The organism is Paenarthrobacter sp. 22069, from assembly GCF_052046035.1.
Classification (GTDB): domain Bacteria; phylum Actinomycetota; class Actinomycetes; order Actinomycetales; family Micrococcaceae; genus Arthrobacter.
This window is the reverse complement of sequence record NZ_JBQEQF010000004.1, coordinates 112,506-168,844: the sequence shown is the minus strand read 5'-3', so window position 1 is coordinate 168,844 and position 56,339 is coordinate 112,506. Positions and strand designations below refer to the sequence as shown.

Sequence of the window (56,339 nt, the reverse complement as noted above, 5' to 3'; positions counted from 1 at the left end):
GTCGGCGCCTGCCGTCCACACCGCTGAGGGGCGCAAAATCCTCCACCGGGAGCTGATCACAGATTTTGCCCTGCCGCACAGCGAAGGCACCAGGCTGCATGTGCCTGCTGCCGACGGTTTGGAAGCGGCATTGGCCAATGCTTTGGGAGCCTGGCAGCAGGGCGGGTCGGTGGTGGTGACGCACCCGGACGTGGCGCTGACGGACAAACTCCTGGCGGATGAGCGCATCCACGGCAAGTAGCCGGCAATCCGGTGCCGCGTTCCCGGCAGGCTCCTTCAGTTCCCTGCGGCCAGTCCCGTGCTGGGGTGGCTGCGGGACTGGCAGCCGGGCTTCCTAGGCCTTGGGGGCGCCATCGGCGGGCGCGGATGCCGAACGTTCAGCCTCCTGGGCGTGTTCCTTGCGGGGATGCGCTTCGAGGATCTCGTGGTCGTGGGAGAACTCCGGCTCCTGGTCCAGTTCCTGGTTGAACACCAGGAAGCGGTACGCGAAGAAGCGGACCACGGTGGCCACCAGGATGCCCGCCACGCCGGCGAGGAACAGCAGGTTCTTGTCGTCAATACCCAGCCCGTACTTTGCCAGCGCCGTAAATCCGGTGGAAATGCCGATGCCGATGCCATTGATAATGACGAACATGACAAACTCGCGGAGCACGTTCGCCTGGCGCCGGTGGCGGAAGGTCCAGAATCGGTTCGCAATCCACGAGAAGACGGTGGCTACCGTGGCACCCACGAACCGGGCCTTCGCCTCGCTGTCGGACATGGGCCCGTGCATCAGGTAATAGGTCAGGCCGTTGTCGATGACGAACGCCACACCGCCAACCGCACCAAACTTGGCCACCTCGCGCCAAAAGAGTGAGGCGAGCCCCCGGATACGATCTGCAAGTGCGCTAAACATGACCCTCCATGGCCGTCCGAACTGTGGGCCACTCGGCCAAGGGTCCATTTTAGCCCCCAAAGCTTGGAGTGTGCCCCGTACAGCAGGTGGCCCATGCCACGTTCGTGGGAAATCCCCCGCCCCCGCCGGGCCATAAAAGCGGGATCGGGCCCGTCTTCGGTAGGCTGGCAGATGTGACTTTTCCAGTGATAGGCGTGGTTGGCGGCGGCCAGCTCGCGCGAATGATGGCCCCTGCCGCTACAGCACTTGGCTTTGAACTCCGCGTTCTCGCCGAGGGCGAGGACGTCTCCGCAGTCTCGGCGGTGCCCGCCACGCCGGTGGGTGACTACAAGGACCTCCAGACGCTCCTGGACTTTTCCCAGGGGCTGGATGTGATGACGTTCGACCATGAGCATGTGCCGACCTCCCATCTGCGCGCGCTCCAGGAGGCCGGAGTCAATGTACAGCCGGGTCCGCACGCCCTGGTCCACGCCCAGGACAAGCTGGTCATGCGTGCCGCTATCGACCGCCTGGAGCTCCCTAACCCCGTCTGGGCTTCCGTGGCGGGCGTTGATGCGCTGGTTCGGTTCGGGGAGGAAACGGGCTGGCCCGTGGTCCTGAAGACACCCCGCGGCGGATACGACGGCAAGGGCGTCAGGATCGTCGGCTCGCCGGAGGAAGCCGCGGAAGCCGCTGACTGGTTCGCCGCCATGAGTCCCCTGCTGGCCGAGGCGAAGGTGGAGTTCACCCGTGAACTCTCCGCTCTTGTGGCGCGCACCCCCGACGGCGAGGCCCGGGCCTGGCCGGTGGTGCACACCATCCAGGTGGACGGTGTCTGCGACGAGGTGATTGCGCCCGCACTCGATATCCCGCTGGAGGTCGCGGCCGCCGCGGAGGACGCCGCTTTACGGATCGCGGCTGAACTGGACGTGACCGGCGTCCTGGCCGTGGAATTGTTCGAAACTCCGGGCACCGGAGCAGGATTCCTGATCAACGAACTGGCTATGCGGCCGCACAACACGGGCCACTGGACCCAGGACGGCTCCATCACCAGCCAGTTCGAGCAGCACCTCCGCGCCGTCCTGAACCTGCCCCTGGGCGCCACCGACGCGCTGGCACCGGTAACGGTCATGAAGAACTTCCTGGGCGGTGAAAACCAGGACCTGTACTCCGCGTATCCCATGGCTCTTGCGGCCGAACCGGCCGCCAAAGTCCACTGTTACGGCAAATCCGTCCGGCCCGGACGTAAGATCGGCCATGTCAACCTGGTGGGCGCGTCCACCGCGGAGGTTGAGTCGGTACGCCGGCGTGCCACCGCAGTGGCAGGGATCATCCGTGACGGGCGGGTCGGCACCGAAGAAGCAGCTGTAATTTTTGAGGAGAACGCATGAGCGCCGAAGCCACCCCAGCCGCCAGTTCCGGCGCCGGCCCCCTGGTGGGGCTGGTCATGGGTTCAGATTCGGACTGGCCTGTCATGGAGGCCGCGGCAGACGCCCTGGCCGAGTTCGGCATCCCCTTCGAAGCGGACGTGGTCTCAGCCCACCGGATGCCCACCGAGATGATCCGTTACGGCCAGACCGCCCATGAACGCGGCCTCCGCGTCATCATCGCCGGCGCCGGCGGCGCGGCCCACCTTCCCGGCATGCTCGCCAGCGTGACACCACTGCCCGTGATCGGGGTTCCCGTTCCCTTGAAGACGCTGGATGGGATGGATTCCCTGCTGTCCATCGTCCAGATGCCGGCGGGCGTCCCCGTGGCGACGGTCTCGATTGCAGGCGCCCGCAACGCGGGGCTCCTGGCCGTGCGGATGCTCGCGTCCGGAACGGACGAACTGGCCGCTTCACTTCGCCGTGACCTCCTGGACTTCGCCGCCGACCTTAATGCCGTCGCCTCCCGCAAGGGCGCAAACCTGCGGCAGAAAGTCAGCGAAGTCTTCCCCGGCGGCTCCAGCGCTCTCCGGGGCAGCCGTTAGGGCGGCGGGCATGGCCAGCAGCAGCAGCGTCCTGAACACCGGATCCGGCCCGTCCATGACGGACCCGGTCCGTTATCCGGTCAGCGCTTCCTCCCCGGTCCGCACCAAGCGGGCCTTCGTCCTGGTCCTCCTGACGCTGCTGGTACCCGGCAGCGCCCAACTGGTGGCCGGTGACCGGAAACTGGGGCGTGCGGCGCTGCGCGTCACATTGTTCGTATGGGCGGCCATCCTCCTGTCAGGAGTGCTCCTGCTGCTCGACCGAAGCCTGGTCATCAGCATCGTCACCAACCCGGTCACGTCCCTGGTGCTGGTGGTCCTGCTGGCTGCGTTGGCCCTCGGCTGGGCTTTCCTGTTCCTGAATACCCTGCGGCTCATCCGCCCCGTGCTGCTGGCGCCAAAGGCACGGCCCGGCGTCGGGATTGCCCTGGTGCTGGCCCTGGTCCTGGGCAGCGGCTCCGTGGGGTACTCCGCCTACCTGCTGAACGTTGGCCGCAACGCCATCGGCAGCATCTTCGGTTCGGGCCCCGCCTTGAAACCCGTGGACGGCCGGTACAACTTCCTCATGATGGGCGGCGACGCCGGCGATGACCGGACCGGGCGCCGTCCTGACAGCCTGTCGGTCCTGAGTGTGGACGCCGAAACCGGGCAGACGGCCATCATCTCTGTCCCCCGGAACTTCCAGAATGCCCAGTTCAGCGAGAACTCGCCCATGCGCGCCATCTATCCCGACGGCTACAACTGCGGCGACGAATGCCTGATCAACGCCATCAACACCGAGGTCACCAACGAGCACGCCGACCTCTACCCGGGCGTGGACGATCCCGGCGCGCAGGCAACGATGGAAGCCGTATCCGGAACCCTGGGCATGCAGATCCAGGCCTACGTCCTGGTTGACATGCAGGGCTTCTCAACGCTCATCGACGCGATGGGCGGCATCCGGATCAAGGCCGGCGGCTGGGTCCCCATGAGCGGCTATTTCGACGAAGCCACCAAGACCCACGGCATGCCCCTGGGCTGGATCCCCGCCGGTGACCAGACGCTCAACGGCGCCCAGGCCCTCTGGTACGGGCGGTCCCGCGAGTACGTGGACGACTATTCACGCATCCAGCGCCAGCAGTGCGTCCAGCAGGCCATGCTGAAGCAACTTGACCCGGCCACCCTGCTGTCCAAGTTCGAGGACATCGCCAGGGCCGGCACCAAAGTGGTGGAGTCCAACATTTCATCAAGCCAGCTGGGCAGCTTCCTGGACCTGGCGATCAAAGCCCGGGGCAAGGACGTCAAGCGGCTCACCATCGGGCCGCCGGACTTTGACCCGTCGTTCTCCACCAACCCGGATTTTGACCAGATCCACGACAAAGTGGACCAGCTCCTGGCGTCGGCGTCCGCCAAGGGTGCCCAGTCGGCCGGCGTGTCCGACGACGGACTGATGGCCGTTCCGGCCGGCGGTGCCGGACACGTCCAGGCGGCACCGGCCCTGCCTGCCGCGCTTCCCGCAACGGTCACCGCAGCCCAGCAGCCGTCGCCGTCGGACTTCACGCCCGTGACCACTACCCCGGACGGCGAGCCGATTACCGAAGAGATGCTCACCCAGCTCAAGCTCGCCGGCGACGAAGAGGCCATCCGCCAGCTTGTGGCCACCAACGGACAGTGCGCCCCGCTGTAGCGACCGGCCGTTATCCGTCAGCGCCCACCCACCTGCGTCCATCCATAAAGGAACGGAATAGTTTTGTACGAGATTGACAACGTCCTCCGGGACTATGCCTGGGGTTCGACCACGGCGATCGCCTCGCTGCTGGGCCGGGAGGAATCGGGACACCCGGAAGCCGAGCTGTGGGTTGGTGCCCACCCCGACTCGCCGTCGGTGGCCCACATGCCGGACCATGGAAGCGGCCAGCCGCTGGACGCACTGGTTTCCTCCGACCCGGAGCACTTCCTGGGCGTGGAGTCAGTGGCCGCCTTCGGGCCCCGGCTGCCGTTCCTCGCCAAGATCCTTGCGGCCGCGCAGCCTCTCTCGCTCCAGGTCCATCCGAGCCTGGAACAGGCACGGGAGGGTTTTGCCCGGGAAAACCAGGCCGACGTGGATCCGCACTCCCCCAGCCGGAACTACAAGGACGACAACCACAAGCCGGAGATGATCTTCGCACTCACGCCCTTCGAGGCGCTGTGCGGATTCAGGCCTGCATCAGAAACCCGGATGATCCTGCAGCACGTGGCCAACGCCTTCCCCGAAGGCGGGCAGCCCGGGTTGGTCCAGGCGCTGATTGCGGACCTCGCCGCCGACGATGAAGGGACCGGACTTCGCCAGGCCTTCGAGCGGCTGATCACGGGCGGCCAGGGCGTGGCAGAGGAAACGGCACTGGTGGTGGCAGCCCTGCTGACGGCACCGCTGGAGCCCTACCAGGCCGAGCTGGGCACCGTCATCAGCCTCAACGAAAAGTACCCCGGCGATCCCGGTGTCCTCATATCGCTGCTGCTGAACCGCATCTCGCTGAAGCCGGGAGAGGCCGTCTACCTTCCTGCCGGCAATGTGCACGCCTACCTGCACGGGCTGGGCGTTGAGGTCATGGCGTCGTCGGACAACGTTCTGCGCGGCGGCCTGACGCCCAAGCATGTGGATGTCCCGGAACTGCTGCGCACCATCGACTTCCATCCCGTGGCCGTTCCCATGCTGGCCGCCGATAGGACGGAGATGGACCAGGAACTGTTCCGTCCGCCGTTCCGTGAGTTCCAGCTGCAGCGCATCGAGCTTGGCCCGGATGCAGGACCGGTCCCACTCGCGCAGGCCGGTGCTGCGGTGATCATCGTGGTGGCCGGCGACGTGTACCTGGACTCCCCCAAGGGCGACCTGGCATTGTCCCGGGGCGGCAGCGCGTTCATCCCTGCCGCCGAAGCTCCCGTTAACGTCCACCGTGCGGCCGGCAGCACAGGACCGGCCCTGGCCTTCGCCGTCACCACGGGCCTCTAACCGGCGCAACCACAACAAAAGGGCGACGACGGCANCGTCGTCGCCCTTTTGTCTTAGCCCAGTCAGTTGCCCGGCCGCAGTTTCCGGACCAGCGGGCGAACCCGCCCGGCTGCGCCTTTCAGCAGCAGACGTGCCTGCTGGAGACCCTTGCGGGCCAGCGGCATGGCCTTGGCGTAGGCGGGGTAGAACGGCGACAGCGGCTTCTCCCACGTGCCCAGCAGCATGTCCTCGTGCTTGGCGAACTGCTTCTTGAAATCGGAGATGCCGTCGTTAAGCAGGCCGTTGAAGTCGTACCGGCTGCAGCCGTCCTCGCGCATGGACGTCAGGGCCGCCCATTTCACGCCGTAGTTCACGCGCTGCTTCTGCCCCTCGGCGGACACGCCGCCGTACAGCTCGAACGCCGTGGTTCCGCTGCGCGACAGCCAGGTGAACGCCAGCAGCTGCTCGCCGTCGAACGCGCCAATGATCGGGGAGGCGTCACCGAGGTTCCGGAAGATGTCGCGGTAGTACTGGTCCTCATGGATACCGAAGCCCGCCCGCTCCGCCGTGTCGTGGTAGATGGCCAGCACCTGTTCCAGTTCGGACTCGTTCTTGACCTTGCGGAATTCCACCTCGCTGCGCATGGCCTTGCGGATGTTCGCCCGGGTGGACTTGGACATCTCCGCCATGAGTTCATCGTCGGACCGGGTCAGGTCCAGGATGAGGGTGCGCGGGATGAGGACGGTGTTGGTGGATTCGCGGAAGCCCGCTGCGGCCACGGCGCCGGCATAGGCGGAATCGCGGTCCCAGTCCGGTTCGATGCTGAGGGCTACGCCCCGGTGGCGGAGGGCCGCGTGGTCAGCCAGCCGGTTGAGCACCTCCTGCGTATTCTCCACGGCACACATGGGACCGCGCGGAATGTAGACCAGTGCACGGAAGGGCGTGGGAAGCTTTCGGACCAGCAGCTGGGCGGCACCGATGGTCCGGTCCCCGGCCTTCACCAGGACCCTGTCCACAGACCAGCCGTGCATTGCCTTGGTTTCGCCCCAGCCCCAGAGCTGTTGCGGATGCCCCTGGAACTGGTCGACGTTTTCGTCCCAAAGGGCGCGGTCAGTACAGGGCACAACAGCAGGAATCATGGCTTAAACCCTATACCAACGCATTAACGGCAAAACCCCGGCACGCACGCGGCGTCCCGGGGCCTGACATCCTGCAGTGGCCGTGGATTAGCTCTTGCGGGCGTAGCCTTCCCACTTGTCGGCGCGGTGCTCGCCGTCGACGAAACGGATGGTGCCGGACTTGGAGCGCATGACGATGGACTGGGTGAGGACCTTGTCCTTGGAGTAGCGGACACCCTTGAGCAGGTCGCCGTCGGTGATGCCGGTGGCGGCGAAGTAGCAGTTGTCGCTGGAGACCAGGTCATTGGTGGAAAGCACCCGGTCCAGGTCGTGTCCGGCGTCGATGGCCTTCTGCTTTTCTTCATCGCTGGTGGGCCAGAGACGGCCCTGGATCACGCCGCCCAGGGACTTGATGGCGCACGCGGCCACGATGCCCTCGGGGGTGCCACCGATGCCCATCAGGGCATCCACACCGGTGCCGGAGCGGGCAGCGGCGATGGCGCCGGCGACGTCGCCGTCCATGATGAACTTGGTGCGCGCGCCGGCTTCGCGGATTTCCTCCACCAGCGGCTTGTGGCGGTCGCGGTCAAGGATCATCACGTTGAGCTGGTTAACCTTCACGCCCTTGGCCTTGGCAATCAGGTGCAGGTTCTGTTTGACCGGCAGGCGCAGGTCCACCATGTCCGCCGCCTCAGGGCCGGTGACGAGCTTTTCCATGTAGAACACTGCTGAGGGATCGAACATGGAGCCGCGCTCGGCAACGGCCAGGACAGCCAGGGCGTTGTTGATACCCAGGGCGGTCAGGCGGGTACCGTCGATGGGGTCGACGGCGACGTCGCATTCGGGGCCGGTGCCGTCGCCAACGCGTTCACCGTTGAACAGCATGGGGGCTTCGTCCTTTTCGCCCTCGCCGATCACCACCACACCGTTGAAGTGGACGGTCTGCAGGAAGGAACGCATGGCGTCGACGGCGGCGCCGTCCGCGGTGTTCTTGTCGCCAAAACCCACCCAGTGGCCGCCGGCGATGGCCGCGGCCTCGGTGACGCGGACAAGCTCGAGGGCGAGGTTGCGGTCCGGCTCGTCGTGGCCCACCGCAAGGGACGGTGAAATCGTGGAGTACTTCTGGGTCATGGACGCTGGTGACACGTGAACCTCTTCTTCGAGTGGCGATCATTGAACCCGCCTGCCGGTGCAGCAGAACGGTGATTCCTCTGCTTCCGATCATAGTCGCGGCGCCGCGCCGGCGGCGGCCCGTGACGCGGCCCCGCAATGTACCCCGCGCGTGCACAAGCGTCCCCGCCAAGGCCCGAATGGCAGTGAGGCTGCGGGATGGGCGACTATAGGAGGGTGAATGACATGCAGGAAGCCACCAGTCCAAGCTCCGGCCAGGCCAAGCCCGAAGGGCGCGCAGGCGCCGCCGGCAGCAGTGCGGATGCCCCGGTTAAGCCCGTCATTCCGGCTGCCGCCGCCAAGCGGGCCAACGCCTCGGTGATCGGCATGATTATTGCCCTGGTGCTCAGCATTGCGGCGTTCCTGCCCGTTGTGCTCATGAATCCGCAGCCGAAGACGGAAGGGTATCGTCCGGACATCGACGTCGCGTCGGTGGCTCGGAATGCGGCCGATGTGGCCGGATTCACACCCGTCGCGCCGGACACCGGCAACGCTTTCCGCGCGAACTATGCCCGCTGGGAGGCAGGCACCGGCAGCGGCGTCCCCACCTGGGAGGTTGGCTACCTGACCCCCAAGACATCCTTCATCGCCCTGGTCCAGACCAGGAGCGCCAACCCCACCTGGCTCCTCCAGCAGACGAAGAACGCCCCCGTCACCGGGTCCCGGAATGCCGGCGGCCAGGAATGGGAACTGCGGGACACCGGCAAGGGTGAAAAGTCCATGGTGCTGAACTACCGCGGCAGCACCGTCGTCCTCTCAGGCGCGGCACAACTGGACGAATTCGCGGCACTGGCTGCCGCCGTCGTCGGCTCCCTTGACAGCAACCCGGCCGTCACAGTTTCACCCTCGGCGGTCCCCACACCGTAAGGTGGGGCCGTGACGACTAACCTGACCCCTGCACTGGCCTGGCGCCGCCTGCGCGAAGGCAACGAACGTTTCGTAAACGGCGAGTCCTCCCATCCGAACCAGAATGCTTCGCGCCGCTCATCACTGGTGGAGACGCAGAGCCCCTTCGCGGTGATCTTCGGCTGCTCCGACTCCCGGCTCGCGGCAGAAATCATCTTCGACGTCGGCCTGGGCGACGTCTTCGTAGTCCGCACCGCCGGCCAGGTGATCGACGACGCCGTCCTGGGTTCCCTCGAGTACAGCGTCGGCGTGCTGAACGTGCCGCTGATCGTCATTCTGGGGCACGACAGCTGCGGCGCCGTGACAGCCACCAAGGACGCCGTGGAGACCGGCGAAATGCCGGCGGGCTTCATCCGCGACCTCGTGGAGCGCATCACGCCCTCTGTCCTGACGTCCCTGCGCAATGACCAGCCCGAGGTCAACGACATGGTGGTGGAGCACGTCAAGCAGACGTCGCAGCGCCTCGCGGACAGCTCGCGTGTGATTTCCGACGCAATCGAGGGCGGCCGCACCGCCGTCGTCGGCCTTTCCTACCGGCTGGCAGAAGGCAGCGCCGACCTGGTTTACGGAATCGGCGAGCTCTAGGAGCCGCATGCCGGCGGTCCCCCGGGCCGCCGGCACCACTGCCTTAACGGTTTTCGATGGGGCGCCGGATCGCCATAAGCTAGCCCCATGACTTCCACTGAAGAGTTCCGCATTGAACATGACACGATGGGCGAAGTCCGCGTCCCCGTGAACGCACTGTACCGCGCGCAGACGCAGCGGGCAGTGGAAAACTTCCCCATTTCCGGCAAGACCCTGGAGCGCACCCACATCGAGGCGCTCGCCCGGGTCAAGAAGGCTGCCGCCCAGGCCAACGCAGAACTGGGCGTGCTCGACGGCGAGCTGGCCAAGGCGATTGCAGGCGCTGCCGACGAGGTGGCTGCCGGCAAGTACGACGGCGACTTCCCCATCGACGTCTTCCAGACCGGCTCCGGCACCTCCTCGAACATGAACACCAACGAGGTCATCGCCGAACTGGCCACGCGCGCACTGAAGGCCGCGGGCAGCGACAAGGTTGTCCACCCGAACGACCACGTCAACGCGTCGCAGTCCTCCAACGACGTCTTCCCCACCTCTGTCCACGTGGCTGCCACCTCGGCACTGATCAACGATCTCATTCCCGCCCTGGGCTACCTGGCCGAGTCGCTGGAGCGCAAGGCCGCTGAATTCAAGGACGTGGTGAAGTCCGGCCGCACCCACCTCATGGATGCCACTCCGGTGACCCTGGGCCAGGAGTTCGGCGGCTACGCGGCACAGGTCCGCTACGGCATCGAGCGCATCAACGCCTCGCTCCCCCGCGTTGCCGAGGTTCCGCTGGGCGGCACGGCAGTGGGCACCGGCATCAACACCCCTGCCGGTTTCCCGGAGCGCGTCATCGAACTGCTGGCCACGGACACCGGCTTGCCGCTGACCGAAGCCCGCGACCACTTCGAGGCCCAGGCCAACCGCGACGGCCTGATCGAGGCGTCCAGCCAGCTGCGAAACATCGCCATCTCGTTCATGAAGATCAACAACGACCTTCGCTGGATGGGTTCCGGCCCCAACACCGGCCTGGGCGAAATTGCCATCCCCGACCTGCAGCCCGGTTCCTCGATCATGCCCGGCAAGGTCAACCCGGTCATTTGCGAGGCGTCCATCATGGTGGCCGCCCAGGTCATCGGCAACGACACCGCCATCGCCTGGTCCGGCACCAACGGCGCCTTCGAGCTCAACGTCGGCATCCCCGTGATGGCCGCCAACCTGCTCGAGTCCATCCGCCTACTGGCCAACACCAGCCGCGTCATGGCGGACAAGATGATTGACGGCATCACCGCCAACGTGGAGCGCGCGCGCTTCCTGGCCGAGGCTTCCCCCTCCATCGTCACGCCGCTGAACAAGTACATCGGCTACGAGAACGCCGCCAAGATCGCCAAGACCGCCGTCAAGGAGGGCCTGACCATCCGCCAGGCCACCGAGAAGCTGGGCTTTGTCGGTGAAGGCGACGGCAAGGTTTCCGAGGCGGACCTCGACAAGGCTCTGGACGTCACCACGATGACAGCCCCGGCGCACAAGGCGTAAGTCTCTACTTCCTCCTGGACGCCCGACGGCGGCCGGCACCTTTCGAACGGAAGGCGCCGGCCGTCGTCGTGCTTTATGCCCCAGGGCTCGCCTGAGCGTGGGCTCATCCAGAAAGTTGCACTAATTATAATTCAGTGCAAAACTTTACTGCGTGACTGATAGTGCAAATTTGGACTCCGGGCTGCGTCAGCGGAAACGTGCCGCCACGCGCGGCGCCATCACGGCAACAGCCAGGGCCCTCACGGCCGAACGCGGCCTCAACGGCTACACCGTGGAGGAAGTCTGCGACGCCGCGGGGATCTCCCGCCGGACCTTCTTCAACTACTTCCCCACCAAGGAAGACGCCATCATCGGCCACGCCGGGGACGATATTCCTGCCGACGTGATCGAGGACTTCATCGCCGGCGGGGCGGACTCTCCCGCCGGCGACATTTCCCCCACCCTGTTCCGCGACCTGGTCCGGCTTTCGCTCCGGCTTGCCGAGGGCATGACCGCGTCCGAGGAGGAAACCCGGCAGTTGATCGGCGTGGTCCACAAGGAACCGCAGCTCATCCTGAAGATCATCGGAGTCACGGAGCAGCGCGAGGCCCAGTTCGCCCGGGACGTCGCCCGGCGTGAAGGAGTGGCCGCCGACCACCCGGTGGTGCAGATGGCCGTGGTGCTGCTCAGCACGATCGCCCGCAAGAGCAGCATGGCCTACTTCTCCGACGGCAACACCCGCAGCTACCCGGACCTGCTGCTGGAGAACATTTCCGCCGCCAGCGTCCTGTTTTCACAACCGTTCGACACCACGGATACCACCGCCGCAAAAGGACAATCATGAGTACCGCCACCGCCAAGGCGCCCGCAGGACCGCTCCTGCTGACCCAAAAACGCATCTGGACCATCTTCTCCGCATTGATTGCGGGCATGCTCCTCTCCAGCCTGGACCAGACGATCGTCTCCACGGCCATGCCCACCATCGTGGGCAAGCTGGGCGGCGTGGAAAACCAGGCGTGGATCACCACCGCCTACCTGCTGGCCACCACCATCGTGATGCCCATCTACGGCAAGTTCGGTGACATCCTGGGCCGCCGCAACCTCTTCCTGGTGGCCATCGCACTCTTTACGCTGGCGTCCGTGGGCTGCGCCCTCGCCACCGACTTCTGGGGCTTCGTCATCTTCCGAGCCATCCAGGGCCTGGGCGGCGGCGGCCTCATGATCCTCTCCCAGGCGATCATCGCCGACATCGTGCCCGCCAAGGAGCGCGGCAAATACATGGGACCGCTCGGCGCCATCTTCGGCCTCTCCGCCGTCGCCGGCCCGCTCCTGGGCGGCTTCTTCGTGGACCATCTCACGTGGGAATGGGCCTTCTACATCAACATTCCCGTCGGCCTTGCCGCGTTCGCCATCGCCTGGTTCGCCCTGACGCTGCCGAACAAAAAAGCGGAAAAGCGGATTGACGTCCCCGGTGTCTTCCTGCTCTCCGCCGCCACCACCTGCCTGATCTTCTTCACGGACTTTGGCGGCAAGAAGGATGAGGGCTGGGATTCACCCCTCACGTGGGCCTTCGGCGCCGGCCTGCTGGTCTCGGCAGCCGCCTTCGTGATGGTGGAACGCCGGGCAGAGGACCCCATCATTCCGCTGAGCCTGTTCCGGAACCGGATCTTCATCAACGCAACCGCCATCGGCTTTACCCTGGGCCTGGGCATGTTCTCCGCGATCGCGTTCGTCCCCACCTTCCTGCAGATGTCCTCGGGCACGTCGGCTGCAGAATCCGGCCTGCTGATGCTGCCGATGATGGCAGGCCTCATGGGCACGTCCATCTACTCCGGCATCCGGATCTCCAAAACCGGCAAGTACAAGCTGTTCCCCATCCTGGGGGCCGCGCTGACCATGGCCGCCATGCTGTGGATGACCACCCTCGCGGCCAGCACGCCCATCTGGGTGATCTGCCTCCAGCTCTTCGTCTTCGGAGCCGGCCTGGGCCTGATCATGCAGGTGGTGGTCCTGGTGGTCCAGAACTCCGTGCCGGCGGACCAGATCGGTACCGCCACCAGCACCAACAACTACTTCCGTGAGGTGGGGGCCGCCATGGGTGTTGCGGTGTTCGGCTCAATTTTCACCACCCGCCTTTCCGGGGCGCTGAGTAACGCTTTCACAGGGGCGGGAGCTTCCGCCGAGCAGGCCGGACAGTCCACCCGGACCCTGGATCCGCAGGCGCTCAGCCGGCTCCCGGAACAGCTGCGGGACGCGATCGTGAATGCCTATGCCGATTCGCTGGCACCGGTGTTCTGGTACCTGCTGCCGTTCATCGCCGTTGCGCTGCTCCTGGCCATCACGCTGAAGCAGATCCCGCTGTCGGACACCGCCGGCATGGTGGCACGCGGCGAAGCCGTGGGGGGCGAGGAAGCGGAGCGGCTGGCCGCCGGGCTCGCCCGCACTGGTGCCGGCGACGCGGAAACCGGACGTGACGGTGACACTGTGAAGGACGACGACGGCGAGCTGGTTTCCCAGGGCCGCTGACCGGCGTCGGACGACTTGCTTGGCCCCGACGCACGGCGGGGCCGGCGGGAAGGGACCAACAGGGCCGCCGCAATCTTTGGGGGGTTGCGGCGGCCCTGTTTCGTTCAAGGTCCTCTACTGCAGCGGCTACGGCTCGAAGTAGGTGGCGCCGGAGGGCGCAAGAGCCTGGCGGATGCTGGTCAGGTGGCCGGGCATGAGTTCCGGAAGGTCATCCACGCTGAACCATCCGACGGCCAGGGACTCATCATCGTTGACCCTGGCCTCGCCCGAGACGTAGCGGCACAGGAACACCACGTCCAGGAACTCACAGATATCGCCGTTAGGGTAGGTAACGGGACCCACGGCACCTACGGACACCACACGTTCCGGTTCAGCCACCACGGCTGTTTCCTCGAAGATTTCCCGGACAAGCCCGCGTGCAGGCTGCTCGCCCGGGTCCAGCATGCCGCTGACGAGGGCCCACTGCCGGTTGTCCGAGCGCTGGGCCAGCAGGATCTTTCCGGCGTCATCGACCACGACGCCCCGGACCCCGGGGACCCAGATGGGATCGTTGCCGATCTTCTTGCGCAGTTTCAGGACGTATTCGGGTGCAGGCATATCGCCACCTTACCGAATGGCCCCGGCCGCCTGTGGAAAACCTCCCTGCTGTCAGCCGGCCCTGGACTGGACCGTCAGGCAGGCAGCAGCATGGCCGCGGCGGCTCCGGCAAGCATGAACGGGCCGAAGGGTATCGCGGACTTCAGGGTGCTGCGCCGGGCCGCGAGGAGGGCAATGGACCACAGGCCGCCGAGCAGGAAGGCCAGGAAGGTGCCGGCGAACAGGTGCCCCCAGCTCAGGTAGCCAAGGTACATTCCCAGCACTCCAGCCAGCTTGACGTCCCCGAAGCCCATGCCGGGAGGGTAAATGAAGCGCAGGATGAAGTAGAAGAGCCACAGGATGGCGCCGCCGGCCACGACGCGGACGGCAGGTGCGGCGATGAGGCCGGCCGCCCCGCCGGCAGGTTCAGGACTGGCCCATGCAAAGGCGGCGGCCGCCAGGAGGAGCGCTCCGGCCACGGCATAGGACGGGAAGACGATCCGGTTGGGCAGCAGGTGGTGCCGGACGTCGATGATGGTGAGCCGGACTGCCATCACCGCAAAGTACAGGCACGCGGCCAGGACCAGCCAGAAGGCGGGCGGGGTGTGCTGCCAGAGTTCACCGAGTCGTCCGATCACTCCTCGGATGCTACTGGATCCACCCATTCCCGCCGCAACGACGCCGCGTAAGATGTGGATATGTCCACCTGGGACTCCCGACGCCGGCCTGTTCCGGGCCCTGCTGCCGGCGTTGCCGCCTCCGCGGACCCGGCCGCCACCTTCCGGAACCTGTGCCGCTCTTCCCCCTGGAAATGGCAGTCGCTACGGTTTGAGTACTGGGACCAGCCATTCGATTCGGGCCCAACAGTGGGTGCACCCTTCGTCCGCGCGTGGCTCCGCCGTCCAGGTGCGCTCCGCCTCGAAAGCCCCGAGGGACTCGTCCTGCACAGCACCACAGGAATCAACGATTCCAGGGACGTCTTCTATGTGAGCGCCACCCGCAAGTCCTGGCTCCTCCCGCCCTCGTTGGTCACCCCGGTCTATGACGGCGAGGGCCTGGTACGCCGCCGGCCGGAAGCTGCCTATGGTGAGCCGGGGTTCGGCAACGGCCGGTTTTCGGCTGCACTGGACCCCGTGGAGCTTGCAGGCAACGCCCCCGTGCCCATCGAGTTCCCTGGCAGCAACGCCCTGGACCTCAGGGAAGTCCGGTACACCGAGCACGAGGGACGTCCTGTCCTGGAAGCGGTCGCAGTCCCCAACGTGGCCTACCGGCCCACGGACCCCGCCACTCCCCTCTGCCTTCCCGGCAGGTCCCGCCTCCGCCTCGACGCAGCCACCGGGGTCTGCGTGTCCAGCCAATCGTTGGAGCAGGCAACCGAAGAATACGGGCATTGGATCCGCATCATCGCCGTTGACGAGTACATGCTCGATGACCTCTTCCTGGCCGAGTCCATGAACCTGACGGACGTCCGCAGGCATATCAGCTGGGACATCCCGGCCTGAGCATGACAGATGCCCGCGGCAGTGATCGGCTAGGCTTCGCGGATGACTTCCATGAGCTCCATCTGGCCACTGTTCGACCTCAGGCTTGAAACTCCCCGGCTGGAGCTCCGCCCCATCACCGACCAGGACATCCCGGCGGCTGTTGCCGCGGCGAGGGAGGGAATCCACCACGCCGGCAAAAATTTGTTCAGCACACCCTGGACCGAACTGCCCCACGATGAGTTGGGCCCGAACATGGCCCGCTGGTACTGGCGCTGCCGTGCGGAGTGCAGCCCCGAAAGCTGGACCCTTCTCCTCGGGATCTGGCATGGGGGTCAGTTCGTCGGCTGCCAGGACGTTGGTGCCAAAGACTTCGCTGCCCTCAGGACAGTCAGCACCGGATCCTGGCTGAAGCAGTCCGTCCAGGGCCGCGGCCTGGGCAAGGAGATGCGTGCCGCCGTCGTCCTCTGGGCCTTTGACTGGCTGGGCGCAGACATTGCCGAATCGGAGGCAGCCGCCTGGAACAGCGCTTCCCTGGGCGTGTCCCGTTCCCTCGGCTACGAACCCAACGGCACCACCTGCAAAGCCTGGGGCACCAAAGTCGAAACACTCCAGCACGTCCGCCTCACCCCGGATAAGTTCAACCGCCCGGAATGGCCGCTGAAAGTAGAGGGCCACGAGTCAGCGGCGAAGTTCCTGAAGGTGACCTGATCACAAGCCGGGTTACGGTCCTTCGCGTAGGAGCGCATCGCCGACCAGAGCGTCGAGCAGGTCGCCCAGCGACCGGAGCGTCGCGGCGGGAGGTGTCTAAGCGACGGCGAAGGGCCGTGGCCCGGCGAACTGGACCACGGCCCCCTGCCCAGGTGGGACTTTAGCCCTCCAGGAGTTCGGTCACCAGGGCTGCGATCGGCGAGCGTTCGGAGCGGGTCAGGGTGACGTGGCCGAAGAGCGGGTGTCCTTTCAGGGTTTCGACGACGGCGGCGATACCGTCGTGGCGGCCGACCCTGAGGTTGTCGCGCTGGGCGACGTCGTGGGTGAGCACGATCTTGGAGTTCTGGCCGATGCGGCTCATGACAGTGAGGAGCACGTTCTTTTCCAGGGACTGCGCCTCGTCAACGATCACGAAGGCGTCGTGCAGGGAACGGCCGCGGATGTGGGTCAGCGGCATGACCTCGAGCATGCCACGGTCCATGACCTCCTCCACCACTTCCTGGCTGACCAGGGCGCCCAGGGTGTCGAACACGGCCTGGGCCCAAGGGTTCATCTTCTCGGATTCCGAACCGGGCAGGTAGCCAAGTTCCTGGCCGCCCACGGCGTAGAGGGGCCGGAACACAATGACCTTGCGGTGTTCGCGGCGTTCCAGCACTGCCTCGAGGCCGGCGCAGAGGGCAAGCGCCGACTTGCCGGTGCCGGCACGGCCGCCGATGGAAACGATGCCGACGGCGGGATCCATCAGCATGTCGATGGCCAGCCGCTGCTCGGCGGAGCGCCCATGGAGGCCGAACACATCCCGGTCGCCCTTGACCAGGCGGACCTGCTTGTCCGCGCCCACCCGGCCGAGGGCAGAGCCACGGTTGGAAAGCAGGACCAGCCCGGTGTTGACGGGAAGTTCGGCTGCCGCGGGAATGAAGACGGGTTCGTGGCCGTAGAGGGTGGAGATTTCCTGTTCGTCCGCTTCGATTTCGGCAACGCCCGTCCAGCCGGAGTCCTTGACCAGTTCGTTGCGGTACTCGTCGGCGGTCAGTCCCATGGCGGACGCCTTGACCCGCATGGGCAGGTCCTTGGAGACAACGGTGACGTTCCGTCCCTCGTTGGCCAGGTTCTTGGCCACGGCGAGGATCCGGCTGTCATTGTCGCCGCTGCGGAAGCCCAGAGGCAGGACCTCTGCGGAGATGTGGTTGAGTTCCACCATCAGGGTCCCGCCCTCGTCCCCGATGGGAATGGGCTGGTTGAGCCCGCCGTGCTTGACCCGCAGGTCGTCCAGGAGCCGCAGGGCCTTGCGCGCGAAGTACCCGAGCTCGGGATCGTGCCGCTTGGCTTCGAGTTCAGTGATGACCACGACTGGCACGACCACCTCATGTTCGGCGAACCGCAGTAATGCCCGGGGATCGGAGATCAGGACCGAGGTGTCAATGACGAAGGTGTGGATGTCGGCTTCCCTTCCGGAGACAGCAAAACCGGCCGCAGCTTCACTTGCTGCGCCGGTTTCAATGGGGGCTCGCTCGGCGCGAGAGGTAGCTTTTCCGCCCTGTCCAACCAGGACCTCGGGCAGTTTTTCAGAAGTAGCCACATCGACTCCAGCCCCGGGCACCAGCCCGGAATTGTTATTGGTGAGGCGGCTCGGCCAAGAGGCCGGGTCCGGCCTCCCATACAACCGGTGCGATGTTTCGCTCCATGTACTGGCCTCCCCGATCAGCCGGCGGTTTTGCCTGCTGATGGTTATAACGTAAATCCATTCGGGGTAATTTCCGCAACTATTTCCCGGCGATTTTCCTTGCCGGTGCATGAACCCGTCATGAACCGGGGGTTTCAGGCCCCGAAGCGCCGCTGCCGGCCCGCATAGTCCCTAAGGGCGCGGAGGAAATCAACCTTGCGGAAGGCGGGCCACAGGGCCTCGCAGAAGTAGAACTCGGAGTAGGCGCTCTGCCACATCAGGAAGCCGGAAAGCCGCTGCTCCCCCGAAGTCCTGATCACCAGGTCCGGGTCCGGCTGGCCGCGCGTGTACAGGAAGCGGGAGATGTCATCGACGCTGAGGTCATCGGCCAGCTTGGAGATGTCCCTACCCTTGGCCACGGCGTCGTGCAGGAGTTCGCGGACGGCATCGACAATCTCCCGGCGGCCGCCGTACCCCACGGCCACATTCACATGGATCTTCTCCCGGACAGGGGTCCTGGCGGTGAGCTTGTTGAGCCGCTCGGCCAGGTAGTCCGGCAGCAGTTCGGGAGCACCCATGGCATGCACTGAGATGTTCGAGTCCTCGTCAAGCCGGTCCAACGTGTTGGCGATGATCCCCATCAGGAGGTCCAGTTCCTCGCTGGACCGGTTCATGTTGTCAGTGGACAGCATGTACAGCGTCACCACTTTGACGCCCAGCTCCTGGCACCAGCCAAGAAATTCATGGATCTTGTCCGCGCCGGCCTGGTGGCCCTGGCTGGTGGGGGCATTGAACTGCTTGGCCCAACGCCGGTTGCCGTCCACCATGACGCCGATGTGCCGGGGAATCCGGTCCCGCGGCAGGTCCTTGAGCAGGCGGCGCTCGTAGAAGCCATAGAGGAACCCGGGCAACTCCACGCGTCCACTCACCTGACTTTCCTGCCGTACGTACATCCACATCCTAGGCTACCGTCCAGGACGCCCGGGCACCTGCAGTGCGGTTCCGCCGGGCTTGTAAGAGGTTACCCGCCGGTAACTTACTGCTCCGTAAGTTATTCTGGTGGCATGAACAGCGACTCCCAGCAGGCCATTCCCGCGCCGCAGCCGGAGGACCCGGACGCGGGCTCGGACCAGGAAACCAGCGCTGTGGATGATGCAGCCGTACGACTCGCTGAACTGCTGATGATCAAGCCGAAGTGGCGGGGCTGGATCCACACCGTCACGGCCCCGCTCGCCCTGGCGGCAGGGGCCCTCCTGGTGGCGCTGGCCCCCACGGCGGACCGCAGGATCACCTCCGCCGTCTATGCCGCAACAGGCGTTCTACTGTTCGGAGTCAGCGCCGTCTACCACCGCGGCAACTGGTCGCCCAGGGTGAAGCTGATCCTTAAACGGCTGGACCACACCAACATCATGCTGGTGATCGCCGGCACCTACACCCCGCTGGCATGGACACTCCTGGAACGCCCGCAGGCTGTGGTGCTCCTGTGGGTCATCTGGGCCGGAGCCATCCTTGGCGTGCTGTTCAGGCTGCTGTGGACAGACGCGCCGCGCTGGCTCTACGTACCCATCTACATAGCGCTGGGCTGCGGGGCGCTGTTCTATCTGCCGCAGTTCTTCCAGGCCAGCATTCCCGCGGCTGTCCTGATCTGCGTTGGAGGCGTCCTGTACATCACGGGGGCGGTCTTCTATGCGCTGAAGAGACCCAACTTCAGCTATAGCCACTTCGGGTTCCACGAGCTGTTCCACGCCTTCACCGTGTTCGCGTTCGCAGCCCATTTCGTGGCCATCGCCCTGGCAGTCCTGAACTAGCAGGCCCGCACCCAAACCCGCCGAGGGGCATGGGTTGCCCACGCGCGCACTTACAACGCATGGGGTGAAGTACGCAGGATGGAACGGGCTGTTACTCGTGCGGCCGCGGCGCCCCGCCTGCCGGGCCGTCCTCACTGCCGCCGGGCGCTGCCCGGTGCGTGCCGCCGTCGAACCCGTCCTGGCCGTCGAGCCCATCCTGCGCGTCCGCGGCATCCACGTCCGCCGCAGCGGCTGCTGCCAGGCGCTCCTCCTCCACCTGGGCGCGGTAACGCAACCGCCGGATGCGGCGCACCATGTCGACGATGAGCAACGCGGTGGCCACCACGAAGAATGCCGTCATGATGAATCCCAGCAGGCCCGGAGTGACCTGGTCCTCGGAAATCCCCTCCCGCAACGTGGGCGTGGGCAGCGGAGTGGGCGTTGTCGCGAGGCTGAGGAGCAGAGAATGCACGGTTGAAACCTTCTGGTGGAACGGATGCAGCAGGAAGCGGACGGGACCGGCCGTCGCCGCGCCTATCTTCTACACGGGATAGAAATAGCCTGCCGGGTCTATCTTAGCCCCGCGAACAGGTCCTTTTCGGGAAGCTCGGATGGCACCCGGGAATGGATCAGCGAGTAGTCTTCCCATGGCCAGGCGCGGCGCTGCATCTCGGGCGAGACGGCAAAGAAGAAGCCCAAAGGATCCACCTGGGTCCGGTGGGCCCGCAAGGCGTCGTCGCGCACCTCGAAAAAGTCGCCGCAGTCGATCTGGGTGGTGGTGGGATGCTTTGCCGGCGGAGGGGTGTGCCCTTCGGCGTCGGCCTCCAGCCATGCGGCCAGGCGCTCGGCGTACGGGGATTGCAGGCCCGCTTCCTCAAGCGCGAAATGCAGGGAACGGAACCGCTCCGGGCTGAAGGCGCGGTCGTAGTACAGCTTGCTCGGCTCCCAGGCCTCCCCCGCCTCCGGGTAGCGGTCCGGATCACCGGCGGCTTCAAAGGCCTCCACCGCCACCCTGTGCGCCATGATGTGGTCCGGGTGGGGGTAGCCGCCGTTCTCGTCGTAGCTGAGGATGACATGCGGCTTGAACGAGCGAACCAGCCGGACCAAGGGTGCTGCCGCCTGGTGCAACGGCAGGGTCGCGAAGGATCCCGGCGGCAGCGGCGGCAGCGGATCACCTTCGGGCAGGCCCGAGTCAACGAAGCCAAGCCACCGCTGGCGGATGCCCAGGATGTCGGCGGCACGCTGCATCTCCAGCCGGCGGGCACCGGCCATGTCGCGCTTGGGGTGGGGTTCGCCTTCCACCGCGGGGTTCTGGATGTCGCCGCGGGATCCGTCCGTGCAGGTGGCCACCAGGACGTCCACGCCCGCTGCCGCATACATCGCCATGGTCGCGGCGCCCTTGCTGGATTCGTCATCCGGGTGGGCGTGGACCGCGAGCAGCCGGAGCGGCGCCTGGGAGTTGCTGGACGCTGTCATGGCGGAGACGGCTCCTTATTCTTCTTCTGCGGCTTAAGGCAGTTTGTGGACGGTGTGGTGCGGGTGCCCTGCAAATCCGGCGGCCGCAGCCACCGCAAAGCGACGGCAGAAAGGGCACTAAACTGGTCTGGTGACTTCCCCGGACCAGCCGGCCCATCCGGCGCCCGCAGACACTAGCCTAGCCAATCGGTATGGTGCTAAAAAGCGCCGGCTCTCCCCTACCGCCGGCCGGGCTGCCATCGGCGTGGCACTGGTCGCCGGGATCGGATTCCTGGCATGGGTGACCACCTCGAACTCAATGTCGGGGGTCACGTTCAAGGACGTGGGCTACAGCACCACGGACGCCACCCTCGCCGAGGTGGATTTCCAGGTGACCCGGGAACCGTCCAACGCCGTCAAATGCGCGGTGAAGGCACTGGATTCCAAATTTTCCGTGGTGGGCTGGAAGGTGGTGGACATTCCGCCAACGGCTGCAGATGGGACGGCCGACGGCGGCAGGACAGTTGCCCAGCGCGTCACCGTGCGCACGGAGTCGGAGTCGGTGTCCGGCCTGGTGGACAGCTGCTGGATCGCTGAGGCGTCCTCCTGACATGTGATGTGCGACGCTTCCCTGTTGGGTTATCTCCAGAGGATTGACTACAATGGGGGGATACCTTTACCCCGCTGAGCTGGTTACTGTTCCACAAGTGGCCACCGTGGCGGGGTCTTTTGCATGTAGGACCACTAGAGGAGAAGTCCGTGTCTACCACCAACAGCGCATCTGCAGCCTGGCTCACCCAGGAAGCTTTTGACCGCCTGAAGGCAGAGCTGGACCACCTTTCCGGCGCAGGCCGGGCGGAGATCGTCCAGAAGATTGAAGCTGCGCGGCAAGAGGGGGACCTCAAGGAAAACGGGGGCTACCACGCGGCCAAGGAGGAGCAGGGCAAGATCGAAGCCCGCATCCGCCAGCTGACGGCGCTGCTCCGTGACGCCCATGTGGGTGAAGCGCCGGCCGATGACGGCATCGTGGAGCCCGGCATGCTCGTGGTTGCCAGGATCGCCGGTGACGAGGAGACGTTCCTGCTGGGTTCACGCGAGATCGCCGGCGACTCGGACCTGGATGTCTTCAGCGAAAAGTCTCCGCTGGGCGCAGCCATCCTGGGCCACAAGGAGGGCGAGACCCTCAGCTACGTCGCGCCCAACGGTAAGGACATCACGGTGGAGATCCTCTCCGCCAAGCCGTACGTTGCCTAGCGCCACCCCGCCGGCACCACTGAAGCCGAATGCGGCGGCCGCCCCCTTGGGACGGCCGCCGCATTTCGTTTAACTACTGCCTGGGCTTAACCTGCTTTGCCCCCAGGCTCCTGCGCCGGGGCCTGCTGTCAGCTTCCCCCCACCACCGCGGTGTCCCGTGGACGAAGCAACAGGGCGGCCAGGATACCGCCTGCGGCACCGCCCAGATGCGCCTGCCAGCTTACGTAGCCGGCCACGAAGGGCAGGGCTCCCAGCAGGATACTTCCGTAGCCCATGAAGAGAACCATCGCCAGCAGGATTTGCCGCCAGCTGCGGTTGAAGAACCCGCGCACCAGCAGGAAGGCGAAAAGCCCGAACACCAGGCCCGAGGCACCCACCGTGACACCATTACCGATGAGCCAGACGGTCAGCCCGCTGCCCAGCCAGCTGAAGGCCAGCGCGGTGAGGAACACGCGGAGCCCGGAGAGGAACACCAGGAAGCCAAAGATGACCAGGGGCAGGCTGTTGGAGAGCAGGTGGTTCAGGTTTGCGTGCAGCAGCGGGAAGGTGAAGATGTCCAGCAACCCATCGGGGCTCCGGGGCCGCAGCCCGAAGGTCCGGATGAGCGCTCCCATCATCAGGCTGTTCGCCACCTCGATGGCGAACAGCAGGGCCACGAAGCCGCCCAGCACAACCAGGCCGACCTTCGCCCGGGAGGCAATGTCCTGGCGCTCCGGCCGGCCGTCACCCATCAGTCCCGCCACCGCAGCTCCTAGTGCACGACGATTGGCTGGAAGCCCTCGGCACGGAGGGCGCTGAGGACCTGCTCACCGTGCTGGTGGCCCTTGGTTTCGAGGTTCACGGTGATGGAGACGTCGCCCATGCTGATGGAACCGCCAACCCTGGTGTGGTCCAGGCCGGTGACGTTGGCATCGTTCTCTGCGATGATGCGGGCAATCGTTGCCAGTGAGCCGGGGCGGTCGTCAAGCATCATGCGGACAGTCATGTAGCGGCCGGCGGCCGAGAGGCCGCGCTGGATCACCTTAAGCATCAGCATGGGATCGATGTTTCCGCCGGAGAGCACCGCGACGGTGGTTCCGGGGTTTTCGATCTTGCCGTCCATGAGTGCTGCCACGCCCACTGCCCCTGCGGGTTCCACCACCATCTTGGCCCGTTCCAGCAGGAAGATCAGCGCTCGGGCCAGCGAGTCTTCGCTGACCGTGACGACGTCGTCGACGAGCTCCCGGATGATGCTGAAGGGCAGTTGTCCCGGGCGGCCCACGGCAATGCCGTCTGCCATGGTGGAGACTTTCTTGAGCGGCACCAGGGCGTCGGCAGCAAGCGACGGCGGGTAGGCGGCGGCATTTTCCGCCTGCACCCCAATGATGCGGATCTCCCGGCCAAGCTCCCTGGCGCGCGCCTTGATGGCGACGGCGACCCCGGCCAGGAGGCCCCCACCGCCCACGCCCATGAGCACGGTGTCCACGTTGGGAACCTGCTCGAGGATTTCCAGGCCCACGGTGCCCTGGCCCGAGACGACGTCCACGTTGTCGAAGGGGTGCACGAAGACCATACCGGTTTCGTTGCTGTAGCGCTGGGCTTCCGCGAGCGCTTCGTCCACGTTGTGCCCGTGCAGGACCACTTCCGCGCCGTGGCTGCGGGTTGCGGCCAGCTTGGGCAGTGCCACGCCCAGCGGCATGTAGATGCGGGCTTTGATGCCCAAACTCTTGGCGGCGACGGCAACGCCCTGTGCGTGGTTGCCGGCCGAGGCGGCCACCACTCCCCGCTTCTTCTCGTCGGGGGAAAGCCGCGCCATCCGGACGTAGGCGCCGCGCACCTTGAACGAGCCGGCGCGCTGCAGGTTCTCGCATTTGAAGTAGACGTCCCCGCCTACCATGCCGCCCAGTGCACGGGATGACTCCACGGGAGTTCGCGCAATAATCCCGTCAAGCAGCTTCTGCGCCTCAAGGACATCGTCCAGTGTGACGGGAAGGGTTTCAAGGATCTTCACGGACTACTCTCCTCTGGGATCTGCCACGGCGGCCTCCGCAGAGGACGAGCGGGCATCACGGTGTTCGGCTGCAGTGCCGGCCGCCGCGTCCCTACCGGCGTCGGATGCTGACGGCGGTTCAACGTCCTCCACGGTGTTGTCCCCGCCTGTTCCGGCTGTGATGGGCCTTCCGGCAATAACCGGCACCTGTTCATGTTCCCACGTTCTGGCGGCGATGTAGCGAACGGCCGAGTTTGCTACGGCCAGGATGGGCACCGAGAACAGCGCTCCGGGGATGCCCGCAAGGTAGGAACCGGCCGCGACGCTCAGGATCACTGCCACCGGGTGGAGGGACACCGCCTTGCCCATGACCAGGGGCTGGAGGATGTGGCCTTCGAGCTGCTGGACCAGCAGGACGATCGCCAGCATGATCAAGGCATTGATGGGGCCGTTGGCCACCAGGGCCAGGAGGACGGCGACGACGCCGGTCAGCAGGGCACCGACCACCGGAATGAACGAGCCGAGGAAGACCAGCACGGCAAGGGGAAGCGCCAGCGGGACGCCGAGGATTGCTGCCCCCACGCCAATGCCGAGGGCGTCGACGGCGGCCACGAACATCTGGATCCGGGCGTAGCTGACCATGGAGGCCCAGCCTTTGCGGCCCGCGCCGAATGTGGCGGCCCGGGCCTTGCGGGGAAGCATCCGTACCAGGAAGGCCCAAATCCGGTCACCTTCCAGGAGGAAGAAGATCAGGATGAACAGTGAGAGCAGCATTCCTGCTGCGAAGTGGCCTGCCGTGCTGCCGAAGGACAGGGCACCGCTGAGGATGCTGCTGCTGTTGTTCTGCAGTCCGTCGGTTACTTCCTTGACGTACTGGTCGATCTGCGCCGCGGTCAGGTGCAGGGGGCCGGCTGACAGCCAGTCCTGGACCTGTCGCACGCCTTCGAGCGCCTGCGAATAGAGTTCACCGAATCCGACGGCGAGCTGCCTGCCCACCAAGGCCAGGGCACCGACAATGACGCCGATGAAGCCCAGCACAGTCGCGGCAACGGCAAGCCCGGCGGGCAGTCCGCGCCGCTTGAGCCAGGTGGTGACGGGGCTGAGGAGCCCGGCGAGGAGGGCAGCCACCATGATCGGGATGATCAACAGGGTGATGTGACTGAGCAGCCACACCAGTATGCCTGCCATCAGCAGGATCAGTCCCAGGCGCCACGACCAGGAGGCGGCGATGCGGATGCCGTAGGGAATGTCCTTGTCCAGCTCACGGTCGGTCAGGACCCGCAAGGGTGCAGCCGCAGCGGTTGCCGCTGCGGGGACCGGGCGGGCCAGGGTGACGTCATCCTCGTTTGGCTTCATATCCCAATACTTCCCCAGCCACGGCTCAATGGGAAACTACCCCGCCGCCGTGCCGGGACGGTAATCGATACCCCATTCCACGCTGAAGGACCCGCCGGGAGCCAGCCACCGCAGGCCATCGCCGGAGTTGAACGCATTGGCCGGCCCGGTCATGGGCTCCACCGCCACGGCGCGGGGCCGGCCCGGGTACACGGTGCTGACGTAGACGTGGACGTAGCCGCAGTTTTGATCCTGCCAGAGCGACACCGCACTGCCATCAGCCGCAGCGAGGGTGTGCCTTGCCCTGCCGCCGTCGAAGCGGAGATCCGTCAGGGCAACGTCCACTGCGAGGTCGGCGATGTGCCGGCCGGAACGGAAATCCGTGTCCCCCTCAACCGGTGCGGAACTGCGCGGAATCAGCCGCTCATCCGTCACCAGCCTGGTGCCGGCTGCCACGGTCAGCTGCAGGTCCTCCACCGCCGCATCCCCCACCCTGAGGTACGGGTGTGCACCCAGGACAAATGGCGCCGGAGCCGTTCCGTCATTGCTGAGGGTCTGGCGCACTTCCAGCCCCAGGTCCCCGGACAGCCGGTATTCCACCCGGTGCCGGACCAGGAAGGGATAGCCGTGCTGCGGAAAAACGGTGGCCTCCAGAGCCACGGAATGCTGTGACTGCCCCACCAGCGCATAGCCGGCGTTTCGGAGCAGCCCATGGCTTGCATTGTTGCGGGACACCTCGGTGATGTCGAGCTGCTGCTTCCTGCCGTCGAGGAACCACACCCCGTCCTCCACCCTGTTGGCCCAGGGCGCCAGCGTTATCCCGGCACCGCCCGGGGCAATCTGGTCATCTGCATAGGTCTCGGTCAGCAGGACGCCGGCCCGGCTGAAGGAGCGGAGTCCGGCGGCAAGTTCGGTGACCACCGCCACCGCATCGCCGCGGCGAAGCTCGTATTGCCGGCCGGTGGCGCAGGAACGGGCGGATTCAGAGGCGGGGATTTCCTGTTCGGAAGAGGCTGTCATGGGCTTTACCGTACAACGGGCAGCTCCTCGGTTCCATCAGTCCACTGTTACTTTTTGTTGTTAACTATTCATTCTTGATCGTTTATGCCAAACTTTTGATATGACAGGGATTACCAGCACCCAGCTCTCGGACGGCCGTGAGCTGATCTACTTCGACCATGCGCGCACCCGCACGTCGCGGGCAGACCACGTCACCACCGACCACCGTGGGCTCCCTCCACGGGGGGAACCCGGCGAGGTACGGTTCGACGCGTTGACCGGCGAATGGGTGGCCATTGCCGCGCACCGGCAGGCACGCACCCACCTGCCGCCTGCCGACCAGTGCCCCATCTGTCCCACCACCGCCGGCAACGCCACGGAAATCCCGGCCGCCGATTACGACGTCGTGGTCTTCGAAAACCGCTTCCCCTCCCTGGGCCCGGCACTCGGACCGGTACCCGACGACGCCGCATGGGGAACGAAAGGCCCTGCCTACGGCCGCTGCGAAGTGGTGTCATTCACACCCGAGCACACCGGATCCTTCAGCGGCCTGAGCCCGGAGCGGTCACGGACGGTCATCGAAGCGTGGTCCCACCGCACCGCTGCCCTTAATGCCATGTCCGGCATCAAGCAGGTGTTCCCGTTCGAGAACCGGGGCGCCGACATCGGCGTAACGCTGCACCACCCGCATGGCCAGATCTACGCCTACCCCTATGTCACGCCCCGGGCCGGTGTCATCGGTGCCGCCGCCCGGAAGTACTACGACGCCACGGAGGGCAAGGACACGCTGACTGGTTCACTCCTGCGCGCAGAGCGGGAAGATGGCAGCAGGATGGTCCTGGAAGGCACGCATTTCAGCGCCTACGTCCCCTTCGCGGCCCGATGGCCGCTGGAGATCCACCTGATCCCCCACCGGAAGGTACCGGACCTCGCAGCACTGGACGGGGAGGAGAAGGACGAGCTGGCGGAGGTCTACCTCAACCTGCTGAAGCGGGTGGACGCCCTCTACCCCACGCCCACCCCCTACATTTCCGCCTGGCACCAAGCACCGCTGGACGACGTGCTGCGGCCCGCAGGCTACCTCCACCTCCAGCTGACCTCCCCCCGCCGGGCGGCCGATAAGCTGAAGTATTTGGCAGGGTCGGAGGCAGCCATGGGCGCCTTCATCAACGACACCACCCCCGAAAATGTGGCGGAACGGCTGCGTACTGTCGCCCTGCCGCCGTCGACCAGTGCCGCCTCCCTGGCGGGCACTCCGGAAGGAGCCTCCGCGTGAGCATGCAGGATCATGGCATGACGGCAACGTCCGCCGGGCAGGATCTCAGCGCCCGTTTCGAAGAGGAGTTCGGCAGCGCCCCGGACGGCGTGTGGCAGGCGCCCGGACGGGTGAACCTGATCGGAGAACACACCGACTACAACGAGGGCTTCGTGCTGCCGTTCGCCATCGACCGCACCGCCCGGGTGGCCGTGGCGGCCCGCCAAGACAACACCGTGCGGCTCCTGTCCACCTATGGCGATCAGGGCGTGGTTACAACGTCCCTGGAGTCTGTGCGGCCCGGAACGGCCAAGGGCTGGACCAAATACCCGCTCGGGGTGATGTGGGCCCTGCGGGAGCAGGGCATAGACGTCCCCGGGATCGATCTGCTGCTGGATTCCAACGTGCCGCTTGGGGCCGGCCTGTCGTCGTCGCACGCCATCGAATGCGCCGTCATCACCGCACTCAACGACATCACGGGTGCCGGGCTGGAGGCCCAGGACATGGTGCTGGCCACCCAACGGGCAGAAAACGACTTTGTGGGCGCTCCCACGGGGATCATGGACCAGTCCGCATCCCTGCGCGGTTCAAAGGGCCATGCCGTCTTCCTGGACTGCAGGGACCAAACGGCGAGCCTGGTTCCCTTCGAGACCGAACCCGCCGGCTTGGTTCTCCTGGTGATCGACACCAAGGTCTCGCACTCCCACGCGGACGGCGGCTACGCCTCGCGCCGGGCGTCCTGCGAGCTTGGGGCCGAGGTCCTGGGCGTAAAGGCGCTGCGGGACGTGGAGGTGGCCGACCTGGCAGAGGCCAGCGGACTGCTGGACGAGGTCACTTTCCGGAGGGTGCGCCACGTGGTCACGGAGAACGACCGCGTCCTCCAGGCCGTCGAGCTCCTGGCCGGCCCCGGCCCGGGCGCCGTCGGGCCCCTGCTCGACGCCAGCCACGCCTCCATGCGCGACGATTTCGAAATTTCCTGCCCGGAACTGGATCTCGCCGTCGATACCTCACGCGCCCATGGCGCCATCGGTGCACGGATGACCGGAGGCGGGTTCGGCGGGGCGGCGATTGCCCTGACGCCAGTCGCGGCCGAGCAGGAGGTGCGTGACGCCGTCGCCAAGGCCTTCGCCGGGGCCGGCTTCACCGCCCCGGACATCTTCACCGTCTCCCCTGCCGCAGGCGCCATGCGCATCGCGTAGGTTGCCCCCCCTTAATGGCCATGGGCCCCACCAGCATCAACTGGTGGGGCCCACGGTTTTGCTTTACGACGGCGGCAGGCGCCTGGGTGCCTAGTCGTCGCCGCGCAGGATGGCCAGCAGGCGGATGATCTCCACGTACAGCCAGACCAGGGTGACGGTCAGGCCGAAAGCTGCTGTCCAGGAGAAGCGCTGCGGGGCGCCGTTGCGGACGCCCTCCTCGATGCTGGTGAAGTCCATGACCAGCGAGAAGGCCGCGAGTCCGATGGCCAGCAGGCCGATGAAGACGCCCAGCGGGATGCCAAAGATCTCGACGCTGGTGCGCAGGCCGAACGGCTCCTGCACGGCACCTGTCCAGACCAGCACCATATTGATCAGCGAGAACACGGCGTAGCCAATGATCGCGATCATGAAGAACCGCATGGCACGGGGCGTGGCGCGGACCTTGCCGTTCTTGAACAGCATCAGGGTCACGGCGAACACTGAGAGCGTGCCGATGACCGCCTGCAGCCCGACGCCGGGGAACATGCCGTCCAGGATCCGGGTCAGGCCGCCGAGGAAGAGACCTTCCAATGCCGCGTAGGCCAGGATCAGGGCCGGCGAGGGCTGCTTCTTGAAGGTATTGACCAGTGCCAGGACGAAGCCGCCCAGGGCGCCGACAATCATGAGCAAGGACGCCAGCGGGAGTCCGACCGTAAGGGTGATGGCCGCGCCCACCAGCACTGCGCCCAGGCAGGCGGCGGTCTTCATGATGACATCGTCAAAGGTCATCCGTCCCGTGTCCGCTGGGCCGGCCGACGGCTGGTTGTACATCTGCCGCAACTGTTCGTCCGTCATGGCCTGGGGCGGTGTGCCCCACCCCTGCTGGCCGTACGGTGCCTGGCCATAGGGCTGCTGGCCATACGGCGCCTGGCCGTAGGGTGCGCCATAGGGAGCCTGCGGGACAGGCGGTGCCTGGGTGGCTCCACGGAAATTCTTTCCGTTGAAGATCGGGTTGCCGCCAAGTGCCATTGCGGGATTCCTCCATGTGGGTGCGGGTGATGAGCTCTTTGCTACGCTACCAATTCCCACGAGGGGCCTGCTGAAGAAGTTCCCGGCGGGCCCGGTTGCAACCGAACCGTGACCGTTTACGTCCCGACATGCACCGGGACCCGCCGAGCCGCTATCCCACGCCCAGGTAGGCCTCCTTGATGGAGGGATCTTCCAGCAGCTCTTTCCCGGTGCCGCTGTGGGTGATTTCGCCGGTTTCCAGCACAAAGGCCCGGTGCGCCCCGGCCAGGGCCTGGTTGGCGTTCTGCTCGACCATCAGGACGGTGGTGCCCTGGTTGTTGATTTCCTTGATGATCCTGAAGATCTGGCGAATGAACTGCGGAGCCAACCCCATGGAGGGTTCATCCAGCAACAGCAGCTTCGGGTTGGACATCAAGGCCCGCCCAATGGCCAGCATCTGCTGCTCGCCGCCGGACATGGTTCCGCCGAACTGCTTTTCCCGCTCCTTCAGGCGCGGAAAGAGGTCAAAGACGCGGTCCAGGTCATTGGCCACGCCGCTTCTGTCCTTGCGGCCAAAAGTTCCCATGTCCAGGTTCTCCATCACAGTCATCCCCGGAAAGATCCCGCGGCCCTCCGGGGCCTGGGAAATTCCCTGCACCACACGGATGTGGGCCTTCATCTTGGTGATGTCCTGTCCCTCGAAAGTGATCCTGCCTTCCGAGCAGTTCAGCAGGCCGGAAATGGTCCGCATGGTGGTGGTCTTGCCGGCGCCGTTGGCACCGATCAGGGCCACTACCTCGCCTTCCTCCACGGTGAAGGAGATGTCCCGCAGCGCCTGGATCCGGCCGTAGTGGACGGAAACGTTCTCAAGCTCAAGCAACGTCATCTTCGGGCTCTCCTAGGTAAGCGGCAATAACGCGGGGGTCTTCACGGATCTCCCGGGGCAAACCATCCGCGATCTTCTTCCCGAATTCCAGCACGACGATCCGGTCCGTCACGCCCATCACGAGTTTCATGTCGTGCTCGATGAGCAGCACCGTGTAGCCCTCATCCCTGATGGTACGGATGAGGGCCATCAGATCTTCCTTTTCCGCCGGGTTGAACCCGGCAGCGGGCTCGTCCAGGCACAGCACCTTCGGATCTGTTGCCAGGGCCCGTGCGATCTCAAGCCTGCGCTGGTACCCGTACGGCAGCTGCCGTGAAAGGACATGCGCGTGGGTGCTGATGCCCACGAAATCAAGCAGGGCCATGCCGCGCTCGATTGCGGACTTCTCTTCCCTGGTGTGCGTGGGCAGGCGCAGCAACGCCCCGCCCACGCTGGTGCGGTGCCGGGCGTCCAGGCCAACCACCACGTTCTCCAGGGCTGTCATTTCGCCGAACAGGCGGATGTTTTGAAAGGTCCGGGACAGGCCCAGGCGGGTGATCTTGTGCTGCTTGATCCCGTTCAGGACCTGGCCTTCCAGGACCACCTTCCCGCTGGTGGGTTTGTAGACGCCCGTCATTGCGTTGAAGCAGGTGGTCTTTCCGGCGCCGTTGGGGCCAATGAGCCCCAGGATTTCACCACGCTTGATGTTGAAGCTGATGTTGTCCAGTGCCACCAGGCCACCGAACTTGATAGTGAGGTTCTGCACCTCCACGATGTTGTCGCCCACCGCAACCGCAATGTCGCGGTCCGGCGCCACTTTCTCGGCCAGATCCTGGTCCACGCCTGCTTCGGCCAGGGCCTCCATGTCGATTTCGGGCGCAACAGCTGCGGAACCGTCCTGTGCCGGTTGCTCCTCCACGCTGCTGGAGCCGCTGTGCCTTTCCTCGGAGCTCATGCCTCCGCCCCTCTCTGTGCTGCAGCACCTGCATCGGAACCTGCCGCGGGCTTGTCCTTGTCTTTGGCTTCCATGCCGTCGCGGCTGACGACCTTGTTCAATGCCGTCCGCCCGTAGGCGAGCAGGCGCTGGCGCGCCGGGAGCAGCCCCTGGGACCGGAAGATCATGATGAGCACCAGCGCAATCCCGAAGATCAGGTACTTGTACTCGGCAATGGCCGTGAATCTCAGCGGGATGTAGCTGACCAGGGCGCCGCCCAGGATGGCGCCAACCTTGTTGCCCGCGCCACCAAGGACGACGGCGGCCAGGAACAGGATGGACGTGGTGACGTCGAATTTCTGGTTGTTGACGAAGCCCACCTGGCCCGCGAACAGGGCACCGGAAAGGCCACCAATGGCAGCGCCGATAGCGAAGGCCCACACCTTGTACTTGAAGGTGGGAACGCCCATGATTTCCGCGGCATCCTCATCTTCCCGGATGGCGATCCAGGCGCGGCCAACACGGCTGCGCTCCAGGTTGCCCACCAGGAGGGTAATGATGATGATGATGGTCAAGGTCAGCCAGTACCAGGGCACGCCGTTTGAGTTGGAGAAGATGGGTGCGCCGTTGGGTTCGGTTCCCGGCGGGTGGCCCACGTTTTGGAAGCCCACCTGGCCCTTCATCGCGGGAATGATGGTAGCCAGGATGCGCACGATTTCACCGAAACCGAGGGTCACGATGGCAAGGTAGTCGCCCCTGAGGCGGAGTGTTGGGACGCCCAGCACCACGCCGAAGAACATGGTCACGGCCATGGCCACGGGAATGGTCCACAGGTACGGGATGTGCAGGAAGGGCGAGTCCGGGCTGGTCAGCATCGCCGCGCAGTAGGAACCCACGGCGAAGAAGGCGACGTATCCCAGGTCAAGCAGGCCGGCGTACCCAACCACGACGTTAAGGCCGACGGCGATGAGAGCGAACCGGGCCATGTCGAAGCAGGCCAGGGCGAAGTTGTTGCCAGGCTCCGTGGTGATGATGGGTGGATTGATCAGCGGCAGCAGGTAGGCCAGGACCACCACGATCACCAGGAATGCCCATTGCTGCTGGCGGGACAGGGCGTTCCAGCGATCGGAGAAGTACCCGGTTTTGCGCCCCTCCCGCTGCCGGAGCGCGCTTTTGCCTGCGGCTTTCGCTGACGCTTCGCGTTCCTCAGCTGCCTGTTCCGCGGCTGCTGTCTCCAGCGGCGTCGGGCCGTCGGTCATGCTCATGCTTTGCTCCTTCCAAGGGAAGTTCCCAGGATGCCTTCGGGCCGCAGCAGCAGTACGAGCACCAGTACCACGAACGCCACAACGTCGGTCCACTGCGAGTTGCCCAGCAGGATCTGGCCATAGTTGCCGATCAGGCCGAGCAAAAGGCCGCCCAGCAGCGCCCCGCGGACGTTGCCGATCCCGCCGAGCACAGCCGCCGCGAACGCCTTGATCCCGAGGATGAACCCGCCGTTGTATTGGACACCGGACGGGATCTTCATGACGTAGAACAAGGCAGCGGCTCCTGCGAGCAAGCCTCCAATGACGAAGGTGGTAATAATGATGCGCTCTTTGTTGACGCCCATCAATGTCGCGGTATCAGGATCCTGGGCAACGGCGCGGATGCCGCGGCCAGTGCGGGATTTGCTGATGAACCTGTCGATGCCCACCATCATGATGACCGCAGCAATGATGATGACCAGCTGCTGGGAATCAATGATGGTGCCGAAGACATCAAAGATGGGCAGGGGCCGGAACATGGTCAGCGCCAATTCCGGGCTGGGACCGCGCCACAGGTAAATGAGGTACTGGATGGTGAAGGAAGCACCGATGGCGGTGATCAGGAAGACCAGGCGGGGCGCATTCCGTTGCCTCAGTGGCTTGTACGCGATCCGTTCCAACAGGAAGGCCGTTACCGCCGAGGCAACCATCGCCAGGATCAGCGCCAGCAGCAGGTTCAGGATGATGGACCAAATGTCGAGCCTGGGAACCGAGGGGCCGAAGCCGAGGGTGCTGAGGGTAAAGAAGACGGCATAGCAGCCGACAATGAAGACTTCCGAGTGGGCGAAGTTGATCAGGTTCAGCACGCCGTAGACCAGGGTGTAGCCGAGCGCTACGAGCGCGTAGATGGCCCCAAAGGTGAGGCCGTCAAAGGTTGCACTCCAAAAGTTCTCGGCCAGGGACGGAATGTCGAAGGTGATCCAGTCGTTTTCGGTGGGAAGTAAAGGGACAAGTGAGGGAAGCATGGGAACATCTCGATCCAGTTGAACGCGGCCTTGTGGGCCCGGCCGTGGGACTTGTGTCTAGTGACGTTACGTGGTTCGGGGCTGCTGCCAAGCGAAGAAAAGGCTGTGGGGGCCTGCTGATGCTGGCCCCCACAGCCGTTGTCTATTGCCGGGCTGCTACTCCCCGATTGGGCCGATGGGAACGATCTTCCCGTTTTCCACCTTGTAGCCGTACACGGTCGGAGCCTGGAGTTCGCCCTTGTCGTCCCACTTGTAGTGCTTGCTGAGGCCGTCCTTGTCGTAGGACTTCACCCAGGCGAGCAGGTCCGGGCGGCTCTGCTTGCCGGCGTCGATTCCGGACAGGAGGACGGTCGCGGCGTCATAACCCTCGATCGAGTATGTGCCGGGCGCTGCACCCTTGGACACGTCCTTGTAGGCCGAGGCGAAGTCCGGGATGAGTTCGCCCGGGAGGCAGGGGCACGTGAAGTAGGTGTTGTTGGACGCGTCGCCCGCCTGCTTGATGAACTGGTCATCCTTCACGCCATCAGGTGCCACGAAGGTTCCCGTGAAGCCCTTGCCAACCAGCTGCTGGTCGAACGGCGCGCCTTCCGGGTAGTAGCCGGCGTAGAACACTGCGTCTGCCTTGGCGTTCATGATCTTGGAGATGACGGCCGAGAAGTCCTTCTGCCCGGTGGTGACCTTCTCCGTGCCGGCCAGTACGCTGCCGAGACCGGCGGAGGTGGAGGTTCCCAGGCCAATGCCGTAATCGGAGTCGTCCTGCACCAGGTAGACCTTCTTTGCTCCGAGCTTGCCGGTAAGGAACTTGGCGGCAGCCGGGCCCTGGACGGCGTCATTACCGAGGCCCCGGAAGAAGGTGGTCCAGCCGTTCTGGGTCAGCGTGGGGTTGGTGGCCGACGGCGTGATGTGGACCAGGCCCTTCTGCTCGAAGATGTTGCCCGTGGCCTTGGACTCACCCGAGAACGGGAGGCCGATCACACCCAGGATCTCCGGCTCGCTCACAAGCTGGGTGACGGGGCCCGTGGCCTTGTTGGGATCGCCTTCGGTGTCGAACTTCTTGAACTGGACCTGGCAACCCGGGTTGGCCTTGTTGTGCTGGTCGATGGCCAGCTGGATGCCGTTGAAGATATTGACGCCGAGCTGGGCGTTGGGGCCGGTCTGCGCACCTGCGTAGGCCAGTGTGGTGGTGGCCGGGCAGGTTGCCTTGCCATCTCCAGCGGGCAACACAGCGCCGGTCGGAACATCGACTTTCGAAATGGCGGGGATGTTCACTTTGCTGGACGAGCCGGAGCTTTCAGTGTTGCTCGGGCCGGCTTGGTTTGCGCAGGCCGACAACAGCATGCTGAACGTGGCTGCTGCTGCCAACGAAGTGAGGACTTTCTTTCGGTACATTAATCTGCCTTCCGAAACATGACCGGGCGATGCGGGTGCGGAACGGGCGCTTTGGCGCCTGGATCGGGACCAGGAATTCCTGATTTAGCTTCAAGCTAGTGCATAGATGCCAGCGAAACTAAGTGACTGAGGTCACAGCCTTATAACAGTAGTTTCCTATGGGGAATTAAACGCCGAAAGCCGCCCCGTGAGGGGCGGCTTTCGAATGTCCGGCAAGGCGGCGCGGCGGGGACAGGTGTACCCCAGGTGGGACTCGAACCCACAACACGCGGATTTTAAGTCCGCTGCCTCTGCCAATTGGGCTACTGGGGCGCCGGGACAATGGTATCCCGTCAGGAGCGGGGGCATGCATCCGTCCGGCGCATGCCGGACCGGGCGTGGGGCTTACGGGAAACGCCAGGACTTGCCGGGATACGCCGACGGCGGCCGGCCCCGGAAAGGGGACAGCCGCCGTCCGACGCGTTATGCCCAGCAGAGCGGGCGGATGCTACTTGGCGTTGGCCGACACAGTTTCCTTCGGAGCGGACGCAGCGGTTGAACCCGAACCGCCGGCCGGAACAGCCGCGGCTGCGGGCTTCGGAGCCGGGGTGGCTGCTGCCACGAAGGCACCGCGCGGGTTGTCCAGGTCCACCAGCTGGGTGGTGTCGCGGCCGGCGAAGAAGCCGATGATCCAGTTCAGGATGACGCGGAACTTGCGCTCGAACGTGGGCATGGCCATGCCGTGGTAGCCACGGTGGGCCAGCCAGGCGAGTCCGCCCTTGAGGCCGATGCGGCCCAGGAGGTTGATGTTGGCAACGCCCTTCCATTCGCCGAAGCCTGCTACGGCACCAAGGTTCTTGTGCTTGTAGTCGGCCAGCGGCTTGTCCCAGCGGGAAGCCCACAGGTTCTTGGCGAGGCGCTTGGCCTGGCGCAGGGCGTGCTGGGCGTTGGGGACGCAGGTACCGTCCGGGAGGCCCTTGCCGGTGAGGTCCGGAACAGCGGCGATGTCGCCGGCGGCCCAGGCGTTCTCCACGATGCCTTCGTCGCCTGCGATGCGCAGGTCCGGCAGGACGCGGACGCGGCCACGGGGTTCGAGCGGGAAGTCGGTGGAGCGGACCATCGGGTTGGCCTGCACGCCTGCCGTCCAGACGAGGGTGTCCGCCTCGAACTCCTGGGCGGGGGTCTTGTCCGGGAGGTTGATGAGCTTCAGGGTGCCTTCGGCGCTGTCCAGCGAGGTGTTCAGCAGGACCTCAATGCCGCGGCTGCGCAGGTGCTCAACCACCCAGTCAGCCTGCTTGGCGGTGACCTCCGGCATGATGCGGCCCATGGCCTCAACCAGGACGAAGCGGACTTCCTCCTGCTTGATCCGGGGGTTGTTCCTGACCGCGGCGCGGGCGAGGTCTTCCATTTCGGTGATGCATTCGATCCCGGCGAAGCCGCCGCCGACCACCACGAAGGTGAGGGCCTTGGCCCGGGCTGCGGGGTCGGTCATGGTGGAGGCAACCTCGATGCGCTCCAGCAGCTTGTTGCGCAGCGCAACAGCTTCCTCGATAGTCTTTAGGCCGATTCCCTTGTCCGCCAGGCCCTTGATGGGGAACGTGCGGGTAATGGCGCCGGCTGCGAGCACGACGTCAAAGTAGGGAATTTCAAAGTTTTCGCCGCCATCAGCGGGAGCCACCACAGCCGTGCGGTTTTCGTGGTCGATCGAGGTGACGCGGCCCTGGATCAGCTCCGTCTGCTTGAGGTGCTGACGGTGGGACACCACCGCGTGGCGGGCTTCAATGTTGCCGCCGGCGACCTCGGGGAGGAAGGGCTGGTAGGTCATGTAGGGCAGCGGATCGACGACGGTGACGATGCCACCGGCGTTTGCGATCTTCTTCTGCAGTTTCAGTGCTACGTACAGGCCGACGTACCCGCCGCCGACGACGAGTACCCTGGGACGGTCCTGGAGCTGTGGGGTGGTTGCCATAGTCTAAGGATAGCGCAGTTTGTGAAAATCTTCACTAACTTGGGCGATGGTCCGTAACCTGCGGATTTTGGCGCGTTTGCACCCGGTCCACCACCCCAGTATCGGCTTCTTCCCTGGCAAGCGATGGGTTGCGGGCAGCCCTCCGGATCTGGATGGCGGCAGCCGCGATAATGGCCACGAACAGGGCTCCAAAACCAATCACGACGGCGGCGCCAATGGCACTGTCACGCTGGGACGGAGCCTTGGCTGCGGGCACGGTGGCTTCGGGCAGCGTAGGTGCCGCGCTGGGCGCCGATGTGGCGGTGGGCAGCGGGGTGGCGGGAGCCGCGTTGCCCCGACGATGCACCCGGATCCATTCCGCGATGGTGCCCAGCGGGTTTGCCGATACTTCCGGGACGTCCGCCTTGAGCGCGGCCTCAGCGTTGAGGATGCCATAGCCGTAAAGGGGGTCCTTGCCCGGGGCGCCGGCGTCCTTTGCCGTGGAGACAATCCTGTTGATCACCTGTTCGGCGCTCATGTCGGGCCACCTGGAACGGATGAGGGCGGCGACGCCGGCAACGATCGGCGTGGAGCCGGACGTGCCGGCCCACTCCGCGTAGCCGCCTCCGGGCAGCCCGCCCAGGAGGTTTTCGGCCGGTGCGGCCACGCCGATGCTGATGCCCTGGGAGGAAGCATCAACGCTGGCAAGGTTCTTCCGGTCCAGGCCCGCCACCGTGAGGACACCGGGGATCGTGGCGGGGGCACCTACCTGGGTATTGCCGCCCACGCGGTTGCCGGCGGCCGCAACGATGACCACGTCCTTTTGCTCGGCGTACAGGAAGGCGGCGTCCCAGCTTTGCGGCCACTGGGGAGTGGTGCTGCCAAGCGAAATGTTGATGACTTTCGCGCCGTTGTCCACTGCCCAGCGGACTGCTTCCGGAATCTGGTCCTGGTCGCTCTTGCCTGAGGGGTTCGGTGAGCCCAGCCAGGTGGAAACGGAGATGAGCTGCGCTTCCGGCGCCACACCCACGATGCCGTCCGGCGCCGTGCCCGCCGGCCCTGGGCTGGGGCTGGGGCTCGGGCTGGCCGGCTGGTGTCCGCGGCCTGCGAGCATGGTGGCCACCAGGGTGCCGTGTTCGGGTTTGGAGCCCACGCTCTTCTGGCCGTCCGGCTGGCCTGAGCCGGATGCGTCGTATCCACCGGCAACTGCACCCTTGAGATCGGGATGCTTGGCATCGATGCCGCTGTCGATGACTGCGACCTTCACGCCCGCGCCCTTTGACACTTCCCAGGCCTTGGTGATGCCGGAGTCGGCCAGCCAGTATTCTTTGTCGCGCCATTCGTCAGCCCGGGCGACCGGCGCGGCGAAGAGGCCGGCACAAACGCAGCATGCAGCCAGGAGGACGGACATGATGGCCGCCACAGCGCGGGGCATTTGCGGGGTGGATGCTGGAGTGGGGTGCATGAACCTAACCGATACTCAGTGCGATGCCGTCGAGGATGTCGTGCTCGCTTGCGGTTGCCCTTGTGATCTTCCCGTCGCTGAGCTCCCCCATGCGTTCCAGGATCCGCCGCCACACCAGTCCCCCGGCGCCGATAACGTCCACGCGGCCGGGGTGCATGTACGGCAGGGCTGCACGGTTGTCCCGGGTCATCTCCAGCAGGTCGGTGGATGCGGCGCGGATGTCCTCGAGGGGCAGCACGGTGCCGTGGATGGCATCCGCTGAGTAGGCGGGCAGGCGGAGCGCATGCGCGGTGATGGTGGTGACGGACCCTGCAACACCGACGACGGCGGTGGCACGTTCCAGCGGCACATCCAGCCGCGCGCGGTCCATCGCGTCGTCCACGTCGGCTTCCGCCGCAGCAACCTGTTCGGCGGTGGGAGGATCGTTCCGAAGGTGCCGCTCGGTCAGGCGGACACAACCGATGTCCACGGACTTGGCTGCGGTGACACCCGCTGCGGTGCCGAGGACGAACTCGGTGCTTCCGCCGCCGAGGTCCACCACGAGTACCTGCTGGCCATCGAGGATGGGCAGGACGCTGCTGGCCCCGGCAAAGGACAATGCTGCTTCCTCATCGCCGGAGATGACCTCAGGTTCCACTCCGAGCAAATTCCGGACGCCGTCCACGAAGACATCCCGGTTGCGGGCGTCCCTGCTGGCGGACGTGGCCACGAACCGAATGCGTTCAGCACCGTGCTCCTTGATCAGGCGGGCGTAGTCGGCGGTGGCGGCAAGGGTGCGCTCCAGCGCCTCCGGTGCCAGCTCGCCCGTGGCGTCCACGCCCTGGCCCAGCCGGACCACGCGCATTTCCCGGACGACATCGGTTAGTGCCGTGCTGCCGTTGCTACCGTCGATGTCCGCGATCAGGAGCCGGATGGAGTTGGTGCCGCAGTCGATGGCCGCCACGCGGGTCATTCCGGGGCCTCCGTTGTGGCGGCGGACTTCCGTACCGGGGCCGGCCGGCCGACGATGTCCGGCAGGCCCTGCGGCCCGTGCCTGCTGAGGTCCCGGGAAGGGGCCTCCCCGGTGGTGTCCCAGGCACCGCCGCAGTAGCACTTGTCCGCGGTCCACCATTCACTGATCATCGCAATGGCCTGGTCACCGAGGGGGTTCACGCCGCTGCCGGCGGCCAGGGAGTGGCCCACCAGGACGTGCAGGCATTTGACGCGGGTGGGCATTCCCCCGGCCGAGACACCGTCGATTTCCGGTACCGCACCGATCCCGGAACGGTGCCCGATGGCATCGCGGGCGGCAAGGTACTGCTCGTGGGCAGCGCGGTAGGCGGTGGCCAGTGCGGGGTCGCCGGCCAGTTGTTCGTTCATGCTGTTCATGACTCCCGCCGCTTCCAGCCTGGAAACCGCGGACGTGATCACCGGGTGGGTCAGGTAGAAGGTGGTGGGAAACGGAGTGCCGTTGCTGAGGCGGGGGGCGGTGGCGGCGACGAGCGGGTTTCCGCAGACGCAGCGCGCCGGAATCTCCACGACGTCGCGGACGGGACGTCCCAGCTGCCTGCTCAGTACTTCAAGGTCGTGTGCTGTTGGTTGGCGGGACTCATCCCGGGCGGCTGCCGTGTTGTGTTCCACTGTCGCGGGCCGTCCTTCCTGTGCGGTTCAGTCTGTGGCCGCGCGCCTGATGGACTCCCACAGGGAATCCACCCACGGCAGATCGGCGGGGTCTTGTGCTGCTGCGGCGGGGCTACTGTTCTGTCCGGCCGGCTCGTCACTGCCGAAAACCCAGTAGCCGGTTTCGCCCGGCATAACCATGTTAATGCGGTCACGGGCCTGCTGCTTGACGTAGTTGGGGTCCTGCCAGCGCGAAACCTGCTGCCGGAGGGCGTCTCCCTCGGCCTGGCGTGCGGCGATATCGGCGTTCAGCGCGTCGATTTCAGCCTTCTTGTCGAAAAAGATCTTTACGGTGGGCGCGAGCATGATGGTGATCGCGACCATCACCACGGCCAGCGCCAGCATGCGGCCGGAGAACGCTTTGGCCGGGACGGGATGGTGTTCGTCTTCGGGGCTGTGGGCATCTTTGCCGTCCACGGGACTGCTGCCCTTGCGCCATGCGGATGGCCTGGGCGTCTTGGCCTCCCCCGCTTTTCCGGCGCGCTGGCCTGCCGTTCCATCACCGTGGTTGTCCTTTGCAGGTGCGGGGACTGCCGCGGACCTGCCCTTGGCCGGCCGGAAATCCGCCCGGATGACCTCCGCGCCGCCGGAGGATCCGTCGTCGGCCGTTTCCTTGGCTGGACGGGTGGGGGCGACCTTGGGAACTTTGGGGCGGCGGGTAGCCATGACACTCCTGAAACGCAGCCTGCCGGGGCCGCCACGATCTGTGCTGGACGAACAAAGCTGACGAACACTGCTGCTGCAAACAACAGCGGTGGCTATGGTCTTTCAACCATAGCCACCGCGGCAGGGTTTAGGCGGTTACTAGCCCTTGAAACGCGGGAACGCGCTGCGTCCTGCGTAGCGTGCGGCGTCGTCGAGTTCCTCTTCGATGCGCAGCAGCTGGTTGTACTTGGCTACGCGCTCCGAGCGGGCCGGGGCACCCGTCTTGATCTGGCCGGCGTTGGTTGCCACCGCGATGTCGGCGATGGTGGTGTCCTCGGTTTCACCGGAGCGGTGCGAGGTGATGGTGGTGTAGCCGGCGCGCTGGGCCAGGCTGACGGCGTCCAGGGTCTCGGTCAGTGAACCGATCTGGTTGACCTTGACCAGCAGGGAGTTGGCGGTCCTGGTGTCGATGCCGCGCTGCAGGATGGAGGGGTTGGTGACGAAGAGGTCGTCGCCCACCAGCTGGACCTTGTCACCGATGGCGTCGGTGAGGGTCTTCCAGCCGTCCCAGTCGTTCTCGTCCAGCGGGTCCTCGATGGAGACCAGCGGGTAGTCTGCAACGAGTTCGCCGTAGTAGGCGCTCATGTCGCTGGCGGAGAGGGACTTGCCTTCGAACTGGTAGGCGCCGTCCTTGTAGAACTCGGAGGAGGCGACGTCCAGGGCCAGGGCAATGTCCTTGCCCGGGGTGTAGCCGGCGTTCTTGATGGCCTCCGTGATGAGGTCCAGGGCTGCGCGGTTGGACGGCAGGTTGGGGGCGAAGCCGCCTTCGTCGCCGAGGCCGGTGGACAGGCCCTTCTGCTGCAGAACCGACTTGAGGTTGTGGTAGACCTCAACGCCCCAGCGCAGGCCCTCGGAGAAGGTCTCGGCGCCGATGGGGGCGATCATGAATTCCTGGATGTCGACGTCGGAGTCGGCGTGCGATCCACCGTTGAGGATGTTCATCAGCGGCACGGGCAGGACGTGGGCGTTCGGTCCGCCGAGGTACTTGTAGAGGGGCAGGTCGGCCGAGGCTGCGGCAGCGTTGGCTACGGCCAGGGAGACGCCCAGGATGGCGTTGGCGCCCAGCTTGCCCTTGTTGGGGGTGCCGTCCAGGTCCAGCATGGCCTGGTCGATGCTGCGCTGGTCGGTGGCGTCGAAGCCGGTCAGTGCGGGAGCGATCTGGTCGATGACGGCGTCGACGGCCTTCTGCACGCCCTTGCCCAGGTAGCGGCCCTTGTCGCCGTCACGCAGTTCGACGGCCTCGTGCTCACCGGTGGAGGCGCCGGAGGGGACCGCGGCGCGGCCGATCTGGCCGTCCGACAGCAGGACTTCAACTTCAACAGTGGGGTTGCCGCGGGAATCGAGGATCTCGCGGGCGTGGATGGCATCGATAAGCGCCATGAATTTGCTCCTTATGGGCGATTAACGGGGGGAATCAGGCAGAAAACTCGACGTACTCGTCAGGGACCAGCCTAGTCGAGAGTGCTGCGGGTTACTCAAACGGGGTCAATGCCTGGACGTCATGATGGCGCGTGGCCGCTTTGGTCCCTCTGGTCACGCTGGTAGCGGTCGACAGCGGCACGCAGGGCCCGCTCTGCGTCCATGCCGTTGTCCCGGGCAGACCGGACGACGGCGAGCAGCAGGCTTCCGAGTTCCTCCTCGCTTTCAGGCACGGGAATGCCCGGGGGAAGTCCAAGACCCGCACGTGCGGCACGGTCCAGCGATTTCTGGGCCCTGGCCAGTGCCGGGAGTGACTGCGGGATACCTTCGAATGGGTCCTGCCGTTCGGGCTTTTCGGCCCGCTTGACGGCATCCCACTTCTGCTCGATCTCCGCCACGGTGGCCGGGAAGCTGTCCTGCAGGGAGCCGTCAGGCCGGAAGACATGGGGATTCCGCCGGACCATTTTGGCACCCAGGCCGCGCGCTACGTCGTCGAACGTGAAGGCGCCGCGTTCCTCAGCCAGGCGGGCGTGGAGCACCACCTGGAGCAGCACGTCACCGAGCTCGCCCTGCAGTTCAGCGTCCGGGTGGCCTTCCTCGATGGTCTCGGCCACTTCGTAGGCCTCCTCCAGGAGGTATTCCACCAGTGACCCATGCGTCAGGGCACCCATCCAGGGGCAGTGCATGCGCAGCTGGGCAATCCGGTCCAGCAGTTCTTCCGTTGCAGAACTGCCGGGCCGGGAATCCGGATCAGCCAAGGTTGGCGTAGGCGTCGTTGATGTATTCCACCAGCGCTTCCTTTTCCTCCAGCGGCAGGAAGGACGCCTCGGCAGCGTTGAGGGTCAGCTCCAGCAGGTCGTCGAGGTCATAGTCGAAGGTTTCCACCAGGAGGTTGAACTCGTCCGTAAGGGTAACGCCGCTCATCAGGCGGTTGTCCGTGTTGATGGTGACGTTGAAGCCCAGCTGGTAGAGCATGTCCAGGGGGTGGCTTTCGATGCCTTCGCCGAATTCGGCAATGGCGCCGGTCTGGAGGTTGGAGGACGGGCAGATCTCCAGGGCGATGCCGCGGTCGCGGACCCAGCTGGAGAGGTCGCCGAGGGTGACAAGGCCCACGGTGTCCCCTGCTTCCTCGTCGTCGTCGAATTCCACCATGATGTCTTCCGCGATGCGGACGCCGTGGCCCAGGCGGAGGGCGCGTCCGTCCACCAGGGCGGACTGGATGCTCTCGAGTCCGGCGGCCTCGCCCGCGTGCACGGTGGCCGGGAAGTTCTGCTGTGCGAGGTAGGTGAAGGCGTCCCTGAAGCGGCTGGGCAGGAAGCCGTCCTCGGCACCCGCGATGTCGAAGCCCACTGCGCCCTTGTTGCGGTGGCGGACGGCCAGTTCGGCGATCTCCTGGCCGCGGTCCGCGTGCCGCATGGCCGTGATCAGCTGCCCCACCTGGATCTCGCGCCCTGACTCGGATACGGCTTCGACGCCGGCTTCCAGGCCCTCCTGCACGGCTTCGACGGCTTCATCGAGGCTGAGGCCCTTCTGCAGGTGCTGCTCGGGCGCCCAGCGAACCTCGCCGTACACCACTCCGTCATCGGCAAGGTCTTCGACGAATTCCTTCGCCACCCGGAACAGGCCGTCGTAGGTCTGCATGACGGCGACGGTGTGGTCGAAGGTCTCCAGGTAGCGGACCAGCGATCCCGAGTCGGCTGATTCGCGGAACCACTGGCCCAGGGCGACGGGGTCGGTGGACGGGAGGGTGTGGCCCACAGCTTCGGCCAGTTCGATGATGGTGGCCGGACGGAGTCCTCCGTCCAGGTGGTCGTGAAGGGAGACCTTGGGCAGGCTCTTCAGGTCAAAATCGATGGCAGGGGCAGCGTCAACAATGGGCTCAGTCACGTTCCCACCTTAGGGTGGGGCGCAGTTCAATGCCAGCCGTTCACAGCGGGCCGCTACTTGGCGGCTGGACCGGCCTTTGCCGACGGCACCACGAGGGCCTGCGTGACGGTCCTGCCATCTTTTGCTGAAGCGGTGGTTTCGTCGCTCCGTTCGTCCGTTTCCGGTGCGTCGTGGCGGCCCAGCCGTTTATGCCACCAGCGCAGCAGATGGTCGATGACCACGCCGAGGACGATGGCGAACACCACGGCGATGCCGGCGCTCAGCAGGGGGTTGTGGTGAAGCCACGGGAACGAGCTGGCCAGCAGGCCAATGCCAAGGGAGTAACCCACCCATGTCACGCAGGCGAAGGCGTCGAAGACGAAGAACCTGCGGTGCGAGAATCCGGTGCTGCCCGCCACATAGTTGACGGCCACCCGGCCCCAGGGAATGTAGCGGGCGGTGAAGATCAGTACCGCGCCGCGTTTTTCAAGTTCATAGCGGGCCCAGGCGAAGACTTTCCGGACCTTGGGCCGGCGCATCCATCCCCACCGCTCCAGGCCGATCTTGCGGCCGAGCATGTAGGCCATGTTGTCACCGGCAATGGCACCCACCAGGGCCGTGATACCGAGGATCCACAGGTTGGGTTCGCCGCTGTGCCGCGCGAAGGCTGCGAGCGCCACTATGAGGGTCTCGCTGGGGACCACCATGGCGAAGCCGTCCACGAAGAAGAACACCAGCAGGATGGGGTAGATCCACCATTGGCCCGCTGCATGGAGCACGGCCTCATTAGTAAACTCCACGCGGTGTTGCTCCTGTATAAAAAATGACACAGCCAAAGTGCCGCAGCCAAAGCGGAAATCGTTCCTAAGTGTCCCATGAGGGAGGCGCAGTACGCTACGCCTCCCAGCCGGGAATTACTCCTTGAACGTGCCGGTCACGCCTCCGGTTCCCGGATCCGTTCCACCACGTTGGGTTTGCCGCGGACTTTGTTGATGACCAGGTCCACAACGATGCCAAGCGCGACGGCGCAGACGATGGCTATAGCCGCGCCGAGGAGGTGGTTGTCCTCGAACCACTGGCCGAAGAAGAGTCCGATGGCCACAGAGTAGCCGGCCCACAGGGTGGCCGACAGGATGGTCAGGCCGACGAACCGCAGATGGGGATAGTGCGTGACACCGGCCGTGAGGTTCACCGCCACCCTGCCGATGGGCACGAAGCGGGCCACAAGGATCAATGACGCCGGGCGCCTCCGCAACTCGCGGCCTGCCCAGCGGAACGCGCTTTGCATCCGCGGTCCGCGCATCCAGGCCCAGCGGCGGGTACCGACCCGCCTGCCCAGGAGATAGGCGATGTTGTCGCCCGAAAAGGCGCCCGCTGCCGCCACCAGGGCCAGGAGCAGCGGGTTGGGAACGCCTGCCGTGGCGGCAACAGCTGCCAGGCCCACCACGACGGACTCGCTGGGGATGGGTGGGAAGAAACCGTCAATGACGCAGCACGCCAGTACCAGGACCAGCACCCACGGCTGTCCGGCCGCGGCGAGGATGAAGTCATTGATGGCCTGCATAGGTCCCTACGCGATGCGGTCGATGATGAGCTGCTGGGCAGGCCGGGAGCCTTCCGGGGCGATGACGACGGCGTGTTCCAGGGCTTCCCGGGCACGGGCGAACCGCTCGGGGGTATCGGTGAGCAGCGTCATCAGCGGCTCCCCCGCCCGGACGGTGGCGCCGGGCTTGGCATGCATGCGCACCCCGGCCCCTGCCTGGACTGCATCCTCCTTGCGGGCCCGGCCGGCACCCAGCCGCCACGCAGCCACGCCGACGGACAGGGCGTCCAGTTCCACCAGTACGCCGTCCGCCGGGGCGTAGACAACATCGGATTCCCTGGCAACGGGGAGGGCGGCGTGGGGGTCGCCGCCCTGGGCAGCGATCATCCGGTTCCAGACGTCCATCGCGCGGCCGTCCTTGAGCGCGGCGGCGGGCTCGGCGTCGTGCACGCCTGCGCAGGCGAGCATCTCCTCGGCCAGCCGGACAGTCAACTCCACCACGTCATCCGGGCCGCCACCGGCCAGGACCTCCAGGGATTCCTCCACTTCGATGGCATTGCCTGCGGTGAGGCCCAAGGGAGTGTTCATGTTGGTCAGCAGCGCCACCGTGTTGACCCCGGCGTCCTTGCCGAGCGCCACCATGGTTTCGGCGAGTTCGCGGGCCCTGATTTCGTCCTTCATGAACGCCCCGGAGCCCACCTTGACGTCCAGGACCAGCGAGCCGGTGCCCTCGGCGATCTTCTTGCTCATGATGGACGACGCGATCAGCGGTATCGCTTCCACGGTGCCCGTGACATCGCGCAGCGCGTAGAGCTTCTTGTCCGCTGGGGCCAGGCCGGCGCCGGCGGCACAGATCACCGCCCCCACGTCCTGGAGCTGGGCCAGGATTTCATCGTTGCTGAGGTTCGCCCGCCAGCCTGGAATGGATTCCAGCTTGTCCAGGGTCCCGCCGGTGTGGCCCAGCCCCCGGCCGGACAACTGTGGGACGGCGACGCCGAACACCGCCACCAGCGGGGCCAGCGGCAGGGTGATCTTGTCGCCCACGCCTCCCGTGGAGTGTTTGTCTGTGGTGTACTTCAGGCCGCCGTCGGGACGCCGGAGGCTGGAGAAATCCATCCGCTCGCCGGAGGCGATCATGGCTGCGGTCCAGCGGGCTATTTCGGCGCGGTCCATGCCGTTGAGCAGGATGGCCATGTTCAGGGCTGCCATCTGCTCATCAGCAATGGCTCCGCGGGTATAGGCGTCGATGGTCCAGTCGATTTGCTCGGGGCTCAGCGTCCCCTTGTCCCGCTTGGTGCGGATGATGTCGACGGCGTCGAATGCTTCGGCTTTGCTCTCGGTCACCGGGTCTCCTCCAGGTGTTCGGGACCAAAGGCGTCGGGAAGCACCTGGTCCATGGTTTTGATGCCGCCAGTGGTCATGAGCTGCATGTCCGGGGCGCGGAATTCGTAGAGCAGCTGCCGGCACCGGCCACAGGGCATCAGGATGTTGCCGGCCCCGTCTACGCAGTAGAAGGCCCGGAGCAGCCCGCCCCCGGTCATCTGCAGGTTTCCCACCAGAGTGCACTCAGCGCAGAGTGTCAGCCCGTAGCTGGCGTTCTCCACGTTGCAGCCGGTGACGATGCGGCCGTCCCCGGTGAGCGCGGCGGCGCCCACCGGAAACTTCGAATACGGGGCGTAGGCGTTCTTCATGGCTGCGACGGCGGCGATCTCCAGCGCGCCCCAGTCCACGCTCTGTCCCTGAGCGGCAGTTGCCCTGTCCATGGCCGTCAACCCTTGACGTAGGGGATGCCGTCGGCCGCTGGCGGCCTGGACCGCCCCACCAGGCCGGCAACCGCGATGACGGTCAAGGCATACGGCAGCATCGCCATGAACTGGCTGGGAACGGGCGAGCCGATGATCGTGATGATGCTCTGCAGATTGTCCGCGAACCCGAAAAGCAACGCGGCGAGGAAGGCCCCGATGGGATTCCAGCGGCCGAAGATCATGGCAGCAAGCGCGATGTAGCCGCGGCCGCCGGACATGTCCTTGGTAAAGGCGTCCACGGATACCAGGGTGAAGAAGGAACCACCGATGCCGGCGATCGCGCCGCCCATGAGGACGTTGATAAAGCGGGTCCTGTTGACGTTGATGCCCACCGTGTCGGCGGCCTGCGGATGTTCACCTACGGCCCGCACCCGCAGGCCCCATTTGGTGTGGAACAACCCTACGTACACGACGATGACGGCCACGTACATGAGGTAGCCGACCAGGGACTGGCGGAACAGGATGGGGCCGATGACCGGGATGTCGGCCAGGAACGGGATATCCACTGCCTGCAGCCTGCCCGGCTTGTTGAGGTGTTCCGGGTCCGCGGTGAGCAGCGTGGAGAACAGGAAGCTGGTGAGGCCGCTGATCAAGACATTGAGGACCACCCCGACGATGATCTGGTTGACAAGGTATTTGATGCTCACCACGGCGAGGACCAGAGACACCAGCGCGCCGGCGACGACCGCTGAGATGAGGCCCACATAGACGTTGCCGGTCACGGTGGCGACGACGGCGGCGGAGAAGGCACCGAGCAGGAGCTGGCCTTCAATGGCGATGTTGACGACGCCTGCCCGTTCGCACAGCACACCTGACAACGAGCCGAACACCAGGGGTACAGCCAGCGTCACGGCGCCGGCCAGGAGGCCGCCGAGCGAAATGGATGGTTCAGGGTCACGGCCGCCCGCGACGATCCAGATCATGAACCCGACGAGGAAGACCACAGCGAAGAGACCGCCAAGCCATCCGGGAATCCGCCGCCGCTGCACGGTCAGGAAGCAGGCGTATGCGGCCAGGGCGAGCAGCAGTAGTGAGCAGATCCAGCCCAGCGCCATCGAAGGCACTGTAATCTTCTCCACCCTGGCGACGCCCAAGGCGGCCAGGCCCAGGACGACGACGGCAGCGATAGTGGTGGCGGGAATCCAGCGGTCCACTCCCCCGCCCTCGCGCCGCTGGCTGATCCAGCGGTAGCCGACGTAAGCGGCGGCTGCCAACGCCACGGCCAGGGTGATCCACGCTGCGGTGGAGGAGGCGTTCGGATCGCGGGCCTCGGCAATCCGGAAGCCCGCGGACTTTGTGTTGGCCAGGAACCCGAACAGCACGGTGCCCAGGATGGCGAGCAGGCCCAGGCCGATGCCGGCCTTCCAGCTCACCAGTTCTGTCATGCCTGCCGGGCCTCGCGCACCCTTGGCTCCGGACGTGTTCCCGCTTCCCTTCCCGGTGCCGGGCTGCTTGCTGGCGGGAGATTGTGTCGTGGCGCTCATGCTGCCGCTCCGCTCTTGACGCCGCCGGTGCGTGAACCGGCGGTCCCACTCTTTGTGGTTTTCTTCTTACGGGGGTTGAGTCCGAATATCGCACGGACCAGCGGCGGTGCTGCGATGAACAGCACGATCAGGGACTGGATGACGAGCACGATGTCGATCGGTGTCTGCGTCTGGGCCTGCATGGCGACGCCACCTGCCCGGAAGGCGCCGAACAGCAGGCCGGCGAAGAAGGTTCCCCACGGCGTCGAGCGTCCCAGCAGTGCGACCGTAATGGCATCAAAACCGATCGAGGCGGCGACCCCGCCGGAAAGGTACTTTTCCGTGCCGGACACCTGGGCCACGCCGGCCAGGCCTGCCAGCGCACCGGCGATCGCCATTACCAGGATGGTGCTGCGGGCGACGTTGATGCCGGCGGTGCGGGCCGCGCTGGGGTTCGCACCCACGGCGCGGAACTCAAAGCCAACCGTGGAGCGGTTCAGCAGCCACCAGACAAAGGCAGTGGCCGCTATGGCGACCAGGAAGCCGGCGTGCAGGCGGAATTGCGGTCCGAGCAGTTCAGGGAACAACGCGGTGGAGTCAAGGAACGGTGAGATCGGGTTGGTGGAACCCTTGCGCTGGAAAGCCGGGGTGGTGAGCAGGAACAGCAGCAGGAAGCTGGCGATGTAGTTGAGCATGATGGTCACGATCACCTCGTGCGCACCGGTCCGTGCCTTCAGCAGGCCCACGATCCCGCCCCAGACCGCGCCACCGACCAGGCCGGCAAGGATGACGACCAGCAGGTGCAGGCCGAAGGGCAGGTGCCAGGCGAAGCCGACGTAAGCGCCCAGGAGCGCGCCGAAGATGATCTGCCCTTGGGCGCCGATGTTGAACAGGCCGGCGCGGAACGCCAGCGCGACCCCGAGCCCGGCGCAGATCAGCGGGGTGGCCACGGTGAGGGTCTCGGTGATCGGGTATAGCTGGGCGGCCAGGTCGGCGCCGGCCCAGTTGAAGATGGACCCTTGCACCAGGGCAGCGTATGGACGAATGACCTCGGTCAGCAGGTCCCCGGGCTGGGCGAAGAAGTAGCCGGCCGTGACGGCAACCTTGGGGTTGGTCACTGCCATCAGGATGCCGCCGAGCACGATGGCCAGCAGCACGGAGAGGAATGAGACCATGGCGTTGCCGGTAAAGATCCGGTGCAGCACGGACCCGCCGCCCTCCCCGTCATGGTCCCCGCCGCGCCGCTGCGTGGCTGCCGGAACGGCGGACGGCGGCATCTGGCCGCCCGCGGTGTCCAGAACGACGTCGGAGGCCACAGCCTCCGGGGTGGTACCTCCGGGCTCCTGGATTTCCACGGGTTCCCCGGCGTCGTCCCGGCTTGCGGCCTGCGGTTCCGGGGTTGTCTTCTCAGACATGGGGTTCTCCTTCAAGGCCGGCAGGCTCCGAAACCGCCGCCGTGGTCGTGCCGCTGTGGGCGTGGGCGGAGTCGCTGGCTTCGGCTTCCGCGGCCGGGACACCGGCCATCATGAGTCCCAACACGTCGCGTGACGTTGTGGCCGGTACGATTCCCACCAGGCGTCCGCGGTAGAGCACCGCGATGCGGTCGGCCAGCTGCAGTACTTCATCCAGTTCCGTGGACACGATCATGACCGGCGTCCCGTGGTCACGTTCGGCGATGACGCGCTTGTGCACGAATTCAATCGATCCGACATCAAGTCCGCGCGTAGGCTGCGAAGCGATAAACAGGCGCAGCGGACGCGAGAGCTCGCGGGCCAGGACGACCTTCTGCTGGTTGCCGCCGGAGAGGGTGCCCACCGCGGCGGAGACGGATGGCGTGCGGACGTCGAATTCTTCAACCTTCCTGGTGGCGTTCTCCGCGATCACACCCGGCTTCATTCCCACGCCGCGTGCGAAGGGGGCCTTGTCGTAGAGGTCCAGGATCATGTTCTCCGAGATGCTGAACGTGCCTACCAGGCCGTCAATGGTGCGGTCCTCGGGGACGAAGCCAACGCCGGCACCGAGGACATGCTTGACGCTCTTGCCCAGCAGTTCCTCGCCGTCAAGCGTGATGGACCCGGTCACGTGCGGCTGCACGCCCAGGATCGCCTCGGTCAGTTCCGTCTGGCCGTTGCCCTGCACGCCGGCGATGGCGAGCACTTCGCCCTTGGCGATGTCGAACGAAAGGTCATCGACCACGTGCTGGCCATTGTGGTCCGTCACCGTCAGGTGATTGACCTTGAAGGTCACGTCACCGGTCCTGGCCGGCGCCTTGTCGAGCGTCAGGCTCACGGTGCGGCCCACCATGGCGGAGGCCAGCTCCGTGGGAGAGGCCGTGGGGTCTGCCTGGCCGACCACCTTGCCCCGGCGGATCACCGTGATGGTGTCCGAGATGGCTTTGACTTCACGGAGTTTATGGGAAATGAACACGATCGACTTACCATCGCGCTTCAACTGCCGGATGATGTCCAATAGTTCATCGGTCTCCTGCGGCGTCAACACGGCGGTGGGTTCATCAAGGATGAGGACCTCGGCATCACGAACCAGCGCCTTAATGATCTCGACGCGCTGCTGCACACCGACGGGCAGGTCTTCCACCATGGCGTCGGGGTCGACGTCGAACCCGTACTGGTCAGAGATGCTGCGGATCTTCTCGCGTGTGGCTTCCAGGTTGAGCAGTCCGGCGGCTTTGGTGGTCTCATTGCCCAACGCAACATTCTCGGCCACGGTAAAGACCGGGATGAGCATGAAGTGCTGGTGCACCATCCCAATGCCGGCTGCCATGGCCTCGCCGGGGTCCTTGAAAACGACGGGCTTGCCATCGACCAGGATTTCACCCTCGGTCGGATCGTACAGGCCGTAGAGCACGTTCATCAGGGTGGATTTCCCTGCGCCGTTCTCTCCCAGGAGGCAGTGCACCTGCCCCGGTTCGACCACCAAGTCGATGTGGTCGTTGGCTACCAGGGACCCGAATCGCTTCGTGATCCCTTTCAGTTCGAGTTTCAAAACCCCAACCAATCTGTGTGTGTATGGATCTGCTTCGACGCGCTGTGGGCGGCAAGGCAGCGGGTAGTCCCAGCCTAGTGTCACGGGTGGTTCCTGGGCAGGGCAGGGAACGGGCAAAAAGTGGCCGCCGGCATGGGTGCTGACGGCGGCACTTCGCAAGCGAAACAGAACGCGCCGCCCTCCGGCCGTGGTAACGGCTGAAGGGCAGCGCCAGCGGGTTCTGTGTTTACTTGGTGGGGCTCGACTTCGACTCGACCTTGACGGTGCCGGAGATGATGTCCTTCTTGAGCTGGTCCAGGTCGCTCTTCAGATCTGCCGGCACGGCGGAATCAAGATCGTGGAAGGGAGCCAGGGCCACACCGCCGTTTGCAAGGGTTCCGATGTACGGCGATGCGTCGAACTTGCCGTCCTTGTCGTCCTTGATGACCGTCTCCACAGCAGTGGACATCGTCTTCTGGACGGAGGAGAGGATCACGGACTTGTAGTCCGGGGCAGTCAGGTAGCCATCCGAGTCAACCCAGATGAGCTTCGCGTCCTTGCCCTTGGACTTGGCGTCAAGGATCGCGCTGCCTGCGCCGCCGCCGACGGGTCCGGCCACGGGGAGGACGATGTCTGCGCCCTGGTCAAGGAAGCCCTGGGTCAGGACCTTGCCCTTGTCCACCTGCTTGAAGTCGCCGACGAAGGTGCCGTCCTGCTTGTCCTTGTCCCAGCCGATGAGCTGGACGCTCTTGCCCTTCTTTTCGTTGTAGTACTTCACGCCGTCGGCGAAGCCGTCCATGAAGATGGTGACGGTGGGGATGTTGATGCCGCCGAACGTGGCGACTTTGCCGGTTTTGGAGGTGCCTGCAGCAAGATAGCCGGCGAGGAACGCCGCCTGGGCCGTGTCATAGACGATGGGCTTGACGTTCTTCGGGAATGTGGGGTCGTTGTAGTCGATGATGGCGAAGTGGCTGTTCGGGTTGGCCGTGGCGATCGACTTCGTAGCGTCGCCGAGCAGGAAACCGACGGTCACGGTGAGCTTGCAACCCTGCTGGACCATGGACCGGAGGTTGGGGTCGTAGTCGGTGTCAGCCTTGGACTGGACGTGCTTCTCCTGGATGCCGAGGTCCTTGACGGCGCTCTGGAGGCCCTCGAAACCGGACTGGTTGAAGGACTTGTCGTCGAATCCACCGGAGTCGGACACCATGCATGCGGTGTAGTCGGACGCGGTGGCTGAACCTGAGGGGCCGGACGAGGACGGAGCGGCCCCGCAACCGCTGAGCAGCAAGGCGGACGCACCGAGGGTGGCCACACCGGCCATTGAACCGCGCTTGAAGCCGGCACGCAGTGATTTCTTCAATTTTCCTCCAGGGATGATGCGGGTGGCACTACGGGCTTGGAATTCAATGAGTGTCCGTTTCGGCGCTGAAATTCTGTTTTCACTGAAGGCACGCAGCACTGCGCCGGAGCGCACTGATGGCACTTACTTTAGTGGCCTGCGCCACGTCCCCATAGCACGGCTGGATCCCATCCGGGAGATTGTTTACAAGTTGTTACCAAGCAGTAGGGGCACCGCGCAATGCGGTGCCCCTGCTGCTGGTTCCTGGCGCAGCGGCTTACAGGCGCACCAGCATCTTGCCGGTGTTGGCGCCGTCGAGGAGGTCCATGAAGGCCTGGGGAGCGTTCTCCAGCCCGTCAACGATCGTCTCGTCATAACGGATGGTCCCGTCCGCCAGCCAGCCGGCCATCTTCTCCGCGAACTCAGCTGCGTGCTGCCGCTGCCCGCCCACCAGGAAGCCGCGCAAGGTCAGCTGCTTCCCGATGGCCTGCATGAGGTTGTGGGGGGCGGGGGTGGGTTCCGTGGAGTTGTACTGGGCGATGGCGCCGCACATCGCCACCCGGCCGCCGACGTTCAGGACCGCCAGGGCGGCTTCGAGGTGTTCGCCGCCCACGTTGTCGAAGTAGACGTCGATGCCGGCAGGTCCCGCTGCCTTCTCCAACTGCTCGAGGACGGGGCCGTCGTGGTAGTCGAAGGCGGCGTCGAAGCCGAGTTCCAGGAGCCGTGCTACCTTGGCCGGCGACCCGGCCGAACCGATGACACGGGAGGCCCCCATGGCCTTGGCGATCTGGCCCACCAGGGAGCCAACGGCGCCGGCGGCGCCGGAAACGAACACTGCGTCCCCGGGCTTGAATTCAGCCACCTTCAACAGGCCTGAATAGGCGGTGAGTCCGGTCATGCCCAGCGCGCCGAGGAAAGCGGAAGCAGGTGCCAGGTCGGTGCGGGCAGGCGTGGCGGCTGCGCCGTCAACCACGGCGTACTCCCGCCAGCCGAGGGAATGCACGACGACGTCGCCCTCCTGGTGTGCCGACGAACGGGACGCGATCACCTCGCCCACGGCGCCGCCGTCGAGTGCCTTGCCAACGGCGAAGGGGGCGGAGTAGGATTTGACGTCGTTCATGCGGCCCCGCATGTAGGGGTCCACGGACATGAAGAGGTTGCGGACCAGGATCTGGCCGTCCCCAAGCCCGGGCAACGGGGACTCGGCGAGTTCGAAGTTGGCACTGGAGGGACGCCCCAGGGGGCGCGAGGCGAGGCGGATTTCACGGGTGGTGGTTGCAAGGGCGGTGCTCATGCTGCGTACTCCAGGATCTTGAGGTCGACGGCGATGTTGCCGCGCGTGGCATTCGAATAGGGGCAGACTTCGTGTGCTTTGGCAACGAGGTCTTCAGCCGTGGCCAGGTCCAGTGCCGGCAGGGCGATTTCCAGTTCGGCGGCCAGGCCGAAGCCGGCGCCGCCGTCCAGCTGTCCAAGGTGGATCCTCGCTGCCACTGCCGAATCCGTAAGGTCGGCGCCTGCCTTGCGGCCAACCAGGCGGAGGGCTGAATGGAAACAGGCGGCGTATCCTGCGGCAAAGAGCTGTTCGGGGTTGGTGCCCTGGCCGCTGCCGCCGAGTTCGACCGGGCTGGCGAGGGCCACAGCGAGCTTGCCGTCGTTGCTGCGGGCAGCGCCGTCACGGCCTTCGCCCGAGGCCAGGGCCTCTGCGGTGTAGAGAGTCTTCACGAAAGAATCCGTCCTGTTGGTGGGATGGTGCAGTATTCGGGTTCACAATGATTCGTGCAGTGCGGCCGTGAGCTTGCCGAGCGTGGTCCGCAGTTGTTCAAGTTCTTCCAGGGAGAGTCCGGCGGCATCGGCCAGCCGCTGCGGAATGGCACTGGCCGGGCCGCTGAGGTTCCGTCCGGCGGGTGTCAGGTGGATCGCAACGCGACGTTCGTCCTCACCGGACCGCCGCCGTTCCACCAGCCCCAGTGTTTCCAGCCGCTTGAGCAGCGGCGACAGGGTGCCGGAGTCGAGGCCAAGTTCGCCGCCAAGTTCCTTCACGCCCCTGGGTTCGCTTTCCCACAGGACCAGCATCACCAGGTACTGCGGATAGGTAAGTCCCAGTTCATCCAGGACCGGCCGGTAGACGGCGGTGGCGGCGCGGGACGCCGAATACAGCGCAAAACATACTTGGCGGTCCAGGCGGGGTGCTTCGGTCATGACATAACAATAACGCACAACTAAGTTGTGCACAACTTACCGTAGCTAAGGCTGCTCCGGTTCCCCGCCGCCATCGTACTTCTCCTGCTGCCCTGGAACTGCAGTGCCTGGTATCCCCGCCGGAGAGCGGGGAATACCAGGCCGGTTTCTCAGGAAACCGCAGTCTGCTCCAGGTCACGGATGGTCCGCAGTGCCGCTGCCGTCAGCACCCGGATGCCAAGGCCGAGGGAGCGCTCGTCCAGGATGTAGT

57 protein-coding genes and 1 tRNA gene (2 of these 58 cut by a window edge) are annotated in these 56,339 nt (G+C 65.6%); 18 read left to right on the top strand and 40 right to left on the bottom strand.

The features are described from left to right. A protein-coding gene (locus ACTJK0_RS04780) for a TIGR03089 family protein (RefSeq protein WP_440744437.1) crosses the window boundary here: on the top strand, positions 1–241 show its 3' end. Its footprint begins 461 nt before the window's first position; 241 of the gene's 702 nt are visible here — the last part of the coding sequence; its start codon lies off the left edge, out of view; the stop codon is at positions 239–241. A 93-nt stretch (positions 242–334) separates the two neighbouring features. Here ACTJK0_RS04780 and ACTJK0_RS04775 read toward each other — a convergent pair whose 3' ends face one another. Continuing rightward, positions 335–895, bottom strand: a complete 561-nt coding sequence (locus tag ACTJK0_RS04775; protein WP_440744436.1) for a GtrA family protein — start codon at positions 893–895, stop codon at positions 335–337. Between the two features lie 173 nt (positions 896–1,068). Between ACTJK0_RS04775 and ACTJK0_RS04770 the strand changes: the two genes are divergently transcribed. The 4 genes from ACTJK0_RS04770 to manA all read left to right on the top strand — a co-directional run bounded on the left by ACTJK0_RS04770 (position 1,069) and on the right by manA (position 5,811). Further along, a complete protein-coding gene (locus tag ACTJK0_RS04770; RefSeq protein ID WP_440744435.1) occupies positions 1,069–2,265 on the top strand; it encodes a 5-(carboxyamino)imidazole ribonucleotide synthase in 1,197 nt (398 codons plus the stop codon). After that, entirely contained in the window at positions 2,262–2,846 is a 585-nt protein-coding gene (gene purE, locus ACTJK0_RS04765) for a 5-(carboxyamino)imidazole ribonucleotide mutase (protein WP_440744434.1), read from the top strand. The genes ACTJK0_RS04770 and purE overlap by 4 nt, the downstream gene beginning before the upstream one ends. A gap of 10 nt (positions 2,847–2,856) precedes the next feature. Then, positions 2,857–4,509, top strand: a complete 1,653-nt coding sequence (locus ACTJK0_RS04760; RefSeq protein ID WP_440744433.1) for an LCP family protein — start codon at positions 2,857–2,859, stop codon at positions 4,507–4,509. 63 nt (positions 4,510–4,572) lie between these two features. Then, positions 4,573–5,811 carry a mannose-6-phosphate isomerase, class I gene (manA, locus tag ACTJK0_RS04755; protein ID WP_440744432.1) on the top strand — a complete coding sequence of 413 codons (1,239 nt, stop codon included), beginning with the start codon at positions 4,573–4,575 and terminating at the stop codon, positions 5,809–5,811. Positions 5,812–5,873: 62 nt separating this feature from the next. Here manA and ACTJK0_RS04750 read toward each other — a convergent pair whose 3' ends face one another. Continuing rightward, complete coding sequence (locus ACTJK0_RS04750; protein WP_440744431.1) at positions 5,874–6,929, bottom strand: lipid II:glycine glycyltransferase FemX; 1,056 nt, start codon at positions 6,927–6,929, stop codon at positions 5,874–5,876. A gap of 87 nt (positions 6,930–7,016) precedes the next feature. Then, positions 7,017–8,039 carry a class II fructose-bisphosphatase gene (glpX, locus tag ACTJK0_RS04745; RefSeq protein WP_181422425.1) on the bottom strand — a complete coding sequence of 341 codons (1,023 nt, stop codon included), beginning with the start codon at positions 8,037–8,039 and terminating at the stop codon, positions 7,017–7,019. Positions 8,040–8,264: 225 nt separating this feature from the next. Between glpX and ACTJK0_RS04740 the strand changes: the two genes are divergently transcribed. From ACTJK0_RS04740 to ACTJK0_RS04720, 5 genes are all read left to right on the top strand, one after another. Continuing rightward, positions 8,265–8,945, top strand: coding sequence for a DUF4245 domain-containing protein (locus ACTJK0_RS04740; protein WP_440744430.1), 681 nt, complete (start codon positions 8,265–8,267; stop codon positions 8,943–8,945). Positions 8,946–8,954: 9 nt separating this feature from the next. Then, on the top strand, positions 8,955–9,569 hold the full coding sequence (locus ACTJK0_RS04735; protein WP_440744429.1) for a carbonic anhydrase: 615 nt from the start codon (positions 8,955–8,957) through the stop codon (positions 9,567–9,569). An 87-nt stretch (positions 9,570–9,656) separates the two neighbouring features. Then, on the top strand, positions 9,657–11,084 hold the full coding sequence (locus ACTJK0_RS04730) for a class II fumarate hydratase (RefSeq protein ID WP_110542807.1): 1,428 nt from the start codon (positions 9,657–9,659) through the stop codon (positions 11,082–11,084). A 151-nt stretch (positions 11,085–11,235) separates the two neighbouring features. After that, positions 11,236–11,907, top strand: coding sequence for a TetR/AcrR family transcriptional regulator (locus tag ACTJK0_RS04725; protein ID WP_110542806.1), 672 nt, complete (start codon positions 11,236–11,238; stop codon positions 11,905–11,907). Then, positions 11,904–13,589, top strand: a complete 1,686-nt coding sequence (locus ACTJK0_RS04720; protein ID WP_440744428.1) for an MDR family MFS transporter — start codon at positions 11,904–11,906, stop codon at positions 13,587–13,589. Before ACTJK0_RS04725 ends, ACTJK0_RS04720 begins: the two co-directional genes overlap by 4 nt. A gap of 126 nt (positions 13,590–13,715) precedes the next feature. Here the strand turns inward: ACTJK0_RS04720 and ACTJK0_RS04715 are convergent, their stop codons facing one another. After that, positions 13,716–14,186 (bottom strand): NUDIX hydrolase, encoded by a 471-nt coding sequence (locus tag ACTJK0_RS04715; protein ID WP_440744427.1) that lies wholly within the window; start codon positions 14,184–14,186, stop codon positions 13,716–13,718. Positions 14,187–14,260: 74 nt separating this feature from the next. Then, a complete protein-coding gene (locus tag ACTJK0_RS04710; RefSeq protein WP_440744426.1) occupies positions 14,261–14,803 on the bottom strand; it encodes a prepilin peptidase in 543 nt (180 codons plus the stop codon). 60 nt (positions 14,804–14,863) lie between these two features. On the opposite strand from ACTJK0_RS04710, the gene ACTJK0_RS04705 reads away from it, so the two are divergent. Together ACTJK0_RS04705 and ACTJK0_RS04700 are read left to right on the top strand one after the other, a co-directional pair. Beyond that, complete coding sequence (locus tag ACTJK0_RS04705; protein WP_440744425.1) at positions 14,864–15,667, top strand: hypothetical protein; 804 nt, start codon at positions 14,864–14,866, stop codon at positions 15,665–15,667. Between the two features lie 42 nt (positions 15,668–15,709). Next, entirely contained in the window at positions 15,710–16,357 is a 648-nt protein-coding gene (locus tag ACTJK0_RS04700; RefSeq protein WP_440744424.1) for a GNAT family N-acetyltransferase, read from the top strand. 160 nt (positions 16,358–16,517) lie between these two features. Here the strand turns inward: ACTJK0_RS04700 and ACTJK0_RS04695 are convergent, their stop codons facing one another. Then, on the bottom strand, positions 16,518–17,936 hold the full coding sequence (locus ACTJK0_RS04695; RefSeq protein WP_440744423.1) for a PhoH family protein: 1,419 nt from the start codon (positions 17,934–17,936) through the stop codon (positions 16,518–16,520). Between the two features lie 239 nt (positions 17,937–18,175). After that, positions 18,176–18,937 carry an isoprenyl transferase gene (locus ACTJK0_RS04690; RefSeq protein WP_110542926.1) on the bottom strand — a complete coding sequence of 254 codons (762 nt, stop codon included), beginning with the start codon at positions 18,935–18,937 and terminating at the stop codon, positions 18,176–18,178. A 147-nt stretch (positions 18,938–19,084) separates the two neighbouring features. Here ACTJK0_RS04690 and trhA point away from each other — a divergent pair, with 147 nt between their 5' ends. Further along, positions 19,085–19,828, top strand: coding sequence for a PAQR family membrane homeostasis protein TrhA (trhA, locus tag ACTJK0_RS04685; protein WP_440744422.1), 744 nt, complete (start codon positions 19,085–19,087; stop codon positions 19,826–19,828). 91 nt (positions 19,829–19,919) lie between these two features. On the opposite strand, the gene ACTJK0_RS04680 is transcribed toward trhA, so the two are convergent. Beyond that, positions 19,920–20,279 (bottom strand): hypothetical protein, encoded by a 360-nt coding sequence (locus ACTJK0_RS04680; protein ID WP_440744421.1) that lies wholly within the window; start codon positions 20,277–20,279, stop codon positions 19,920–19,922. 98 nt (positions 20,280–20,377) lie between these two features. Then, the gene (gene mca, locus ACTJK0_RS04675; protein WP_440744420.1) at positions 20,378–21,283 is read right to left on the bottom strand and encodes a mycothiol conjugate amidase Mca; all 906 of its coding nucleotides are present in this window, start codon (positions 21,281–21,283) and stop codon (positions 20,378–20,380) included. A gap of 130 nt (positions 21,284–21,413) precedes the next feature. On the opposite strand from mca, the gene ACTJK0_RS04670 reads away from it, so the two are divergent. Beyond that, positions 21,414–21,872, top strand: a complete 459-nt coding sequence (locus tag ACTJK0_RS04670) for a DUF4307 domain-containing protein (RefSeq protein ID WP_440744419.1) — start codon at positions 21,414–21,416, stop codon at positions 21,870–21,872. Between the two features lie 149 nt (positions 21,873–22,021). After that, the gene (gene greA / locus ACTJK0_RS04665; RefSeq protein ID WP_110542798.1) at positions 22,022–22,516 is read left to right on the top strand and encodes a transcription elongation factor GreA; all 495 of its coding nucleotides are present in this window, start codon (positions 22,022–22,024) and stop codon (positions 22,514–22,516) included. Positions 22,517–22,644: 128 nt separating this feature from the next. Here greA and ACTJK0_RS04660 read toward each other — a convergent pair whose 3' ends face one another. The 4 genes from ACTJK0_RS04660 to ACTJK0_RS04645 are packed head-to-tail and all read right to left on the bottom strand — an operon-like array spanning position 22,645 to position 26,840. Then, the gene (locus ACTJK0_RS04660; RefSeq protein WP_440744418.1) at positions 22,645–23,259 is read right to left on the bottom strand and encodes a rhomboid family intramembrane serine protease; all 615 of its coding nucleotides are present in this window, start codon (positions 23,257–23,259) and stop codon (positions 22,645–22,647) included. An 8-nt stretch (positions 23,260–23,267) separates the two neighbouring features. After that, the gene (ilvA, locus tag ACTJK0_RS04655) at positions 23,268–24,506 is read right to left on the bottom strand and encodes a threonine ammonia-lyase (RefSeq protein WP_110542796.1); all 1,239 of its coding nucleotides are present in this window, start codon (positions 24,504–24,506) and stop codon (positions 23,268–23,270) included. Between the two features lie 3 nt (positions 24,507–24,509). Further along, positions 24,510–25,841 (bottom strand): AI-2E family transporter, encoded by a 1,332-nt coding sequence (locus ACTJK0_RS04650; protein ID WP_440744417.1) that lies wholly within the window; start codon positions 25,839–25,841, stop codon positions 24,510–24,512. A 36-nt stretch (positions 25,842–25,877) separates the two neighbouring features. Continuing rightward, positions 25,878–26,840 (bottom strand): aldose 1-epimerase family protein, encoded by a 963-nt coding sequence (locus ACTJK0_RS04645; RefSeq protein WP_440744416.1) that lies wholly within the window; start codon positions 26,838–26,840, stop codon positions 25,878–25,880. Between the two features lie 100 nt (positions 26,841–26,940). Between ACTJK0_RS04645 and galT the strand changes: the two genes are divergently transcribed. Next, positions 26,941–28,095, top strand: coding sequence for a galactose-1-phosphate uridylyltransferase (gene galT, locus ACTJK0_RS04640; RefSeq protein ID WP_440744415.1), 1,155 nt, complete (start codon positions 26,941–26,943; stop codon positions 28,093–28,095). Between the two features lie 17 nt (positions 28,096–28,112). Then, positions 28,113–29,273 (top strand): galactokinase, encoded by a 1,161-nt coding sequence (galK, locus tag ACTJK0_RS04635; protein ID WP_440744478.1) that lies wholly within the window; start codon positions 28,113–28,115, stop codon positions 29,271–29,273. 90 nt (positions 29,274–29,363) lie between these two features. Here the strand turns inward: galK and ACTJK0_RS04630 are convergent, their stop codons facing one another. The 6 genes from ACTJK0_RS04630 to ACTJK0_RS04605 form a co-directional block, all read right to left on the bottom strand. Further along, positions 29,364–30,281: a Bax inhibitor-1/YccA family membrane protein gene (locus ACTJK0_RS04630; RefSeq protein WP_440744414.1), complete on the bottom strand. Its 918-nt coding sequence runs from the start codon at positions 30,279–30,281 to the stop codon at positions 29,364–29,366. Between the two features lie 151 nt (positions 30,282–30,432). Next, entirely contained in the window at positions 30,433–31,146 is a 714-nt protein-coding gene (locus ACTJK0_RS04625; RefSeq protein WP_110542791.1) for an ABC transporter ATP-binding protein, read from the bottom strand. Beyond that, a complete protein-coding gene (locus tag ACTJK0_RS04620) occupies positions 31,133–32,080 on the bottom strand; it encodes an ABC transporter ATP-binding protein (RefSeq protein ID WP_440744413.1) in 948 nt (315 codons plus the stop codon). The genes ACTJK0_RS04625 and ACTJK0_RS04620 overlap by 14 nt, the downstream gene beginning before the upstream one ends. Further along, positions 32,077–33,324: a branched-chain amino acid ABC transporter permease gene (locus ACTJK0_RS04615; RefSeq protein WP_440744412.1), complete on the bottom strand. Its 1,248-nt coding sequence runs from the start codon at positions 33,322–33,324 to the stop codon at positions 32,077–32,079. The genes ACTJK0_RS04620 and ACTJK0_RS04615 overlap by 4 nt, the downstream gene beginning before the upstream one ends. After that, the gene (locus ACTJK0_RS04610; protein WP_110542788.1) at positions 33,321–34,328 is read right to left on the bottom strand and encodes a branched-chain amino acid ABC transporter permease; all 1,008 of its coding nucleotides are present in this window, start codon (positions 34,326–34,328) and stop codon (positions 33,321–33,323) included. The genes ACTJK0_RS04615 and ACTJK0_RS04610 overlap by 4 nt, the downstream gene beginning before the upstream one ends. A gap of 156 nt (positions 34,329–34,484) precedes the next feature. After that, the gene (locus ACTJK0_RS04605) at positions 34,485–35,552 is read right to left on the bottom strand and encodes a branched-chain amino acid ABC transporter substrate-binding protein (protein ID WP_440744477.1); all 1,068 of its coding nucleotides are present in this window, start codon (positions 35,550–35,552) and stop codon (positions 34,485–34,487) included. 28 nt (positions 35,553–35,580) lie between these two features. Between ACTJK0_RS04605 and ACTJK0_RS04600 the strand changes: the two genes are divergently transcribed. Then, entirely contained in the window at positions 35,581–35,739 is a 159-nt protein-coding gene (locus ACTJK0_RS04600) for a hypothetical protein (protein ID WP_440744479.1), read from the top strand. 216 nt (positions 35,740–35,955) lie between these two features. On the opposite strand, the gene ACTJK0_RS04595 is transcribed toward ACTJK0_RS04600, so the two are convergent. The 21 genes from ACTJK0_RS04595 to ACTJK0_RS04495 form a co-directional block, all read right to left on the bottom strand. Continuing rightward, a tRNA-Leu gene (locus ACTJK0_RS04595) sits at positions 35,956–36,029 on the bottom strand. 175 nt (positions 36,030–36,204) lie between these two features. Beyond that, positions 36,205–37,665, bottom strand: a complete 1,461-nt coding sequence (locus ACTJK0_RS04590) for an NAD(P)/FAD-dependent oxidoreductase (protein ID WP_440744411.1) — start codon at positions 37,663–37,665, stop codon at positions 36,205–36,207. 34 nt (positions 37,666–37,699) lie between these two features. Beyond that, positions 37,700–39,109: a S8 family serine peptidase gene (locus ACTJK0_RS04585; protein WP_440744410.1), complete on the bottom strand. Its 1,410-nt coding sequence runs from the start codon at positions 39,107–39,109 to the stop codon at positions 37,700–37,702. A 4-nt stretch (positions 39,110–39,113) separates the two neighbouring features. After that, positions 39,114–40,061: a Ppx/GppA phosphatase family protein gene (locus ACTJK0_RS04580; protein ID WP_440744409.1), complete on the bottom strand. Its 948-nt coding sequence runs from the start codon at positions 40,059–40,061 to the stop codon at positions 39,114–39,116. Continuing rightward, a complete protein-coding gene (locus ACTJK0_RS04575; protein ID WP_440744408.1) occupies positions 40,058–40,729 on the bottom strand; it encodes a DUF501 domain-containing protein in 672 nt (223 codons plus the stop codon). Before ACTJK0_RS04575 ends, ACTJK0_RS04580 begins: the two co-directional genes overlap by 4 nt. Positions 40,730–40,756: 27 nt before the next feature. Beyond that, entirely contained in the window at positions 40,757–41,434 is a 678-nt protein-coding gene (locus ACTJK0_RS04570) for an FtsB family cell division protein (protein ID WP_440744407.1), read from the bottom strand. 138 nt (positions 41,435–41,572) lie between these two features. Continuing rightward, a complete protein-coding gene (eno, locus tag ACTJK0_RS04565) occupies positions 41,573–42,853 on the bottom strand; it encodes a phosphopyruvate hydratase (protein WP_110542781.1) in 1,281 nt (426 codons plus the stop codon). A 119-nt stretch (positions 42,854–42,972) separates the two neighbouring features. Next, positions 42,973–43,563 (bottom strand): MazG nucleotide pyrophosphohydrolase domain-containing protein, encoded by a 591-nt coding sequence (locus ACTJK0_RS04560; protein ID WP_110542923.1) that lies wholly within the window; start codon positions 43,561–43,563, stop codon positions 42,973–42,975. Between the two features lie 79 nt (positions 43,564–43,642). Next, entirely contained in the window at positions 43,643–44,779 is a 1,137-nt protein-coding gene (locus tag ACTJK0_RS04555) for an adenosine deaminase (protein ID WP_440744406.1), read from the bottom strand. Between the two features lie 53 nt (positions 44,780–44,832). Beyond that, positions 44,833–45,558 carry a DedA family protein gene (locus tag ACTJK0_RS04550; protein ID WP_440744405.1) on the bottom strand — a complete coding sequence of 242 codons (726 nt, stop codon included), beginning with the start codon at positions 45,556–45,558 and terminating at the stop codon, positions 44,833–44,835. 134 nt (positions 45,559–45,692) lie between these two features. Then, positions 45,693–46,322 (bottom strand): DedA family protein, encoded by a 630-nt coding sequence (locus ACTJK0_RS04545; protein ID WP_440744404.1) that lies wholly within the window; start codon positions 46,320–46,322, stop codon positions 45,693–45,695. A 6-nt stretch (positions 46,323–46,328) separates the two neighbouring features. Further along, on the bottom strand, positions 46,329–47,645 hold the full coding sequence (locus ACTJK0_RS04540; RefSeq protein WP_110542777.1) for a thymidine phosphorylase: 1,317 nt from the start codon (positions 47,643–47,645) through the stop codon (positions 46,329–46,331). Beyond that, on the bottom strand, positions 47,642–48,064 hold the full coding sequence (locus ACTJK0_RS04535) for a cytidine deaminase (protein WP_110542776.1): 423 nt from the start codon (positions 48,062–48,064) through the stop codon (positions 47,642–47,644). Before ACTJK0_RS04535 ends, ACTJK0_RS04540 begins: the two co-directional genes overlap by 4 nt. A 5-nt stretch (positions 48,065–48,069) precedes the next feature. Further along, positions 48,070–49,590, bottom strand: a complete 1,521-nt coding sequence (locus ACTJK0_RS04530; RefSeq protein WP_440744403.1) for an ABC transporter permease — start codon at positions 49,588–49,590, stop codon at positions 48,070–48,072. Continuing rightward, entirely contained in the window at positions 49,587–50,984 is a 1,398-nt protein-coding gene (locus tag ACTJK0_RS04525) for an ABC transporter permease (RefSeq protein WP_110542774.1), read from the bottom strand. The genes ACTJK0_RS04530 and ACTJK0_RS04525 overlap by 4 nt, the downstream gene beginning before the upstream one ends. After that, positions 50,977–52,572 carry an ABC transporter ATP-binding protein gene (locus ACTJK0_RS04520; RefSeq protein WP_440744402.1) on the bottom strand — a complete coding sequence of 532 codons (1,596 nt, stop codon included), beginning with the start codon at positions 52,570–52,572 and terminating at the stop codon, positions 50,977–50,979. Before ACTJK0_RS04520 ends, ACTJK0_RS04525 begins: the two co-directional genes overlap by 8 nt. A gap of 226 nt (positions 52,573–52,798) precedes the next feature. Next, positions 52,799–53,911: a BMP family lipoprotein gene (locus ACTJK0_RS04515; protein WP_440744401.1), complete on the bottom strand. Its 1,113-nt coding sequence runs from the start codon at positions 53,909–53,911 to the stop codon at positions 52,799–52,801. A gap of 256 nt (positions 53,912–54,167) precedes the next feature. Next, on the bottom strand, positions 54,168–55,184 hold the full coding sequence (locus ACTJK0_RS04510) for an NADP-dependent oxidoreductase (protein WP_440744400.1): 1,017 nt from the start codon (positions 55,182–55,184) through the stop codon (positions 54,168–54,170). Next, positions 55,181–55,612 (bottom strand): organic hydroperoxide resistance protein, encoded by a 432-nt coding sequence (locus ACTJK0_RS04505; protein ID WP_440744399.1) that lies wholly within the window; start codon positions 55,610–55,612, stop codon positions 55,181–55,183. Before ACTJK0_RS04505 ends, ACTJK0_RS04510 begins: the two co-directional genes overlap by 4 nt. A 42-nt stretch (positions 55,613–55,654) precedes the next feature. Continuing rightward, entirely contained in the window at positions 55,655–56,089 is a 435-nt protein-coding gene (locus ACTJK0_RS04500; protein WP_043450533.1) for a MarR family winged helix-turn-helix transcriptional regulator, read from the bottom strand. 149 nt (positions 56,090–56,238) lie between these two features. Beyond that, positions 56,239–56,339, bottom strand: the 3' end of a protein-coding gene (locus ACTJK0_RS04495) for an amidohydrolase (RefSeq protein ID WP_110542769.1). Its footprint extends 1,117 nt past the window's final position; only the last 101 of its 1,218 coding nucleotides appear in the window; its start codon lies beyond the right edge, outside the window; it ends in the stop codon at positions 56,239–56,241.

Excerpts from the sequence above, each read along its gene's own strand:
- ACTJK0_RS04775 (WP_440744436.1), bottom strand. The coding sequence starts at position 895 with ATGTTTAGCGCACTTGCAGATCGTATCCGGGGGCTCGCCTCACTCTTT.
- purE (WP_440744434.1), top strand. The coding sequence starts at position 2,262 with ATGAGCGCCGAAGCCACCCCAGCCGCCAGTTCCGGCGCCGGCCCCCTG.
- ACTJK0_RS04760 (WP_440744433.1), top strand. The coding sequence starts at position 2,857 with ATGGCCAGCAGCAGCAGCGTCCTGAACACCGGATCCGGCCCGTCCATG.
- ACTJK0_RS04750 (WP_440744431.1), bottom strand. The coding sequence starts at position 6,929 with ATGATTCCTGCTGTTGTGCCCTGTACTGACCGCGCCCTTTGGGACGAA.
- glpX (WP_181422425.1), bottom strand. The coding sequence starts at position 8,039 with ATGACCCAGAAGTACTCCACGATTTCACCGTCCCTTGCGGTGGGCCAC.
- ACTJK0_RS04740 (WP_440744430.1), top strand. The coding sequence starts at position 8,265 with ATGCAGGAAGCCACCAGTCCAAGCTCCGGCCAGGCCAAGCCCGAAGGG.
- ACTJK0_RS04730 (WP_110542807.1), top strand. The coding sequence starts at position 9,657 with ATGACTTCCACTGAAGAGTTCCGCATTGAACATGACACGATGGGCGAA.
- ACTJK0_RS04720 (WP_440744428.1), top strand. The coding sequence starts at position 11,904 with ATGAGTACCGCCACCGCCAAGGCGCCCGCAGGACCGCTCCTGCTGACC.
- ACTJK0_RS04715 (WP_440744427.1), bottom strand. The coding sequence starts at position 14,186 with ATGCCTGCACCCGAATACGTCCTGAAACTGCGCAAGAAGATCGGCAAC.
- ACTJK0_RS04705 (WP_440744425.1), top strand. The coding sequence starts at position 14,864 with ATGTCCACCTGGGACTCCCGACGCCGGCCTGTTCCGGGCCCTGCTGCC.
- ACTJK0_RS04700 (WP_440744424.1), top strand. The coding sequence starts at position 15,710 with ATGACTTCCATGAGCTCCATCTGGCCACTGTTCGACCTCAGGCTTGAA.
- trhA (WP_440744422.1), top strand. The coding sequence starts at position 19,085 with ATGAACAGCGACTCCCAGCAGGCCATTCCCGCGCCGCAGCCGGAGGAC.
- mca (WP_440744420.1), bottom strand. The coding sequence starts at position 21,283 with ATGACAGCGTCCAGCAACTCCCAGGCGCCGCTCCGGCTGCTCGCGGTC.
- ACTJK0_RS04650 (WP_440744417.1), bottom strand. The coding sequence starts at position 25,841 with ATGAAGCCAAACGAGGATGACGTCACCCTGGCCCGCCCGGTCCCCGCA.
- ACTJK0_RS04645 (WP_440744416.1), bottom strand. The coding sequence starts at position 26,840 with ATGACAGCCTCTTCCGAACAGGAAATCCCCGCCTCTGAATCCGCCCGT.
- galT (WP_440744415.1), top strand. The coding sequence starts at position 26,941 with ATGACAGGGATTACCAGCACCCAGCTCTCGGACGGCCGTGAGCTGATC.
- galK (WP_440744478.1), top strand. The coding sequence starts at position 28,113 with ATGACGGCAACGTCCGCCGGGCAGGATCTCAGCGCCCGTTTCGAAGAG.
- ACTJK0_RS04630 (WP_440744414.1), bottom strand. The coding sequence starts at position 30,281 with ATGGCACTTGGCGGCAACCCGATCTTCAACGGAAAGAATTTCCGTGGA.
- ACTJK0_RS04625 (WP_110542791.1), bottom strand. The coding sequence starts at position 31,146 with ATGACGTTGCTTGAGCTTGAGAACGTTTCCGTCCACTACGGCCGGATC.
- ACTJK0_RS04620 (WP_440744413.1), bottom strand. The coding sequence starts at position 32,080 with ATGAGCTCCGAGGAAAGGCACAGCGGCTCCAGCAGCGTGGAGGAGCAA.
- ACTJK0_RS04615 (WP_440744412.1), bottom strand. The coding sequence starts at position 33,324 with ATGAGCATGACCGACGGCCCGACGCCGCTGGAGACAGCAGCCGCGGAA.
- ACTJK0_RS04610 (WP_110542788.1), bottom strand. The coding sequence starts at position 34,328 with ATGCTTCCCTCACTTGTCCCTTTACTTCCCACCGAAAACGACTGGATC.
- ACTJK0_RS04600 (WP_440744479.1), top strand. The coding sequence starts at position 35,581 with ATGGCGGGGATGTTCACTTTGCTGGACGAGCCGGAGCTTTCAGTGTTG.
- ACTJK0_RS04590 (WP_440744411.1), bottom strand. The coding sequence starts at position 37,665 with ATGGCAACCACCCCACAGCTCCAGGACCGTCCCAGGGTACTCGTCGTC.
- ACTJK0_RS04585 (WP_440744410.1), bottom strand. The coding sequence starts at position 39,109 with ATGCACCCCACTCCAGCATCCACCCCGCAAATGCCCCGCGCTGTGGCG.
- ACTJK0_RS04580 (WP_440744409.1), bottom strand. The coding sequence starts at position 40,061 with ATGACCCGCGTGGCGGCCATCGACTGCGGCACCAACTCCATCCGGCTC.
- ACTJK0_RS04570 (WP_440744407.1), bottom strand. The coding sequence starts at position 41,434 with ATGGCTACCCGCCGCCCCAAAGTTCCCAAGGTCGCCCCCACCCGTCCA.
- eno (WP_110542781.1), bottom strand. The coding sequence starts at position 42,853 with ATGGCGCTTATCGATGCCATCCACGCCCGCGAGATCCTCGATTCCCGC.
- ACTJK0_RS04560 (WP_110542923.1), bottom strand. The coding sequence starts at position 43,563 with ATGGGTGCCCTGACGCATGGGTCACTGGTGGAATACCTCCTGGAGGAG.
- ACTJK0_RS04545 (WP_440744404.1), bottom strand. The coding sequence starts at position 46,322 with ATGCAGGCCATCAATGACTTCATCCTCGCCGCGGCCGGACAGCCGTGG.
- ACTJK0_RS04535 (WP_110542776.1), bottom strand. The coding sequence starts at position 48,064 with ATGGACAGGGCAACTGCCGCTCAGGGACAGAGCGTGGACTGGGGCGCG.
- ACTJK0_RS04530 (WP_440744403.1), bottom strand. The coding sequence starts at position 49,590 with ATGAGCGCCACGACACAATCTCCCGCCAGCAAGCAGCCCGGCACCGGG.
- ACTJK0_RS04525 (WP_110542774.1), bottom strand. The coding sequence starts at position 50,984 with ATGTCTGAGAAGACAACCCCGGAACCGCAGGCCGCAAGCCGGGACGAC.
- ACTJK0_RS04510 (WP_440744400.1), bottom strand. The coding sequence starts at position 55,184 with ATGAGCACCGCCCTTGCAACCACCACCCGTGAAATCCGCCTCGCCTCG.
- ACTJK0_RS04500 (WP_043450533.1), bottom strand. The coding sequence starts at position 56,089 with ATGACCGAAGCACCCCGCCTGGACCGCCAAGTATGTTTTGCGCTGTAT.